Below are 57,671 nucleotides of genomic sequence, written 5' to 3' on the forward strand. Positions count from 1 at the left end.
CTTATACGTTTATATCCAATAGGTTTTGAAACCACTGACATTGAAAATTTTTCAACAGTGATACAAGGTGTTTCTCTTGGCTTAAATCTTAAATAATGAGGGTCTAGAAAAACTTCAGAATCAAATTCATATTCTGTATGGTGAATAATCTTAAATCTCATTTTTTTTTTGTATTAAGAATTATCATTCCTTTGAAAGCTAGAATGAAAGCTATTAAATATTCACATATTACTCTATTAAAAATACTTATACATAACCAAAGAAATAGGGTTCAATATTATTGATTCGTATTTCTTTGTTTATCTCTTATTTTTAATTCTAAATTAATTATGCTTCTGAGCTAATGGCTTAAATCAACAGCAAAGAACGACTCATAAATAGCTGAAGAAATATCATTTAATTTTCGTTGAATATCATCTAAGTATTCATGCATTCCTGCGCTAATAATATCATTGATATCTGCGTATTCTAATTGTGATTTCAAGACTCCTAATTGCTTTTGAGCAGTATTACTAAATCCAACCGAACGACCAGATAGAGCAACAAGTGATTGATCTGCACGAATTAAACAAGCTAATATAGATCTAGGAAACTCGGTGTCTAAAATCAAAAACTCTGCAATGTTTGAAGATGTCAACTTTCCGTGTTTTTTACGATACATATCATAAGCGCTTACCGATTTCAACAAAGCTGCCCACTGAATCAAATCTAAAGACGAACCAACCTGCTTTGCAGATCCTAAAAGAAAATGATACTTAGCATCTAAAACACGAGACGTTTTATCTGCACGTTCTAAAACTTGTCCTAGCTTTCCGAAATTCCAGCCTTCATTTCTTGAAATGGTCGCGTCGTACATTCCGTATAATAATTGACAACCGTTTTTAATTTCAGTAAAAAAACCACGAAGATTTTTATCGATGTGATGCTTATTCTCGACACCATCTTTTACCAAATAATACAAAGCATTAATTTGTTCCCAAACCTCTTTGGTGATTTCGGTTCTAACAGCACGTGCATTTTCTCTAGCGTTAGTGATACAATTTAATATAGAATTCGGGTTTTGTCCATCAAATGCTAAAAAGTAAATCACCTTATCTTTTTCCGCAGAATCATTAAGTGACTCGTAAGTTTCCCAATCTCCTGTAATCACGACAAGTGGTTTCCATTGCTCTTTTTCATTAGGCGGTAATTCTAATGAGAGATTATAATTCACATCCATAAAACGCGCATAATTTTCGGCACGTTCAAGATATCTATTCATCCAATATATAGTGTTAGCAACTCTTCCTAGCATAATTTTTGTTTTAACTGTTTAATACCCATGTATCTTTACTTCCTCCTCCTTGTGACGAATTCACAACGATAGATCCTTTCTTTAAAGCAACACGAGTTAATGCTCCAGGAATAATCTTAATATCATCACCATATAAAGCATATGGTCTCAAATCCACATGACGACCTTCAATCGTATTATCTGCTATGGTTGGCACACGCGATAAGTTAATCATGGGTTGTGCGATATAATTTCTTGGGTTGTGCTTAATTTTAACTATGAATTCTTGCTGTTCTGCTTTTGTAGATTTGGGACCAATAAGCATCCCATATCCACCAGAAGCATCGGTTTGTTTCACGACCAAATTATGGATGTTTTCAATCACATATTTTCGGTCTTGTTCCTCATCACAGATATACGTTTTCACATTAGGCAAAATCATATCTTCTCCTAAATAGTATTTAATAATTCTTGGGACGTACGCATAAACCGCTTTATCATCTACAACTCCAGTTCCTGGAGCATTGACCAAAACGACGTTGCCTTTGAGGTATGCTCTAAATAATCCAGGAGTTCCTAACAACGATTTTTTATTGAACACTTCTGGATCAATAAAATCATCATCTACACGACGGTAAATCACATCTACGCGTTGTAAACCGTTGGTTGTAATCATGTATACGATATCATTTTTGACGATTAAATCGCGTCCTTCTACCAGCTCTGCTCCCATTTGTTGCGCCAAATACGAATGTTCAAAATATGCCGAATTATAAATTCCGGGTGTTAATACCACAATCGTTGGTTGTTCAACATCTGTAAGGTGCTCTAAAGTATCTCTTAAAATATGTGTGTAATTATATACTGGTTTTACGCCTAAGGTTTCAAATAACTCCGGAAATGTACGTTTCAAAATTTCTCTGTTCTCCAACATATACGAAACGCCAGAAGGACATCTTAGATTATCTTCTAAGACGTAATATTGTCCATCACCTCCTTTTATTAAATCAGATCCTGTAATATGACACCAAATATCTTTTGGAGGTTTGAAACCTTCCAATTCTTTTAAATAAGAGAGGCTTGAAAATATCATTTCCTTCGGAATGATTTTATCTTTCAGCACCTTTTGGTCATTATAAATATCCTGAATGAACAAGTTAAGAGCTTTAATACGTTGCTGTAGACCTTTTTCTAGATGGTTCCATTCTTTATTCGCAATAATTCTTGGAATGATATCCAAATGTAAAATTCGTTCAATACCTTCATTGTCATTATAAACATTAAAAGTCATACCCAAAGAGAGCTGTGCCCTATCTGTGGAATGCTGCAAGCTGGTTAACTTCTTGATACTCATATTTTCGAGTCGTTCTAAAAAAAGTTTGTAATTGGGTCTAACGACATTGTTTTCATCAAACATTTCGTCGTAATACCCTTTAGAATCGTAAGCTGAGAAATCTAATTTTGGCATAAACACTTTTGGATTTAGTCTTATTTTAAAATCAAGATTTTCGCTTCTGAACAAAGCAAAGGATGGCTATAAAATAGGATTGATAATTAAAAAAAAATTGAGATGTAAGATTACTGGTTTGTAACCTTGAGACGTAATTTAAGAAAAATATAGTGAAAAACCTATTTGTATTTTTGTTAGTTTTTGGTAATGATGTGGTTGAATACGTTTATTTTAGGTTATCATTTTAATTAAAAAGATGTTATTCTTTTTAATATTTAAAACTTAAACAAAAAAAACTATAAACTAATTATAGGCTTCTCAAGAATTTTACGGTATATATTAAATGACTTTAGTGTTTACTGCGTTTAATCCTTTTTTTTTCTGTAAGATCAAATTCAACCTCGTCACCTTCACGAATTTCATCGATTAATCCTGAAAGCTTAATTGTTCGGGAGTTTTTTTATGGGATGTCTTTTGAGATTTCTTCCTTTGGAAGATCTCGTTTTCGAGACGTAATAAAATAAACACCTGTCAATAACACAACAGCAGCAATAATAGATTGTGTGCTTAAGGTTTCGTCCAAAACATACCATCCCAAGATCATAGCTACAATGGGATTCACATAGGCTGAAGTGGCAACTTTTTCAGTAGAAACTTGTTTTAAGAGATAATTAAAAGCGGTAAATGCGCCAATACTTCCAAAGGTAATTAACGCTAACATAGATAATTGTACTCTAGTACTCCATGTTAAAGGTGAACTCCACGCCTCGCCTAACGATAAACTGGCAATAGCTAATACAATACTGGCAATTCCCATTTGATAACCTGTGCTCACCAAATAGTTTTTTGGGACGTCTGCTTTGGCGACAAATACGCTTCCATAACTCCAACTCATAATACAAGTGAAAATCATAAAAATGCCCAATAGTGTTTCTTCATTGGTGACTAATTCATTCTGACTAACGAGTAAATACATCCCAATAATCCCAAAAGCAACACCAATTAAAGATTTGGGTTGCATTTTTTTGTGATCTATTAACCGCATAAGTAACAACACGAATAAGGGTTGAGTTGAAGCTAATAAAGCTCCAAAACCACTATCAATATATTTTAAAGCCCAAACAAAAACACCATTACCATAAACCAAAAACAGAAAGCCAACGAGTGTAGAATTTAAAAGTTGCTTCTTCGTGATCTTAAGACTAAATTTTAAGACTTTAGCAATCGTAAAAATCAAAATACTAGCAACAGAAAATCTTACAGCTGCCAAAAATAAAGGAGGCAACTCTGTAACCGAAATTTTATTAAGTAAATACGTAGAACCCCAAATCACATAGATACCTATAAATGCTATAATGATTAAAGACTTAGTACTTGGTTTTTGCATGGTTGGGTTTGTGATCTAAAATAGTTAAACACATTTATTAATCATAGACTTAAGGTGAGTTTCTAAGTCTCACTAAGTTGACTTATACGAAAGTACACTTTCATTTTTGTAATGCGTTGTGTAAAAGATGAATTTAATACACAATGCAATTGACAGTTAAAATAGCGATAAACCAATAGATTCAACAATAAAAAAAGCCCATCATTGCTGATGGGCTTCTTACTAACTAAACTGTATGTATTATGAAATCACTTTTACGTTTACTGCGTTTAATCCTTTTTTTCCTTCTGTAAGATCAAATTCAACTTCATCGCCTTCGCGAATTTCATCGATTAATCCAGAAATGTGAACAAAATGTTCTGTGTTTGAACCTTCTTCAGTGATGAATCCAAAACCTTTGCTGTCATTGAAGAATTTTACTGTTCCTTTACTCATTGTAATATAATTTATTTATTATTAATACTTTATGATATTCAATAATGATGCCACAATTAATTTTAATATGAAATATCTTTATTTCTTCGGAAATAGGAACACACAACAATATGCTGTTTTGTTATAATATGTACCGAAATCTTAATTATTTATTTTTTAACATTAATTCTAACAATACATTAACACTATAGAGCGTTTGTTATTTTTAAATTCGGACTCTGAAAAATCAATCATTCCATTTCAATACATGAAATCAATAATCTCTCTCATCCTATTAACAATGTCTTTAAGTGTTAATGCTCAAAAAAAACCAAAAATTAATATCATTGATTTTTCTCAATTTAGTTTTGAAGAAGACTCAACCGACTCTGTAAAACCAGTATCTGTTGTAAAGCAAGACACCATTATTCCCTTAGACATAAAAGCCAATTATTGGGATCATACTGTTTATAATCCTTATAATGATGTCAATGTGGAGTTCCCGCTACAGCTTCAATTTAAAGATTCTACCTACCACTCTCCTATTACTAAAGACAAAGTTGTAACATCTCGCTATGGTTGGCGAAGAGGTCGTGCTCACAAAGGAATTGATATTGATTTGGTAACTGGAGACAGTTTATATAGTATGTTTGATGGTATTGTTAGAATGTCACGTTATAGTAGTGGACATGGAAAAACCGTTGTTGTTAGACATTTTAACGGACTAGAAACGGTATACGCACATTTATCTGAATATGGTGTAAAAGAAAACGATACATTAACTAAAGGTCAATACCTTGGTAAAGGTGGTGTGTCTGGAAACGCAAGAGGTAGTCACTTACATTTAGTGGTCAACTATAAAGGTGTTTCTATAAATCCTGAATATCTATTTACTTTTAATGAAAATAATGATATTAGAGCTAATGAACTTTGGATTACACAAAAATGGACACAGCCTATCTATCATAATTCTAAGAAAGAAAGTAAAATTAAACCGCTCCTTTCCGAAGAAGAAGCCATCGCAAGTTTGATTAAACAAAAATCTATTTATGTTGTACAATCTGGAGATACCTTATCTAGAATTTCTAAACGTAACAATGTCTCTATTGCTTCTTTATGTAATACCAATACTATTAAGCGAAGTTCTGTGCTTAAAATTGGTCAGAAATTAGTGATTGAAAAATAAATACAGATATTAATTTGAAGCAACTGTGCTTGATGTTAATACAATATTCTTTTCAACGATTAGTAAATTATCCTTTTTAGTAAGTTTTAATATTCTTGTTGGATCTCCTTTTTTAGCAATTCTTTTACGACATAATTTTGTAAGTAATGGATCTTCATCAAACAAAAAAGACTCTAAATTATAAGCTGTCTTTGAAGGTTCTTTTATAGTAGGAAACAACTGTGATAATTGATTGTAACGTCTATCATTACCAGGCACAAACGTATAAAACGTATAACGACCGTTAGCATCGGTTTTTATCCAACCTCTATGATGAGCATAATGCTTATCGTTCTCTTTTCTTACATCAAAATCTCCATCTTCATCTGCTTGCTCTATATATAATATGATGCCTTCTGCAGGAGTTACACCGTCACTTTGATATATTGTACCTGTTATTTTAAGAGGTTGTTGTTTAGATTCAAAATCTGGAATACTATCTGTTGTACTTATTTGAAGTTCATTATAGTCATATATAGGATGACGATCTAAATAGGCGTTTTTTTGTTCTTCGGAAATATCTGTTGATTCTTGTGCTGTAACTAAATTTTGAAGTCCGAACACACAGACAAAAGTAAAAAGAGCTATTAATTTTTTCATGATATTGAGTACTAAATTCAGTCAAAAGTGAAAGAATTTTATCATAAATCATTATAAATCATATCAATGCACACTTTTTTGCGATAAAAAGACAAGTGGTGCAAAATTCATCGTTGAAATAACTGTAAATCTTAGTAAAAAATCGACACGTTTAAGACCTAAATACAAAAAAGGAAAGAACTCTAAAAAAGATGAAAAATCAATACGATTTAAAAAAAAATGGACAAAAACGATAAAAGTATTTCGTCGACTAAAAATGCTTTTAATCCACTAAATAAGCCTTTTGTCTATGAAATCAGTATTTCATAGGGGGAAATAATTTTCAAAAAAATGATAATTTAAGTTGGTTTCTTTAATAAATTGTATAGATTTGTTCCACCTAGATCTTTAAAAAACTAAAAAATGAAAACAAAATCTACATTATTTATTGCCATTTTTCTCCTAATGGTAAACTTAACTTTCGCTCAAAAAAAAGTTAAAGAAGTCACCATTATTGATGGTAAAGTAAATATCTCTAAATACCACAGTTTTGATCAACTAGACAAAATGTCAAAAGGAGAATTACTTAAATTATATGGAGAACGTATTCAAGTTATTGTAAATATTTTGCCAAATATTGCATTTGCAACTAAACCTGGAGTAACCATGGCTTCTCTTGGAATTCCTGAAACTAAAGAAAATAAGAAAGCATTAGAAATAAATAGAGATGCATCTGTAGAATATTTTGATAGTACTATTGAGTTTCAAAAGAAAATATTACCATATTCTGATACTAGAGATTTAATTGCAGCTATATTATTTTATGAAGAAACATTAAAATCATTACATACTTATAATGATTTTAAAACGGATTAATATCTAATTTATAGTTTAATCACAAACATTAAGAGCCTCAGTGTTTTTCACTGAGGCTCTTCTATATCCTATAATTCTTATCATTAAAAATGATTGTTTTTTCAGAAACCTATAGAATGCTTTTAAAATTTCAGTAAAAAAAAATATTTTTTGTAAGAATTTACTTTAGTATCACATATATTAGCGCATTTCATCGATATTATTTGCGTTTCATAAGTATTAACTCTATTTTTGGTTATATAAACTAGCACCCACTAATATTAATAAAACTTAACCTGCTATGAAAAAAATTACTCTTATTACACTTATCTTATTTTTAGTGTCTAGCAATACTTTTGCTCAGCAAGAAAAAGGAATCACAGGATATAATAATTGGTTAAACCCTTGGACAGAATTTAAACCAAATAATACTGAATACGGTAAGCCTACTCAAATTCTAAGTGGTAATATCTCAAAAAACACAAAATTACAAAAGAGAGAAGTTTACTTATTATTAGGTGATGTTTTTGTTACAGATAGCACAACTCTTACTATAGAACCTGGTACTGTAATCATTGGTGACTTTAAAACCAAAGGATCTCTTACTATAAGTAACGGATCTAAGATTATGGCAGAAGGTACTTCTACAGATCCAATCATATTTACATCTAGTAAAAGCGTAAAAAAACCTGGAGATTGGGGAGGATTATTCATTCTTGGAGATGCTCCTACAAATTCTTTTGGTAGTGAAACTGCTTTAAATTATGGTTTGAGACCATCTGTAGCAGCTACTTTAACTTATGGTGGTGATAATCCAGATAGCAACTCTGGCATTTTAAAATATGTAAGAATAGAATTTGCTGGAAAACGAACAAAAAACTTTGGCTACTTTAGCGCACTTACTCTTGCAGGAGTTGGTCAACAAACCATCGTTGAAAATGTTATGGTAAGCTATTGTGAAGGAAATTCATTTAATGTTTTAGGTGGAAAACTTATTTTAGATCAATTGGTGTCTTATAAATCTGCTGGTAACGATTATAATTTTAACAATGGGTCGCAAGTTTGGATTGCAAACTCTTTAGCTGTTAGATCTCCTTATGTTTCTGGATCTGATGTGTCTAGATGTTTATACATTTCAGACTATGATTCAAAAGACGAAACCGATTTTAGCAAAGAACAAACCTTTGTTGCTGCTGCGAATTTAACACTCATCAACCTAAGTTCAGATTTACAATACGATATCAATCTAGGTTTAGTAAATGAAGCAATTTACATTGGTGCTGATGTCTCATTCTCACTTGATACTAGTGTTATATCTGGTTTTAATCCTGCAGTTATTCTTGATGATAAAATCATCATAAATACAGAAAGTTTAAGTCAATTAAAATTTACGAGAACCTACTTTAATAACTGTAAAGGAAACATCTTTAGAAAAGGTTATTCTAACAATGCCGATTTAGAAAACTGGTATGGTAGTCGCTCTTTTGACAATGTATATTCAAAAGGTCCAGACTCAGAAACCTTTATAGATGCGAACAGTAAATCTCGTCCAGATTTTAGATTAAGAATTAATGGAATTATAGCTTCTAATGATCTCATTGACGACGACGAAGATTAATATATAAAAAAGAAAAACCTGCTTATAGGATAAAAAATTACTCCCCAAAACTAATATGTACAACGCAAAACTTGCATATAAATTCTTTATAGGACTTTATATTTTCCTCCTTTTTACTGCGGAAAAACTAAACGCCCAAATCGTTATCGGTTCACCCAATTTAGGGTTTAGTCAAGCCTGCGCGAGTGATACATTTAATAACTATAGCACAACATTTGTTTTCTCTCCAGCAAGTGGTCTAAATGCTTCAAATCAGTTCACTATTGAATTATCAGATGCTGATGGAGATTTTTCAAATGCCACATCTATCTTTACTTCTAGTCCAGGAACCGTAACAACATCACCTGCAACTTTAAATTTTTCTTTGCCTACAACAACAGCTGGAGAAAATTATAGAATACGAATTAAAAGTAGTGCTCCTGCAGCAACTAGTTCTGGTTCTTCAGTATTTGCAGCGTATTATAAAATACAAGACTCACCATTTTCTATAAATAATTTAGTATCAAATGGTGCATATTGTTCTGGTGGTAGTTACCTATTAACTATAGATAATCCTGGTACTGGATCAAACAATTCGCCTCTCAACTACCCTTCTCTTACTTACAAATGGTATAAAGAAACAGGACCAACAACATCTGTTTTTGTTGCAGATGGTCCTACACTAACAGTTGGTGAACCAGGAACCTTTTTTGTAGAAACAAATTATGGAACTTGTACTTCAAATTCTTTTTCAAATCGTGTAACGATTAGCGAAGTAACGACTGGTAATGCTAATGCTGGTATTTCTTCTAGTTTAGGGAATCCGTTTTGTCCTGCTAATGGTGCTACAACTTTGAGTACGATAACTGGTTTAACTTATCAATGGTATAAGGATGGAAATAGTATTGCAGATGCAACTTCACAAATGTATCAAACTACCGAATCTGGAACTTACTCAGTACAAGTAGATTTAGGAGATTGTATGGCAGCTGGTGAAATTCAACTTTTAAGTGAATTATTTGATGCTTCTATAAATGTTTCTGAAACGAATACTATTGAAGAAGGAGAAACACTTTCAGTAGAAGTAACAACAAACGCTAATAATCCAGAATTTGAATGGTATTTAAATGATGTTGTTATTGCTAATATTTCCGAAGATAATTACGAAGCAACACAATTTGGAACTTATAAAATAATCGTTACAGAAACGACTGGTTGTATTGGCTCAAGAGAATTTATTTTTGAATTAGAAGAAGCTTTTGATGCGTTCCCAGATGTAGAAAAAATCCCGAATATCATTAGCCCAAATGGTGATGGTATTAATGATACTTGGATGATCCCATTGATCTATACAAGTGGTACAAATACAGAAGTCATGATTATGACTAATACTGGTAAAGTGGTAGTACAAACCAATGATTACCTAAACAATTGGCCAGAAAATGATTTGAATTTAAATAGCATTAATCAAGTATTTTATTACGTGATAACAACGAGTAATAACGAAACCAAAAAGGGTTCAATAACAGTAATCAAATAATATGAAAACACGTCTTTTTGTTTTAGTATTATGTATCTGTTCTATACAGATGTTCCACTCTCAAGAAGATGATGGTGTGGTGTCTTTGAACCTACCTGTTAGAAACTCATTGACATTTAATCGCTATGCTATTAATCCAACATTCAGTTTTGTTAGAGAACAAACTAAATACATTAGTATTTTTAATAAACGAGAATGGGTTCAATTTGAAAATGCACCACTCACCTATTTAGCAAGTTATTCTGGTAGATTTGGAGAAAATATTGGCGCAGGAATTGGAGTGTTTCAACAAAACTATGGTGTTTTAACCACTTTTGGAGGAACTTTAAACTTTGCATACAACGCACAATTAGCTAGAGATAGTAACTTAACATTTGGTTTAAATATTGGTGCTTATAAAAGTGGTGTAAATACAGGAAATGTCATCACAAATTTTGATGATCCATCATTACAAAACGTTCCAGAAAATTTATTACTAACGATCAATCCAGGAATTAATTATGGGACTGGATTTTTAGATTTTGGAGTATCTATCAACAATTTAGCTTTATACAATTTTGAGTCGTCTACACTTATTGAGGATAATCCGCAACAAAGTATTCAAGCGCATTTCATGTATACTGGTTATATGATGAGAAGTCGTGGTTTTTTTGATGAAAGCAAGTTTACAGGTTTGATTAAATCAGAATTCCAAAAAGAAGAAACCATTCTATCTGCAATTGCGATGCTTACAGTTCCTAAAGGGATTTGGGCACAAGCAGGTTATAACACACGTTATGGTATTTCTGGTGGAATAGGAATCAATATCACATCACAAATCGCATTAGAGTATAATTACGAAAAAGCTATTGGTGATTTATCAACTTTTGGTAATTCTCATGATTTCACATTGGCTTACAGATTTAAAAGTAACGATAGATACGATTATAGTAGTGGTGACGAGGTTGGCGGATTGCTGATTTCCGACGATAAGAAAAAACCTAAGATTGCTAAAGTAACTAAACCTAAAAAAGAAGTTGTTACAAATGTTCCTTCGGAAAAAGATACTGCTGCACAATTGGCTGCTGAAGAAAAAGCTAAAGCAGACAAAGAAGCTGAAACAACATTATTGGCAGAACAAGAAGCAAAAGAAGTAGCAGAAACACAAGCAGATGCTCAAGCTAAACTTATAGCAGAGCAAAAAGCTAAAGCACAAGCTGATGCTCAAGCTAAACTCGTAGCAGAACAAAAAGCAAAAGCACAAGCTGATGCTCAAGCTAAATTGTTAGCAGAGCAAAAAGCTAAAGAACAAGCAGACGCTCAAGCTAAACTATTAGCAGAGCAAAAAGCTAAAGAAGAAGCTGATGCTCAAGCTAAACTCGTAGCAGAACAAAATGCTAAAGAACAAGCTGATGCTCAAGCTAAACTCGTAGCAGAGCAAAAAGCTAAAGAACAAGCAGATGCTCAAGCTAAATTGTTAGCAGAACAAAAAGCTAAAGAACAAGCAGATGCTCAAGCTAAATTGTTAGCAGAACAAAATGCTAAAGCACAAGCAGACGCTCAAGCTAAATCATTAGCAGAACAAAAAGTTAAAGAACAAACCGATGCTCAAGCTAAACTATTAGCAGAACAAAAAGCTAAAGAAGAAGCAGATGCTCAAGCTAAATTAGTAGCAGAACAAAATGCTAAGGAAGAAGCAGATGCTCAAGCTATATTGTTAGCAGAACAAAAAGCTAAAGAACAAGCTGATGCTCAAGCTAAACTATTAGCAGAGCAAAAAGCTAAAGAACAAGCAGACGCTCAAGCTAAATTAGTAGCAGAGCAAAATGCTGAAGAAGAAATTGATACTCAAGCTAAAGAAGAACTAATTTCAAATGCTCAAGATGATATTAGCAAAGCTATGTACGAGATTAGTCAGGATGCAGAAGAATCAAAAATGGCTCAATCTAAATTGTTACAAGATTTTGATGCTATTATAGAAATTAAAAATGAAGATCTTAAAGATTTAAAAGAAGAAAATGATCTAAGTGATAAAGGAATTACTGTTGGTCCTAAACCTTTTAAAAGTATTACAGAAGAAAACAAAAAACTAGAAGCTATAAAATCACAGTTAGATGATGTGATCAACAATAGAAATGAAAAAATTAAAGAACTAAAAGCGTTATACAACGATAAGTTTGAAGCAGACACTATTACTAATGACGAGGTTTATATTTATTATCAAAAAGCATTAAAACGTTTAGAATCTGAACAATTAAAAGCAACTCAAGCAAAATCAAATTTAGAAGCTCGATTAGCAGAAATAAAAGTTGCTACAGAATTTGAAAGAAGACGTCGAATTAAAAAAGCTGCTTTTGATAATGAAGAAGAACGTTATTCTCAAGATAGAGCAACGTTGCAAAACATTAAACAAAAAACAACTTTGACCAATACACCAATTACAGCTGAAGATTTTGATTTTGGTGAAGAACAAAGTGGTAACATTCAAATTTTAGAGAATGTTCAAAATGTAGACAACGGATATTACTTAGTGCTTGCAGTGCATTCCGATATTAGTAAAAGAAATGACTTTGTAACGAAAGTGATTGCTTCAGGACGTTCAGATGTTGATTTCTTTTATGATATCAATACCAGTAAATATTATATCTATTATGATAAATATGAAAGTATTGAACAAGCAAATCAAGCATTAGAATCAAAAGGTAATCGACCATATAATCAAAAACTATCTCTAGTAAAAATAGAGAATTAATATAACAATAATAAGGCCCTATTTCTTAGTTAACGCTGCCCTTGTTGACTTCGGAATAATAAAAATTTAAACACCATGAAAAAACCTACTTTTTCAAGATTATTAATCATTGTTTCACTACTACTGATTGGCCTGCAATCTTATGCCCAAAATTATGAACCTTTTGCTCCTCGATTTAATGAAGACCTTAAAGGTGATATTGTTTTAATTGGTAATAATATTCTTGGGCCAAACAATAATGCTTTTAATAACAATTCAGTATACAATCACAATGTTGATATGCAATATATTGATATTGATGGAGATGGTTCTACGTTTAGTTCATCAAGTGCAGACTTAGATATTCCTAATCCAAATTGTTACAGAATTATTTATGCAGGTTTATATTGGGGAGCAGTTAATCCTGGTGCCGAAACAATAACAGATGTAAAATTAAAAGGACCTTCTGGAGGATATAACGATATTACGGGAACAATTATTTATGATGCAAACGGAAACACAGTAGATGGAGGTGATAGTTTTTCATATGCATGTTTTGCAGATGTCACTGCTATAGTCACAAGTTTTGGTTCTGGAGCAGATTTAGGAACCTATACCGTTGCTAATGTTTCATCTGATGTTGGTGAAACTTCAAATTTTTCACCATATAATGGAACCGGACAATCTGCTGGTTGGTCATTATTTATCGTATATGAAGATCCAACACTTCCAGGTAAATCAATTACGAGTTTTGATGGTTTTAGTGCCATTAGTGTTGCTGGAGGTAACACACAACTAGATATACCTGTTGATGGATATAGAACAGTGCCTGCTCCTGCTCCTGTAAGAGCTAATTTTGCATTTGCAACGCTTGAAGGTGATAGTCCAATTTTAGGAGATCGTTTACGTTTAAATGGTGTTAGTTTATCTACTGTAGATCGTCCAGTGAGTAACTTTTTTAATAGTTCTGTAACGCAATTAAATGCAACTCCTGTAAACAGTAGAGTACCAAATAGTACAAATACCTTAGGGTTTGATACAGGAGTAATGGCAATTCCAAATCCAGGAAATGCTGTGATTGCAAATGATGCAACTTCAGGAACTATTAGATTAGAAACAAGTGGAGATACTTATTTCCCATACTTCTTTGCTTTTGCTGTAGATATTATAGAGCCTAATATTGTACTTACTAAAATTGTTGAAGATGATGCAGGTAATGATATTGGCGGACAAACAGTTGGTCTAGGTTCTTCACTAAATTATGTGATTGGCTTTCAAAATACAGGAAATGATAATGCTACTAGTTTTCAAATTAGAGATATTCTTCCAGTAAATATTATTTATAACCATCCAACAGATTTAGTACTTCCTCCTGGTGTTACAGTAAGTAGTTATAATCCTGCTACACGTGAACTTATTTTAAGTATTGATGATTCTCTTGTTGAAGAGAATGATCCTGTTTATGAAATACGTATTGAAGTACAAGTCGTTGATGAATGTAATCAACTTGCAGATGCGTGTTCTAATATCATCAATAATCAAGCATACGCTACCTATAACGGATTTTATAATCCTACATTTCAAATTACAGATGACCCAAGTATAAATAGTAATACAGGTTGTTTATTGTCTCCTCAAGCCACTAATTTTTTAGCAGACCTTGATTGTCAATTTTCAGAAAACCTTATTCTTTGTGGTAATAGTTTAGATTTAACTGCTGCAAATGGTTATGATTCATATTCATGGTCAACAAGTTCTACAGGAACTCCAGTAATTGGTACTTCACAAACAATTACGGTTACAGAAACAGGTACATATTACTCTTATAATACTGCGGTCGCTCCTTGTCAATCTATAGTGCAAGAATATGTTGTAAATTTCTTTGGAGGTGATTTAGAAAACCCAGTGATTCCTTTTGCAGACGAAGTCGTTACCTGTCCTAATGATGGTAAGTTACTACCAAATATATTTTTGTGTGGTGCTAATGATTCTAGAGATATTCAAACCAATATTTCTGGAGCTTCATCAATAATTTGGGAGAAATTAGATGAGTCTAGTTGTGATGCAGTTTCAAATCCAGATTGTGCTAATGAAGATGACACATGTACTTGGAACGAAGTTGCAAATGGACCAAATTTTTTAGCAAATATAGCTGGTCAATTTAGACTAACGATTAATTATACAGGTGGATGTTTTGTACAATTTTATTTCAATGTGTATCAAAACGTATTAAATCCAACTGTGATTGCTACAGATATTATTTGTACAACATTAGGAAGTATTACAGTTTTAGATGTGCCATCTGGTTATGAGTACAGTTTAGATAATATAACGTACCAACCAAGTAATGTGTTTTCTATTGCTACTGCTGGAACATATACTGTTTATGTAAGACAAATTGGTGTTCCAACAAATCCATGTGTATTTAGTGTACAAGAAGTTCAAATTAGAGATCGAGATTTCACAGTTTCAACAACCATATTACAACCTTTATGTCATGGTGACAAAGGAAGTATTCAATTGGCTGCAAATGATGTCGATCCGCAATATTCATATACATTAAGTGAAAGTGGAACTTTAGTAAACAGCGTTGGACCAATTTTAGAAAACACTTACATATTCGAAAATCTTAATCCAGGAACTTACACAGCAACGGTAGAAACTGAAAATGGCTGCTTTTATTCCGAAGAAGTTATAATTATTGAACCACCATTATTAACGGTTACTGCTGCAATTACAGTTCCATTGTCATGTGAAGAAGGTGAGATTACAGTATATCCTGTTGGAGGAACACCTCCTTACTTCTATTTTGTAAATGGATCTGCCGATTTTCAAACTATACCAGAAATTGTTGTAACAACAGCTGGAGTTTATGATATTTTGGTTGTAGATTCTAATAACTGTAGTGCAGAAACAACAATAACTATTGAAGCTACAGATCAACCAGAATTCACTATTGATACCACAGATATTGCTTGTGGTGGATCTGGAGATACAGGAACAATTACAATTAATGTCACAGCAACTAATGGAAATAATTTATCATATAGTATTGATGGCGGAATAACCTTTACTAACTCTCCAGTATTTACAGGTCTTACAGAAGGAGATTATGAAGTGATAGTAGGATATTCTTTAGGTGCATCAGTATGTGAAACTACTCCACAAACCGTAAGTATTACAGCTAATACTGCTATTTCTGGAACTGCAGAATTAACTGCACCATTTACATGTACTACTAACGGAACAATAACCGTAACAACAGTTACAGGTGGAGATACTCCATATGCTTATAGTATTGATGGTGTTAATTTTCAATCTAGTAATGAGTTTACAGGATTAACAGCTGGAACGTACACAATCACGATTCAAGATGCTAATGATTGTACAGCAATCACTAATGACATAACAATACAAGCATTAAATCCTCCAACAGATTTAGAGTTTGACATAGCACCAGTAACTTGTCCAACAAATACAACAACAATAACCATTACAAATACAGTTGGTGGTACAGGTACATTAGAATATCAAATCATAGCACCTACTGCAAGTGCTACAGCATATCAAACTTCAACTGCTTTTTCAGGTTTAGAACCTGGAACATATACATTTCAAGTTAGAGATGAAAATGATTGTGTTTATAACGAATCGATTACAGTTGCTCCAATACCAACACCAACAGTCAATGTGGTTTTAACCTCTGGATTAGATTGTACAGCAACTCCTAATGCCATTATTACAGGTAACATCACAGGAACTGCTCCATTTACATATGCGGTTTCGATTGATGGAAGTGGATATACAAACTTAGGAGCTACAGGAACACCGTTTACATATGCAACATCTACAGCTGGAACATACCAATTTCAAATTACAGATGCTAATGGTTGTATTGCTGAGTCAAGCGTCATTACTGTTAACCCAATATCACCTCCAGCTTTGAGTTTGGTCGTTGAATCACAACCAATATTGTGTAATGGAGACGAAAATGGAGCCATAGAAATTACTATTGATGATACAGTTGGAACACCTCCTTTTGTCATCAATGTAAATAATGATACAACAAGTACAGATTACGGTACACAAACCTCTGGATTAACAGCAGGAACATATACCGTTACGATTACTGATGCAAATCTTTGTTCTTCTTCGGAAATTGTAACCATCAACCAACCAGATGCCATTGTATTAGATTTTGATACGGTTGATATTACGTGTACAAGTGGAGGAGTTTCACAAGGATCTGTAATTATTAACTCAGTAACTGGTGGAACAGCACCTTATAATTATTTTGTAACTGGATCTAATGGTTACTCAAATTCTGAATTAAATAATACAGGATCAACATCTGTTAGTTTTGATGTGGTTGATTTTGGTTTATATGAAATTAATGTGGTTGATGCCAATGGATGTTCAATCTTAACTCAAGATGTTTTGGTTGCCTCACCTCCTACCGATTTAGATATTGATATCACTGCATCTGTTGATTGTACAACTGGTGGTGAAGCACTTGTAAGTATTGGTTCTTCGTTGAGTAGTGCAGGACCATTCTACTTCGCTATTTATGAAGGACCAACTACAGTATATCCTGCTGGAACTTGGTTAGCAGAAGACACAGCTGGAAGTCAGTCGGCAACATTTACAGGTTTAATACCTGGAGTCACTTATACGTTTATTGTTTATGATGCCTCTACACTTTGTAGCTATTATGAACCTGCAACTGCTCCAATACCAACAAACTCAACACTTACGCTTAGTGCTGTAAGTTCAAATAATATTACGTGTACTGGAAGTGATGACGGTAATGTATCATTTGCAATCAATAGTGTATATGGTACTGATGTGAATGTTGATTATGAAATATTTGATTCTTTATCATTAATATCAACAGGAATTACAGGATCTGGAACAGTACCAGCAAATGGAAACGTAACAGTTACAGATTTAGGTCCTTTACCTTTTGGAAACTACTTTGTGAATATTAGTGAAACTTCAGGTTCAAATTCAGGATGTGGTGTGGTGACAATACCTTTTAATATTACAGAATCTGCTTTCCTTTTAGAATTACAGGCTTCTGTAGATCAAAATGCAAATTGTAATTTAAACTCAGGAGTGATTAGTGCTATTGCTCAAAATGGTACTGCACCTTATCAATATCAAATTACAACAACTGTAGCTTCTCCTTTGGATACAGATCCAAATTGGTCATCTACTAGTGTTTTCAATAGAGATGCTGGAAACTATTATGTTCACGTTATTGATGCTTATGGTTGTATTGTTACAAGTCCTGTGGTAGTTTTACCAATGGAAGTTGTACCTAATATTTCCGCAGTAATAAATGATTCATGTACAGTAAATGAAGGTGGATTTCAAATAGATGTTACTTTAGACACACCAGGAATTGCGCCTTATAGTTTTAGTATTGATGGAGGAGCATTTCAAACACAAGCAACACCATTTACAATTTCAAACTTATATTCTGGAACACATACAGTAGAAATTCAAGATGCAAACGGTTGTGGAAATATAGTAAATGTTGAGATTTTAGCTCCTATTGAAATAACTCCTACAATTGATACGTTAGCAACCTGTAACGATGATGATGGTCAAATAACAGTAAGTAGTATTGGTGGATCTGGAATGTTTACATATAGCATTAGTCCTAATCCAGCATCTATTACTGAAACAGGTGGTGTGTTTTCTGGAGTACCTTCAGGAATTTATACCATTACAATTACAGATACAGTGACATTATGTACAGAAGAAGTTACAGTGTCATTGCAAGAAGCAATACCTCCAACATTTACTACTAATTCAACAACAGTAACGTGTTTTGGAGATAATTCTGGATCATTTGAAATCAATGTGAATGGATATTCTGGTACTTATAATTATGAAGTTTTTGATACAGGAGGAACATCTGTTTTTGGAGTTGTTAACGCAAACACATCTACAAATCCAACTGTAGTAACAGGAATGACAGCTGGAACTTTCACTGTAGTCATTACAGAAACTGAAAGTCCATTTTGTAACGCAACAGAAACAGTTATAATTTCATCACCTTCAGAAGCATTAACTCTTATTGCTTCAGAAACATCTAACGTCTCATGTGATAACAGTCAAGGAACAATTGTTGCAATTGCAGATGGTGGTTTTGGAGATTATCAATATGAATTAACAGGAGATGCAACAGTTGCATTTTCTCCTAACGGAACATTCCCAGATTTAGCTGCAGGTAATTACACTGTAAATGTTATGGATGCTCAGGGTTGCGTAGCTTCCGTAGATATTACACTTATAGAACCAACTCCTATTGATGCGACTTTTACACCAAGTGCTTCAGTATTGTCTTGTTTTGGAGATCAAAATGGTTCAATTACGGTAACGAATGTAACAGGTGGTCAAGGTGTAGAATATATTTACACATTGAATACGACGTCTCCAACGACATCAACTTCTGGACCTCAGTCTTCAAATGTATTTACAGATTTAGGAGTAGGAACATATACAATCTCAGTAAGTGATGGAAATGAATGTTTCCTTTTATCTTCGGAAATTGTAATAACCGAACCTACTCCAATTACAGCAAGTTTAGTCGTTACAACAACACAAACTTGTGATGTAGAATCTACAGTTACATTGAGTGCTTCTGGTGGAACTGGAACGTATCAATATAGTAGTGATAGTGCTTTTACAAATGTATTAGGATCATTTACAAACAATACAACATTTTCTGTTCCTGTCGGGACATATCATTATTACGTTAGAGATGCCAATGGTTGTACTGCTAATGTATCTAATGACATCACTATAGATCCATTATTAGAATTGACAATTAATTTAATGTCTATGGATCCTACAATTAATTGTTCTGGAGATAATACAGGATCAATTCTAGCAACTGCTCAAGGTGGATTAGGAAATTATATTTATACGTTAGAAGATAACCTAGGAAATACGATTACAGCAACACAAAATACTCCTGGAGTATTTACAGAACTCTTTGCAGGAACTTATGTAGTAAATGTTGTGAGTGGTGATTGTAATACGGTCTCTGCTCCTATTACAATTACAGAACCTCTTGCTCCATTAACGGTTGATTTTACAGTAAACGATGTAACATGTAGCGGAAATAACGATGGTATGTTAACTATCAATGCTACTGGAGGAACAGGAATTATTAAATATGCGATTTCTCCTCAATTAAATCAGTTTTTTGAAACTAACGTCTTTGAAAACCTTGCACCAGATACTTATACAATTATCGTGCAAGATGAATTAGGATGTTATGAAATCTTTGAGTTTACAATAAACAATCCCGAACAAGTTATTTTAAGTATTGTACCAGATTCTCTATTTGGTGAAACTTGTGAAGGTGAAAACAATGCAGAGTTTAGTATTGATATTACTGGTGGTTCATTGCCTTACAGTGTGAGTTTAGATAATTATGATGGACCTTATACAACTGGATCTGCAACACAAACCGAATTTGATTTTACAAATTTAGGAAGTGGTGATCATGTTGTTTTTGTTCGTGATGCTCAAGGTTGTGAGTCTGAATGGAATATCACTTTCCCAGTCTCGGTGAGTTTTGATCCAATTATTGAAATTGAATATGCTTGTGAAAATAACACTACTGTTAATACAGTGACAGTTACAGTAAATGGTGATTCTCTAGATTTAACAGCATTTGATTATTCACTTGACGGTGGAGATTACCAAATGAGTAATGTATTTAACAATGTTGTTCCAGGAACAGATCATTACATAGAAGTAAGACATACAAATGGTTGTGTGAAAATTACAGAATTATTCAATATTGATGAATATGAACCTTTGTCTCTCATCCTACAAGAAGGTGATGAACCTGGTGAAATTATAGCAATTACAACTGGTGGAACTGGAGGTTATCAATATAATTTTAATGGAGAAGATTATGGTGACACAAATGTTTATATAGTTACAGAAGAAGGAACTTATACAATAATTGTTACAGATAGTAGCGGTTGTCAAGCCACTGCAATGATAGAAATTGAATTCTTAGGACCATGTATTCCAAATTGGTTTACACCAGATGGAGATAATAACAATGATACTTGGGCTCCAGGTTGTACAGAAGATTATCCTAATCTAACATTCGATATTTTTGATAGATATGGACGTAAAGTAGCAACTTATAGAGTAGGTGAATTCTGGGATGGTAAATATAATGGTAGAGAGCTTCCTACTGGTGATTACTGGTATGTTGTAAGACCTAACAGCCCATTAATAGAAAAAGATTATGTAGGACATTTCACACTCTACAGGTAATAAAAACCCTCAAATTAAAACCAAGATTCAAATGAAAAAAATTATAATATATCTCGTTTTAGCTTCTTGCACGTTTGGTTACGCACAAGAATTAAATTTACCTGTCTGGACACAATATTTAGCAGATAATGATTTTGTGATTTCTCCAACCTATGCAGGAATTGGTGATAATCTTAAAGTAAGACTTAACGGACTTACACAATGGGTTGGCATTAAAAATGCACCAGATAATCAAGCGCTTTATGCAGATTTTAGAATTGCACCACAATCTGGAGTTGGATTATCGTTATACAACGATAGAAACGGAAACACACGTCAAAAAGGTGTGAAATTCTCATTTGCGCATCACATTATTTTAGATTATACCTCAAAGCAATACTTATCATTTGGATTATCATACAATATCAATAGCTTTAGAATAGATACAGAAAATTTTCAACCTACAGCAGAAATTCCTGTTGTAAATGTTGGTGATGATAGAGCTGTTTCAAATCATAATTTTGATATTGGTTTACTTTACCGTTTCAATAGATATTATCTTAGTTTCAATGCTAATAATGTTCTAGATAAAAACATTGATGATTTTTTAGGTGTAGAACCTAGTAAGCTTTTAAATTTCCAAGCTTATACTGGATATATTTTTACTAATAAAAATGACAAGACTGTAGAATATGAGCCATCTGCATTTATTCAATTCTTTAATAGTGATAAACGATCTGCTACCGATTTGAATTTTAAATACAGGAAATTTAATAGAAATGGTGATTATTACTGGGTTGGAGGATCGTACCGTTTTTTAAATGATCAATATTTAAAGCCTCTTAATTTTGGACCTATGGCTGGCGTTATGAAAAACAACTTTTATTTCGCTTATTCTTATCAATTGACGATCAATGATCTTTCAGGATATAACTCTGGAACGCACAGTATCACTATTGGTATAGATTTATTACAAGGTATTAGTGATTGCCCTTGTACAAAAGGAACGAGTTACAGAAAGTATAAAAATAATGGTACTAATTACAAATATTAAAAAACGCGACTTAATCCATTTCTAATTTATAACCAACACCATGTACGTTGGTGATTCGTATAGAATCGTCATCTTTTAATATTTTACGCAATTTAGAGATATAGGTATCTAAACTTCTGCCAACAAAAACGCCATTATCTTCCCACACTTTTTTAGTGAGCTCATCACGTGTTATAATTTGATTTGGGTTTGCTACAAATATTTCCAGAAGTTCACATTCCTTTTTTGATAGACTAATTTCTGTTGCCGATTTCACAAGTTTGTGTTCTTCCGGATAAAACTGGAAGCTTCCAATTTCAGAATAACTTATATTTTTTTCTTCGGAAATAGGCTGTGATTTCTTTTTCCGCAGATATAAAAAGATGAGGTAAACTAAAACACCAAATACAAAAACATAAGGTGTTAGACGTTTTTCATAACCACTTGGAGGTAAAATATCTAAAAACTCGACTCTAATTGTATAACACGCTTCAGGAAGATTACGTCCAGCACATGGGATAATGGTTCGCTCCTGTTCTACATTCATTTCATAACTATAAGCGACTTCTCCATCTGTACATTGTAGAACTTCTACACGATAGTTTTTTGATATGCTAGCTAAATTTAAACTAGTATGAATGACTGTAACAACATCATTAGGCTCAAATGATAATGGTTTTTCAAATGATATGCTGTAGATATATGGTTCTAGTTCTTTGATTGGTAGAATTAATGAGGTTGAATCTAAATTCCGAAGTAATAATTGATTACCAGCTTCTCGCAATGCAACTTTAGTGATACCTGTAATGTCATTAGATTCTTCTTTTGTACATGAGGTCATCATGACTAAAAAAGCCAATGCTGCAAAAATAATTTTAGAATAAACGTATTGATATTTCATATTGAACTGTAAATAACACCATAATTCATGACTTTTTACAACTGTTGACACTTCTTTTACATTTTTTTGACATTTTTCACTGCACCGAAATCTAGTTTTACCTCAAGAAAATTAATCAAAAACAAAACTCATGAAAACACGAATTTTACTAGTAATCATTACATTAGGTATGATTGCATTTGGTAATGCACAAGAAAAGCTAACCATTGATTTAACTAAAAGTGAATTGAAGTGGTCTGGAGATTACACCTTTTATTTTGGAGGTCATTATGGATATATAGATTTTAAAGAAGGACATTTTATTAAAACAAATGATGTTATTACTGGAGGCGAATTTATTATTGACATGAATTCTATCATATGTTTAGATGTAAAAAAACAAGAAGCAAATGAAGGGCTTGTTAACCATCTTAAAGATCCAGATTTTTTTGATGTCGCAAATTATCAAACCGCAAAATTGGTAATTACAAACGTAGAGTATCATGACAATACTAAAATGAAAGTCTTTGCAGACTTAACGATTAAAGGAGTTACAAACCCAATGTCATTTCAAGCAGAAATTGATTACGATGAGAAAACAATGACCACAAAATTTAAAATTGATAGAATGCTTTGGGGAATTAATTACAATAGTAAAATGAAGGATGGCGCAATTTCAGATGGGATTGGTTTTGAAGTTAAATTAAGTTTATAAATTAAATGTTGATAATCTGAAAGACAATGAATAAAATTTTAGCTTTATTAATGATTAGTATTGTGATTGGCTGTAAACCAAATGATACTAAAGAAAAAACTGAAAAGGAAGACTGGTGGTTTTGGACTGCAAGTTGGAATTCCGAAGGGAACACAATAGCTGTTGGAGGAACACAAGACAGCTTAAGAATATTCACTAATTCAAAATTAAAGAGGAATTATCGAATTTCTGGTACTATAACAAGTCTTAAATGGCATCCAAATAATAATATAATTGCCATTTCTACTCAAGGCGACAATGCTAAAAGTATGTTGAAAGACATAGACAATGACAAAGAGATTATTTTAGATAGTATTAATGGCTCTAGAGCAATTGGCTGGAATACTAAAGGTGATTTATTAGCTGTTGGTGGTAATGACGGATTTTTATCTTTATATAATGATCAAGGTATTTTATTAAAAAGAGTTAATCTTGAGCAAAGGGCAGTAACTGGACTAGATTGGCATCCTGAAAAGAATATTTTAATTACAGTAGGACATCACATTGTGATGTATGATTTTGAAAACGATAAAAAAACAGAGATTATTCCAAGAAATGTAGACGTTTTAATGCTCTGTGTCGAATGGCATCCATCTGGAAAATTCTTTGTTACAGGAGATTATGGAGATACAGACTTAAATTATCCTGCTTTACTACAATTTTGGGATGAATATGGTCATAAGATTAAGGATATTGAGCATAGTAAGGCAGAATATAGAAACCTTAATTGGACAAAAAACGGAGAAGTTTTAGCCACTGCAAGCGATGCAATTAGATTATGGACTAAAGATGGCAAAATAATTAAAGAAAAGAAAGTTGAAAAACTACTTTGGGGAATCGATTGGAATAATGATGATAGTCAGTTAGTTACAACAGATGAAGTTGGTAGTGTCATTATTTGGGATAAAGAATTAGAAAAAATTAAAGAATTAGAATATTAATACAGATGAAAAACAGAATATTCACCATTGTATTTCTTTTAGGCTCCATACTCAGTTATGGACAAGAAGAAAAGTCTTTAGGAGTTTTAAAATCTGATACCACATGGTTGAAAGAGATTATTGAATTCCCTATTGGTTTTGCACCAGAAATTAAATATACTGAAGGTTACGAAGATCTTAGATTTGCTAAAAAATGGAGAGACAAAACACATGATGATTTTTGGTGTTATATGTTTGCATGGCATATTAAAACGCATGAAAAGCAAACTGTAGAAATCTTAGAAGCTAATATCAAATCCTATTATGATGGTTTGATGGGAGTTGTCAATAAAAAAAAAGATTTTAAAGTCCCTGAAACAACCGTTTTATTTATCAAAACTGAAGATAATAATGAGGACTCTGGTTTTATAGGAAAGCTCTATGTCTATGATTCTTTCACATCAGAAGCTATGATTACTTTAAACGTAAAAGCTAAAGTGTATTATTGTGACCAAAATGAATCTACTACTGTACTTTTTAAATTGTCCCCTCAAAATTTTGATCATGAGATTTGGGAACGATTTAATGAAGTAACACTCAAAGATGATTTATGTGAACATTAATTTTCCCAACCCCAAGGAGCATCTGGAATTCCAATAGTTTGAGTTAAATCCATAACAACTTTAAAAACACGATCTGTACCTAAACGTCTTAGATTATATGTAAATGTGGTGTTATCTATAGTGATCCACCACACATTTGTTGCTGCATCAGGAATCATTTGTTGCGTATGCTCATCTGCTGAGAATATTTGAATATCTTTTTTACCTGTGTTATTGGTTGTACCACCATAAAAATTGACATCATCTTCTGTTCCATCTTTATGTCTGTGGTCATGTTTTAATGCTATGCGATCATTTTCGTAAGTTAAAATCCATGTTCGTGATTTATCATCACCAACAAAAAAAGGAATTTTGATTTCGTTATCTGTGCATTTACGAATATGCATCACTAATTGTTTTCCTCCAAAATCTTTATCTTCTTTTGGTAATTCTAAGCGACCTTGATAGGCTTTACCACAATGTGATTGCAGCGTATTCCAGAATTGTTTTGATGGAGTTTCTGTTTCCTGAGCTGAAGCTACAAGTGAAATGAAAAAACATAAAAGAAGTGATTTAATTTTTAGAATCATTAACTATGGTTTTAAGACAAAGGAAAGTTACTATTTATTAATCAATAAATTACTATCTTCATAAAAACATACAGATATGCTTAGTATCCCTTGTCCTAAATGTAAAAATCGAATTGAATTTGATTTAAAAGATATCTTAGAAGGAAAGAAATTTACTTGTAGTAATTGCAACACAACAGTGGCTTTATCATATGAAGATAATAAAACGACCCTACTCAATGCTCAAGAAAAATTAGATGATCTAAAGAATAAATTAGATATTGATTAACTAATCTGTTTAATACTGAAATCCTATATTTGAGAATACCTTAACTATATGAAAGACCTTATATTTGATAAAAATCGTGTTATAAATTTTAGTGATGCTGTATTTTCTATTGCTATGACTTTATTAGTTTTAGAAGTAGGAATTCCTTCTGTAAAAGCAATTTCTACATACGATACTTGGGAATTATTACAATACCGAATTCCAAATTTTATAGGATTTATAGTTAGTTTTTTAGTGACTGCTTTATATTGGGTTTCGCATTTAAGATCAATGAAATTTGTAACTAAAGTAGACTCAAAACTATTATGGCTTAATATATTTCTATTGCTTTTCATTGTACTTATGCCCTTTTCTACAGGGCTTTATGTTGGCGGTTTTGATTATGTTGGCCCCTTTGTTTTCTATTGCTTTAATTTAACTGGTATAGGGATATTTAATTTTCTATTGATTAGTTATATTATCAAAAAAGAAAAAGGCCATCCCGAATTAACACCTCATGCCATAAAGTGGTATACATACACAGCACTAAACGCATTGATTATTTGGATTTTAGCAGGTGTTTTGGCATTCATTCTTCCTTTAGTAGCAAAAATGATATTCATATTAATCTTTATTATTCAGTTTATTATAAACCGTAATTACAGAATAAAAGAAAATAAATAATTAATTCTCTTCGGAAATTGAACTCACAGTACCAGTATATCTAATTGGAAAACGTTTTGCACCTTTAAGGATAATTTCACTTCTAAGGTTTGGAAATAAGTGAATGATGACATCAAAGTTTTCTGAATGACTTCTAGCATCAAAACGTATCGTATAACTGCTATTATCGTTCTTTACAACTCGATAATTCTTTATAGTACCATCAAAATTAATGCTATTGTCTGATCCATTGTATCCAGATGTAGATTGTACTTCACCAAAAAATGGAAGTTGAGATGATACATTTTCATTATCCAATCTTAGCTCATTTGGATTTCCTGAAAGACTAATACGACTCGCACTATCTCCTGCTGAGAAAAAACCTGCATTTTGTAAAGCCATCATAGTGTTTGTAGATTGTGGTAAAGCCCAATCTGATTCAATAACAAAAGACTTACTATAAACCAATTGATCTAAAGCTGCTATTTGGGTTGGTGTCGCTGTGGTTTTTGAAGAGCTGCAATTAAGTAGCAATCCTAAAGAGAGCACAAAAACGATTACATTATATTTCATAATTAAACCTATTAATAGAACTATAAGATACGAAAATGATAATTTAAACGCATGTTAATTAACATTTTACAATAAAAAAAAATCGCAAACAAAATGTCTGCGATTTTCAAATTCATTTGTGGAATTAATTAATTTATAATGTCTCCATTTTCTTTAAATTCAACATCCATATTTTTTCCTTTTTTCTTGAACTCTACGTCATAAAAGACTCCTTTAGAGTGGTGTTCTACTTTCTCAACTTCTGTAATATCTTCACTTCCGTAATCTGCTTTGATTATATCTCGTATGGCTTTAGGTAAGTCTTTGACATCTATACTAGTTTCTGTTTCAATCCAATTTCCGTTATGAGAAAAATCGGCTCTATATTTTACACCATCAACTTTGAAATTTGATTCGTAATTACCATTGTCATCTTTATGCCAATCTGGATCATCTTCTCCTGGATACATTTTTTGAAATGTAGCTTTTACTGCATCAGGAACTTGGGCTTTGACCGTATTTTGACAGGCAAATATTGTAATTGTAAATAAGGCGATTAAAATTATATTCTTTTTCATATCTGTTTTTGTTTTGTGAAAACAAAGATATCGCTCATTAATATGTGTCGTTTGCTCATAAGCTATAAATCATAACCGTATCACTTCTTTTGAATTACGTTAAAAATATAAGTATATAAGACAAACGAACATCCTGACTCTCTGTATATTGAAATAGAAATTAGTTTAACCATTAAAACATTATAAAATGTCATTACTTACAATTATACTAAGTGTCCTTTTACCACCTGTAGCAGTATTTATGAAACATGGAGTTGGTAAAAATTTACTAATAAATATTATACTTACCATTTTAGGATGGGTTCCAGGTGTGATACATGCATTAATCGTTAACAAATAAAATAATTATTATGAAACAGATAGATAAAAAAGAAAAACTGGATTACAATCCAGAAATCACAAAAGAAGATAAGAGCATTTTAGGAGATAAAGCTGGAAATCTTAAAACAGAACTAAGTGAAGACGACATTTTAAAAAACAGAGAAAGACCAGTTGATTTTACTGGTAAGAACCTTGATGTTCCAGGTCGTACATTACCTAAAAATCGTTCTAATTCTGAATTAAAAGATGAGGAAAATCAATTATATAGTCAAGGAGGAGAATCAAATGAAAGTCTTGAACAAACGACAGAACATCTTAAATAATAAACACCAAATTGCTACGAAAAAGAAAAGACTGCTAATTTAATTTTAGCAGCCTTTTTTTATATCAAAAAATTGAAATTTAGAACATTGATTCTAGTTCTTTTCTATTTACAGATTGACCATATAATTTTTGATCAGGATCCATAATATTTGTTTTGGTTAAATCACCAATATAAACAGCATCAAATCCTATGTCTTCAATAAGTTGTTGAGTTTTATTTTTGCTATCTTCATCTTGAGCAGCAAATGGGATGGCCAATTTATCTTGATCTCTCCAAGCTCTATCTTTTAAATGTTCTGCTTTGATGGTGTTGAAGGCTTTAGCTGTTTTTGCAGTATTGAATTTCATTGCAGTATATTCCGAAGCATTTCTATTACTATCTCTAACGTCTTGTGCCATTTTACCGTCACGATCTGGATATGGATTTGTCGCGTCAATTATCACTTTATTTCCGTATTCTCCAGCATATAACTCAGATAATCTATCTATTGCCATATATGGTGTCGCTAATAGATATACATCTGCCTTGGCTTCAAAAGCTTTTTCTATACTTACTGCTTTAGAATTACCACCAGCATCTCTAACTAAATCATTAAGTTGTTCTGGGTGTCTAGAACTAAACAGCACTTCATGACCTGCTTTTGCCCAATGTTTTCCTAAATTACCTCCAATGTTTCCACTTCCTATTACTCCTATTTTCATTTTATTCTCGATTTAAATGTTAAACAAATATTTCAGAATAAAAATCATTAAAAAAAACAAGAATCGTCAACTCAAATAATCAAAGTATTAACTCAAATGATAAAATCTAGGTAAGATCAATCTATAGGTGGATGACCGTGAATTTTCTCAAAATCCTCATCAAAATTAGCACGTAGATAAGCATTTAATTTTTTGCGGTAATCATCTCGCAACCAGCTCAAAAAATTATAGGTACTTTTACTAATACATTTGGCATACATATCAATTCTTACATCAATATCTCCACCCAACTGTTTTGCCAAAGCCAAAGCATCATAGACATCTTCACTATTTTCAATGCAAATTTTAGCATGTTGTTCAATAGAACGTTCTAAGACAACCTTTGAAGATTCTCCACCAAATGTAGCATCTCTGTATACTTGTTTAACATCAAAATAAACTTCTTCAGATTTAGCAAATTCTGCACGAAGTTCTTCTGGCATTTCATGTTTAAAGTCCCCTTCAATAGCTTCATCATCCTTAAGTCTATCCATGAAATAATTTGGCGATCTAAAAATCGTCTGCCAATCTAAATCTGCTCCCCAAGGACCAAATCTGTAATTATTATTTCCTAAATCTATAACTGTGAATTTAGATTTGTTATTTAAGATTCTTGAACCTCTACCAATCATTTGGTAATATAATGTGAGTGATTTTGTGGCTCTATTTAAAATAATCGTATCAATAGTTGGTTCATCAAAACCTGTAGTCAAAATACTAACAGACGTTAAAATAGCATCTGGAGTCTCTTTAAACCATTTTAATATTTGCTTACGCTGCTTTTTAGTTGCTGTATTATCAAGGTGCATAATTGGCAAGCCAGCTTCTCTAAAGGTATGATACACCATAATTGAGGTGTTAATACCATTATTGAAAATCAAGGCTTTTTTTCCATTTGAATGCTTTTTATAAGCCTCCAATAATTTATCCAACATTGCTGGACTTGAGTATAAATCTTCAGAAGATTTAACAGTATAATCACCATTACTTCCAATCTCTAGGGACGTTAATCCCATATCATATTGATACACTTCTGCTCTAGCCAAAAACTCATTCTCAATTAAAGACTCTATAGTTTCACCAGCAATAAGTTCGCTATAATTACCTTTCATTGGTAAATCTTTATTGGAACTCAAAGGTGTCGCTGTAACTCCTAAAATAAAAGAGTTTTCAAAAAACTTAAATAATTTGGTAAATGAGTTGTAATGCGCTTCATCAATAATCACTAAACCTACGTCCGATATATCAAGGATACCATCATTAAGACGATTGTTTAATGTTTCAACCATCGCAACATAGCAACTATAATTTTCTTGATCATCAAGATTAGCTTTACTATCAACGACTTTATTGGTCACTCCAAAACTTGTAAGCATCACAGACGTTTGTTTGCACAATTCAACTCTATGCGTCATTACTAACACTTTTTTCTTGTGTGTTTTTAAGTACTGACGAACCATTTCAGAAAAAATTACCGTTTTCCCTCCTCCTGTTGGAAGCTGATAAAGCAAGTGGTAATCATCAGGTGCAGTCTCAAATTTTTCAAAAATTTGATTTATTGCTCCTTTTTGATAACTATATAATTCTTTATCGGTTTTTTTATCTTGAAGTGCTAAATTATTTTGGCTCATACTGTGTTTTAAGAATTGCAAAATTAAAACCTTTATCAGTGTTTATCGAATATTTTACAAAATATTCTCAAAGATTATTAAGAACCAAAAGCTATATAAAAAGCGAACTCCTTGGTGACCATACCAAGGAGTTCTAGTTTGTGTAATACCTAAACAAGTATTGCTACTCATTTAAGTGGCTGCGAAAGTACGTTTATTAATTGAATACAATCACAGATTTTATAATATTATTTTAAAATGTCAATTGTTTAAACTTAATGTCTAAATCTTTCTGGATTTTTTGAATCTCTTTCTCTTCTCCAGAAATTATAAGTGCAATAGATTCTCCTGTTTTTCCTGCTCTAGCAGTTCTTCCGCTTCTATGCGTATAATATTCTAATTGATCTGGCAATTGATGATGAATTATAAATGCCAGATTATTAACATCAATTCCCCTTGCAGAAACATCTGTTGAAATCAAATATTGAAGCGAGCCATTCTTAAAAGCTCTCATCACCTTGTCACGCTCTTTTTGCTGCATATCACCTTGAAGTGCATCGACAGAAAACCCTTCAGCTTTCAAGGTCTCTGTTAATTGAACAGTTCCTGCTTTTGTTCTACAAAATATAATACCTCTATCATCGTCATACTTGTCTAATAAACGAGCTATTATATTTGTTTTTTCTTTGATTGATGTTACAATATAATTATGACTAATATTAGCATTCACTAAGCTGTTTTTATCAATTTCAACACGAACAGCATCTGGTGACATGTACGTTTTTACCATACTTTGGATTTCTTCAGGCATCGTCGCAGAAAACAACCATGTATGTCTAGATCCCTTTGTATATGCTAAGATTTTATTCAAATCTTGTTTAAAACCCATGCTCAACATTTCATCAGCTTCATCCAAAACCAACGTATTGATATTTTTGATATCTATTTCACCACGCTCTATAAAATCAAGTAAACGTCCAGGAGTAGCCACAATAATATGAGTTGTTCGTTGTAAACGCTTTAATTGAATATCCATTTTTTCACCACCATAAACTCCTTCAGCAAAAATTTTATGATCACTATATTTAGTAAACTTAAAAAGTTGCTTTTGTATTTGCTGAACTAATTCTCGCGTTGGTGCTAAAATTAAAGCTTGAATGTGATCTTTTTTAGGGTTGATATTCTGTAATATTGGTAATCCAAAAGCAGCAGTTTTTCCAGTTCCTGTCTGTGCTAATCCAATAAAATCTTTATTGTTTTTTAATAATAAAGGTATCGCCTCTTCTTGTATTTGAGATGGCGTTTTTATATTGAGTTCCTTTAATCCTTTGATAAGATTTTTAGAAATCCCTAATTCGAAAAATGTAGTTTCCATAGTCAATTGTAATTGACTGCAAAGGTATTGTTATTATTCGTAATTTCGATTTTATATGAACTTTAGTCAGCAACATCTCCAAGCATTATATCAAGCCTATTGTAAAACACATTTACTTTGGCAAAATGCTGATGTCAACAATCTTAAGCAATTAGAAATCCCTAATGATTATGATTTGCTTTTTCTTCGGAAATTGGAGCGACGACTCCGTTTGGGTCAATTAGCAGAACAATTTGTCTTCAATCAACTAGAAACTTGTCAAACAACAAAAATACTGGCAGAAAACATCCAAATTCAAAAAAACAAACAGACTTTAGGAGAATTGGATACCTTATTAGTTGTAGATAAACAACCTATACATCTAGAAATTATCTATAAATTTTATGTCTATGATGACCGGTTAGGTGATTTAGAAATTGAAAAATGGATTGGACCAAACCGAAAAGATAGCCTCATAGAAAAACTAAATAAGCTTCAAGAAAAGCAGTTACCTCTACTCTATTCTCAAGATTGCAAATCACATTTAAAACTATTAGAATTAGATCATTACAGCTTTAATCAAAATGTTTTGTTTAAGTCACAACTCTTTGTGCCTTATCAGGATAAGGTAGATTTTAAATTAATAAATAAAGATTGTGTCTGCGGATTTTACATCAACATATCGCAGTTAGAAACATTCCAAAATCATCATTTCTACATTCCGTCAAAGTTGGATTGGTTTTTAGAGCCTCATGAAAAAATTGATTGGTTGGAGTTTTCAAATTTCCGAAGTGAATCTAAAGCATTTCTAGACAACAATCAGTCACCATTATTTTGGTTAAAAAATGAGACTGGTGAATTGTCTAAAGGCTTTTTGGTTTGGTGGTAGTTTTTTAAGTCAGTAAAAAAATGATTACAGTTAAATATTAATAGTCATTCAGACTAAATTTGCCATAGTTAACATCAACTCTAATGAAAACATTAGCAATTATCGGTGCTGGTCCCAGAGGATTATTCGCATTAGAAAATTTACTTTATAATTTGTCTGCTTCAAAAAAGGAGTTGCAAATTTTGGTTTTTGATCCTTCCAAATTTCCTGGAGCTGGACCTGTTTGGTATTTGGAACAAGCAGATTCTAATTGGACAAATATCACAGAGCGTGCGCTTATTGGTTTAAAAGGAAGAACTGAGATTGACTATCTTGATCTTAAAATCCCAGCCTTTCCATCCTACCATGAATGGGCAAATTATAAACAAGAAGACACTGAACCAGACACCTTTCCTCCTAGACATAAAATCGGACAATATCTCAATGAGAGATTTGAATCGTTGCATACTATTTTAAAATCTAGTCCTAACTTTAAATTCGTTGAATCAAAAGTCGTTTCATTAGAATTCACCAATGATAAACTGATAGTAAAAACTCAAAATGAATCTTATATATGTAATGAAACTTTACTCACAATTGGACACCAACCTACGAAGCAATCTCAACAATTAAAGTCGTGGCATGAACATGCAAATACAAATAATGGATTATTGGTTTTTGACGAACCTTATCCAGTTTCAAAATTTGATAACCTTAAAAATCAAACGAATAGAACCATTGGATTGAGAGGATTTGGATTGGCAATGATTGATGTGATGCGAGCTTTAGTTATTAATAACTTCGGAAATTTTAAAATTATAGATCCTTCAACTTTTGAATCTATTTATTATAAATCAAAAACTCAGAATTTAAAACTAATTCCCTTTTCTCTTGATGGCTTACCATTAATTCCGAAGCCATTAAACCCTGAAATTGATGCTTGGTTTCAACCTACAGAAGATGAAATATCATTTTTTAAATCTGAAATAGAGACATATGCTCAAGGTAATAAACAAGCAGATTCTATCGATTTTCTTATAAAACCTATAGCTAAAATCATCTCAAGAATTTATGAAGATTTAGGTTCAAAAGCGATGCCTCATAATTTAGACTCACATCAATTAGAGGCCATTGTTTTGGCTTGGTTAAAAAATCAAGATTATAAAAATACACTTATTCAAGATAAAACAATTGCTGTTTATGATCTCATTAAATCATACATAAACATGGCTTTAGGTGAACAATCTATTAGTCTCGATTTTTGTATCGGACAAGTTTGGAGACATTGTCAACCTACATTATACACATCATTTTCACATTCAAATTTAGATGATGAACTCATTGAAGAGGTAATTGCTTTAGATGAAAGTACAAAGTGCTATTCTTATGGACCACCAATTGAAAGTATGCAACAAGTTCTTGCTCTTGTTGATGCAGATGTTTTGTCATTAGATTTTACAAATGATCCAGATATTGAATTTATAAATGAAGGTTGGAAATTAAAAAACAATAAAGGTGAAAATATAACGACCTCAGTAATGATCAATTCGGTCTTAGATTCACCAAAGTTATTAGAAGTTAGTTCTTCAATTATTGAAAATTTGATTGCAGATGATTTGATCCAACCTATTCATACAAAATTAGGAATTGAAACAAAAAAGAATGGTATTGTTATTTCTTCGGAAATTGAAAAACAAATACCAATCGCTGTTTTAGGACGCTTAGCAAAAGGAAGTGTTATTGGTGTTGACGCTATTTTAGAATGTTTTGGTAACCGTATCAAGGATTGGGCAAAATCATTTGTAGAGCGACTAGATTAATCTGGTTGTTTCTCGCTTAAATATTTCCAATAACGCTTTGGTACATGACGAATGTGGAGTTTCGTATTTTTTCTAGATTCTATATTGGTACTTTTAAAATAGTCTTTCCATAATCTTTGAAACTCGAACTCTTGCTTAGCAAAGTAATCACTATCCGTTTTTGTGAAATCAAAAAGTTGAGGAAAATCCATATTGATAATTTCAACTTTTTCTAAATCATAGAACAAACCATAATGTCTTTTAATATCATAAATCATCCATTTTTGATCAGCATAACGTCGCTCAAAATGTTTAGATATTAGTGGAAGCACATTAAAATCTGGTTCTATACTAGCAAAATAGATATCATCTTTTGTTAATCTAAACCTTACAAATGCTTCCATGCGATGTTTTTCTCGACCTACCATTTTTGCTGTTTGTGCAATTTTTAATACTGAAGGATGAGAAAAATCTTTATCTATTTTTTTATCGGATTTAGAAAATGCATATCTCATATAATCAAGCAATATGTTTTCTACACCAGCTTGTTCACTCAAAAAAGTATAATAGAGTTGGAAACTTCCTGTAGACGAGAGTTTTGATTTAAGTCCTGTCCAAACTCGATTGGCTTTTTCATTTTCCGTTGTAATTATGATATCTTCAGAAAACAGGCCATTTTGCACAACAAATTCATTTACAATGCTCACAGCATTTAACTTGTGTTCAAATACATAAAATACAGCACTTAAAAAACCGTCAAAAGTTCCATCGTATATGAGTTTCTTTTCTTGCATCTATCCAAATAAACTCATTTGATTGCTTAATGTTTTTGTATACTTACTTGTAGAATTTTGAAGAATCAAACCTTTAATTTTTTCCGCAGAAAGATCCCGTCTTTCAAATTGATTACTATCGCAAATCATGAAATATTGAGCTCTGTTTAAAGCGATTCCTATCTTTTTGAGATGGTCCCAATTCAATCTTCTAAAACGTCGTGCATTTATTATTTTGTAAACAGATTTCATTCCCAAACCAGGAATTCTAGCCAGCATTCTTTTATCTGCTGTATTGACATCTACAGGAAACTCATGTAAATTACGTAAAGCCCAACTTAACTTAGGATCAATATCTAAATCAAGATTTTGATGCTTTGCATTTAATATCTCGCTCACATCAAATCCATAAAAACGCATCAGCCAATCGGTTTGATATAATCGATTTTCACGAAGCATTGGGACTTCACTCCCAATTTTAGGCAATCTGTCATCATAACTAATTGGTACATAACCAGAATAATAGACGCGTTTTAAATTAAAGGATTTATAAAAGTAATTTGAGGTTTGCATAATTTGAAAATCATTTTCTCCACTAGCTCCAATAATCATTTGCGTGCTTTGTCCTGCAGGCGCATATTTAGGCGTACTTTTTATAAGTTTCTTTTCTGCTTTGTATTGAATGATTTCATTTTTAACCTTTACCATAGGTTTGATAAAGTCTGCTCTATTTTTATCTGGAGCTAATTTTTTAAGTCCAGCTTCTGTAGGTATTTCTATATTTACACTTAATCGATCTGCATACAAACCTGCTTCTCTCATTAATTCATCTGAAGCTCCTGGAATTGATTTTAAATGAATATAGCCATTAAAGTTTTCTTCAAGCCTCAATTTCTTAGCCACTGCAACTAAACATTCCATAGTATAATCTGCACTTTTAAAAATCCCGGAACTCAAAAATAAGCCTTCAATATAATTGCGTCTATAAAAATTGATTGTCAAATCAACAACTTCTTGAACTTTAAATGCAGCTCTCTTAATGTCATTACTTTTTCGAGTGACACAATACGCACAATCAAAAATGCAATAATTAGTAAGTAGAATCTTTAAAAGTGAAACACAACGACCATCCTCAGTGTATGAATGACAAATTCCCATTCCTGTAGAATCACCTAAACCTTTGTTCTTGTTAGCTCGATTGCTGCCACTTGAAGAGCAAGAGACATCGTATTTTGCTGCATCTGCTAGAATCTTTAATTTTTCTTGTGTACGTTCAAATGACATCAGTAGAATTATTTAGAAGGTAAATATCGTAATTATTTACACATTGTACTAATAATTTTCAAACATATGTTGTAAATTTTGATATTATATGATATGCGTTAATAATTGTATTAAAATTTGTAATGATTAACTTAAAATTTAATTAAAATGAACTTCGATGAAATTAATCATACAAATTCTAATTTTTATTTCTAGCCTATTTATGAGTTCACAGCACATTATACCAGATTCAATTCATAACGAAGTAACAACTGCTTTATCCTACTATCCGGAATTGGATAGTATTAATATTGAATTTAGGTTTAAGAAGAATATAAAAAAATCTACGATGCAGGCTCGACCTCGATTTGGAAGTTTCTTCCGAAGCAAAAAAAATCGTAAATATGTTATTTTAATTAGTGAGACTTTTAAAATTTCGGATACTACATTTAAAACACGAGATATCCCATTTGATATTTTTACAGGATGGATTGGACATGAATTGGGACACATTATGGATTACCAAGACAGAAGTAAATTGAATCTCATTTGGTTTGGTATAAAATATGTACTGTCAGACAACCACATTGTTGAAGCAGAACGTGCTGCAGATGGTTTTGCAGTTTCTCATGGTATGGAAGACTACATCCTGAAGACTAAAGATTTTATTCTTAATCATGCCAACATCACAACGTCTTACAAGGATAGAATTAAGAAGTATTATCTATCACCTGAAGAAATTATGGAACTCGTTAAAACTCGTGATTTAGAAATAGTTGAAGATTAGTTCTCCGACACAAAAGTTTCCCAATCTGCAAATTTTTCTTCTCCCATAACACGTTCCATTTTTACTTGTCCACCTTTTTTCTTGTTATTAGCATTCCAGTCATAAAAAGTATCTGGAGAAATTAATTTAACCACTACACCATGCAAAGCTTTACTTCTTGCTACTTTATAGTTCTTGTTAGCTTCCTGTAAGCTTTTATCTAATGCTTGAGCTACTTGTTCGTTATTTTTTCTCTCTAATTCTGTTCCCAAATACCAATAGTGATAAAATTCTCCATCCTCTCCTCTTTTAGCACAGATTGTATACTCTGTTATTGTGGTATCAAACTGTTTTTCCAAATCTCTCATTGCAGTATCCATTTTATTTACAGATAATTGAGAACCAACCGTATTTAAAAAGAATTTAGTACGACCTGTAATTTTTATCTCAGCACGTTGTATATCAGTAAACTCAATAGTATCACCTATCAAATATCTCCAAGCACCACTTACTGTACTTATAATTAAAGCATAATCTTGATCCAATTCAACTTCACTTAATGTTAGCGCTGGAGCATCATTAGTTAAAGACCCGTCTTCATTAATATACTCTGGTTTAAATGGTACAAATTCAAAATAAATTCCGTTATCTGTGTTAAGTTGCATAGCATCTGTTTCTGGACGAACTTGAGTAGCTATATAGCCTTCGGAAGCTAAATAGGTATCAATTACAGTCACTGGCTTTCCCATTAACGATTGAAAACTTTTTTCATAAGGACCAAAAGCCACTCCTCCAGATGTAAATACTTGAAGATTTGGCCAAATTTCATGAATATTATTGAGTTTGTGATGTTCTATAACTTTTTGAAGCATGAGCTCAATCCATGATGGAATTCCACTCAAAGCACCAATATCCCAATCTTCAGCGCGTTCTGCAATACGTTGAACACGATCATCCCAATCATCAATTTTAGCAATCTCTTCTCCTGGCTTATAATAACTTCTAAACCACGTTGGGATATTGCTTGCTGTAATTCCGCTAATTTCGCCTTCCAGATGATCGTCTTTTTCGTCTAAATCTGTCGAGCTTCCTAGCATCATCATTTCTTTTTCGAAAAAATCGGCAGGTAAATCAAAGTTTTTAAGTGCAAAGACTTGTTTGATTCCTGCTTGACGAATAGCATCAATCATATCATCTGTAACAGGAATACGTTTACTCGTTTTACCAGTAGTTCCAGAGCTTAATGCAAAGTAAGATGGGTTTCCTGGCCAAGTCACATCACTTTCTCCTTCATGAAGTTTATGCCACCAATCGTCATTCATTTTATTGTAATCAAAGAAGGGTAATCTATCAGCAAATTGCTTAGCTGGATTATCTGAATCTAAAATGTCCTGAAACTTATAATGTGATCCAAACTGTGTGTTTTTTGCTTTTTCTAGCAATTGTTTTAATACATCTTGCTGAGCTTCTCCGTGGATGATTTCCGAAGAAAATGTATCCTTTAAATTAATTATGCCTTTAATAATGTTTCCTAAAATTGCCATATTATATTCTTAATTCTCCTTAATTATTAGTCACTTTTTTCTCTCCAGTGATGGATTCTTTGTCCATTAAATTTTAAAATAAATAATTTTACTTTTAATAAATCGAAGATATGCAATGAGAATTACCATTTGTAATCCAAAAGCAAAAACAATTAACACAATTACGTTTATTATACAAATTCACAAAATTAAATAAGTAACTTGAAACATAAACTAACTACAATCTTGAAAAATCTTAAACTCAAAAATTTTCTAACCATTTTTGGAATGGTTGCCATAGTTTTAACATTAATGCCATTTATTGCATTTGACTTTTGGTGGATTAGGATGTTTGACTTTCCACATTTGCAACTTACTTTTCTAACATTTGCAGCAATTTTATTCTACATAATTAGATTTGATTTTAAAGCTTGGAGAGATTACTTTTTTATAAGCATCTTAATTGGTTGTTCTATTTTTCAACTGACTAAAATTTTTCCATATACAAAATTTGCAGATTTTGAAGTCTTAGATTCTCAAAAAAATGACCCTGGATTTAGCTTGTTTACATCAAATGTTCTTCAGAAAAATGAGAAGCATGATCTTTTAAAATCAATGTCTAAAACTTTAGATGCAGATATAATGCTTTTTACCGAAACTAATGTGAAATGGATGAATGCTATCAAAAAAGACTTGAATTCATCGTATATTAATGAAGTTGAAGTGCCGAAATCTAATACCTACGGAATGTTGTTGTATTCTAAACTGGAATTATTTGATACAGAAATAAAATACTTGGTCAGCGATAGTATCCCATCTATTCACACAAAATTTAAGTTGGCTTCAAATGATACGATTCAATTATATGCTATCCATCCAACACCTCCAATGCCTCAAGAGAATCCTTTATCTACAGATAGAGATGCAGAAATGATGATGATTGCAAAACTAGCCTTAGATTCTAAATATCCTGTAATTGTTATTGGAGATTTCAATGATGTTGCTTGGTCTGAGACATCAAAATTATTTCAAAAAGTTAGTAGATTACTTGATATACGAAAAGGACGAGGTTTGTACAATACCTATAATGCAGATAGTTATTTGATGCGTTGGCCTTTAGATCATATATTTATTTCTAGTGATTTTAAACTGAAAACAGTAGAGCTTTGTGAAGATATAAATTCTGATCATTTTCCGCTTTATACAGAATTGAGTTTTGAGCCAGAAGATCGTAAACTCCAGCAACGACCTAATCCTACAGCTGATGAATTGAAAAGAGCAGAAGATCAAATAGAAAAATTTAAGGAAGCACAATTAAAAACATAGTATTATGAAAGAATGGTTTACAATATCTTCGGAAAGTTTAATAGCAATTATACTTACAGCAATTGGAATATACATTGCGCTAGTCATTATGACACGTATTAGCGGAAAGCGTAGTTTTTCTAAAATGTCGAGTTTTGATTTTGCAATAACTGTTGCCATTGGGTCAATTTTAGCAACTGCAATTGTATCAAAATCGGTCTCACTACAACAAGGTATTATTGGATTGCTAAGTATTTATGTCATTCAAATATTTGTTGCTTATGCCAGACGATGGGATTTTATTCAAAACCTTATGGATAATAAACCAACGTTATTAATGAAAGATGGAGAAGTTATTGAAGATAATCTTAAAAAGTGTCATGTCACAGCATCAGATTTAAAAGCAAAATTAAGAGAAGCCAATGTGATTCAATTATCTGAAGTTAAAGCTGTTATTTTTGAATCCACTGGAGATATTTCTGTATTACATGGTTCCAGCGATAAGAATATTGATGATTGGATTATGGATTTTTAAATTTGTTTTGAGTTACATTATATATTAAATGCAGTAATTTATAACCTTTTTGCGTTGTTACTTTATTCTCAACTACAAACTATGAACTTTTTTACTTGTTTACTTTTAGGATTTGTTGTAGCTGCTTCTGGCAGTATAACGCCTAGTTATTTAAATATGACTGTTGTTAAGTTTAGTTTAAAAAGTGGAAAAAAATCTGCATTTTATTTAATTGGAGGTTTTGCCACAGTGTTGTTTTTTCAGGCAAACATTGGTACTTATCTATCGAGTGTTTTGATGGAAAACTCTGAATACATTACGACTATTCAAAAAGTAGGAACAGGAATTCTTATCTTATTATCCATCAATTTTTTTAGATTACATTTTACTTCAAAAAAACAATTAAAGAAAATAGAAATCAAAAAATCTAAAGCCTATTTACATGGTTTAGGTCTATCACTGTTGAATACAATTGCTATTCCGTTTTACTTTACAACTATTTCTTTTTTAATTGGTCTAGATTATTTTGAATACTCGCTACTAAATAGTTTTTATTTTTCTATTGGCTCAACTATTGGCTCATTTACGTTATATGGATTATATGCTACGGTTGCTACCAAAATAGAACACAAACTGACATTTGTAGCAAATAAAATGAATTTTATTATAGGTTGTTTAACTGGAATTGTTGGGATTGGTAATTTGATTTATTTGCTATAAATGAATGGGTTATAAGTTTTAATAATTCTGCAATAGTTCCATTTGTATGACTATTTACATTCCTAGAGTTTCATAAATGTAACAAATACCCTTTTCATAGTCAATAAAGTAGCGTGAACGATCCCATTGATAATCGGGAGCAGCATAAACTGTATAATTTTGATCTGGATTAAACCATGCAAGCTCATCTGTATAAGAAGTCCAACTATCATCATCTGATGTTGTAACATCGACCAAGTTGTTTTGTCTTTTAAAAGTGTACCACCATTCTTTAGTTGGTTTGAATTTTAAAAAGACTTCATACTCTAAAGTAAAATGAGGAGATTGATAATACTCACCATGTAAGATTTTAATGTCTTTTGGTAGGTTGTTGCTTTTTGTCCAATATCGAAATGTATTTTCTGCATCAGAAGATGAATGAGAAAAACAACTGACTATTAGTATAAATGAACAAAAAAGGAATACTACTTTTTTCATGATAACATAGTTTCATTTATAGGATGTATTCGTTTTTTTATTTTGTCTCCTAGAAAAATACTTAATATCAGTAACAAAATTATATGTATAATTGACCATTCAGGATGTTCGTTAGAAGAACAATTCATGTATAAAACTTCAACCCATAAAGGTGTGTCATGTAAATGATAATAACAAAGATCTTTAGGTAGAATAAGCGGACTGATAATATTAAAATCTATATAAAATAATAAACAAAAAATCACGAACACATAAAATATAATAAGTAATATGTTATTGACTTTTTTCACCTAAACCATAAATTATAATACCATACACTGTTTCAAAGTATCCTCATAAATAGCTTCATATTGTGGTACAATTTCATGAATACCGAATTTTTTGGCTACCTCTTTAGCATTCTTTTTAAATTGAGCTAGTAGTTCATCATTCTTTAAAATATGAAGCGCATTTTTAGACATATCATCAACATCATTAATGTCACTTAAATAACCTGAAACTCCGTGGACATTAACTTCTGGGATTCCACCAGTATTACTTGAAATGACTGGAACTCCAGATGCCATGGCTTCTAAAGCAGATAAACCAAAACTTTCCGTTAAGGATGGTAACAGAAATAAATCACTAAAACAGAGAATTTTGTCTATTTCGTTACTATTTCCGAAGAAAACAACCTTATCACTTATTCCTAATTCTTCACATAAACGCTCTGCAGGTTCGCGCTCTGGTCCTTCTCCAACCATCATGAGTTTTGCAGGAATTTCCTTTTGGATGTTATAAAAGATTTTAATCACATCTGGAATTTGTTTGACCTTTCTAAAATTACTAATATGTGTGATAATTTTCTCATCATCTGTTGCCATCATAGCACGTTGACAATCGGTAAATTTAGGTGCATATTTTTCTAAATCTATGAAGTTTGGTACGACGTGAATATCCTTCTTAATATCAAATAAACGCATCGTATCGTCCTTCAAACTCTGAGAAACTGATGTTACTGCATCAGATTTGTTGATACTAAATGTTACAGCTGGTTTATAAAATGGATGACTCCCAACAAGCGTAATATCTGTACCGTGAAGTGTCGTTACAATGGGTACATAAATACCGTCTTCCTGTAACATTTTTTTAGCCATATATGCTGCATAGGCATGAGGAATAGCATAGTGTACATGTAAAATTTCAATTTTATGAAGCTTCACCATATCTACCAATTTACTTGATAGTGCTAATTCATAAGGTTGATATAAAAATAGTGGATATTCTGGAACGGTTACTTCGTGATAATGCACATTATTACTTAATAATTCTAATCGTACTGGCTGGCTATAAGTAATGAAATGTATTTCATGACCTCGTTTGGATAATTCTAATCCTAACTCTGTAGCGACAACTCCACTTCCTCCAAATGTTGGGTAACATACTATTCCTATTCGCATTTTTTTATGTTCTAATTTGACTACTAATTACTGTGAGTTACATCTTCGGTTTCATCTACAATAATCGCTTCATAAATAAGTCGTTGTATTTCTGTTCTTATATTTTCTCTAAGCAACCTGTTCTTTCCTGCTTTAGGATACGTTCTATTTGCTAAAAAGATATATACTATTTCCTCGTCTGGATCTGCCCAAGCGTAGGTTCCTGTAAATCCGGAATGCCCAAAACTCTTCATTGATAAACAACCACATGTTGGACCTTCTTCTCCTAGTTGTGGTTTGTCGAAACCAATTCCTCTCCTTACATTTTTATGTTTATAATATGTAGTATTAAATTTATCCACAGTTTCTGTTTTTAAATAACGCTTGCCACCATAAAAGCCTTTTTGTAAATACATTTGCATTATTTTAGCAACATCATTAGCATTACTAAAAACGCCTGCATGACCTCCTACTCCGTTTTGCATTGCTGCTCCCATATCATGAACATAGCCATGAACTTCTTTATATCTAAAATAATCATCTATTTCCGTAGGAATTAAATTTCGATCAGAGAATTTTGGTGACGGATTATAAGTCGTGTAATTAGCACCTAAAGATTGATAAAAATGCTCTTGAACTAATTCATCTAAAGGTTTTTTATAATAACCTTCTATGTATTTTTTTAAGATGTAATATGGTAAATCACTGTAACGGTAACGTTGGCTTGAGAGTAAATCTGTATCTCTAATTATCTTTTGAATAGAATCTGGATAATCAGAACGTAAATACATCTGCTCTGCAACCTTAATATTAAATTTTGGGGTTGCACTACGTCTGTAATATTTTGGATCTGGTTTTTTTGTTGTAGAATCTAATGTTGCTGCATAAAAAGGAATCCAAGGTTTTAATCTTGCATAGTGCGATAACATTTGCTTGATGGTGACATTCTTTTTATTTGTCTTCGCATATTCTGGAAGTATTTGTGATAACTTGGTGTTTAATGATAACGCTTTCTTTTCTTCAAGCTCCATTAATAAAGGTATTGTCGCTAGAATTTTTGTTAATGAAGCCACGTCGTACATATCTTCAAACTTCACTTCTTCATTGCCATCATATGTATGTTTTCCAAAGTTCTTATTATAAATCACTTTTCCTTTTCGTGCTACCAATAATTGAATTCCTGGTGTCATTTTTTGATCCACTGCATATTGTGCAATAGAATCTAAACGTTCTAATTTTTTAGAACTCATCCCAACACGTTCTGGTAAACCATAACTTAATGATTGCATTGCTGTGTATTGAATCCCATCACCAACCTTGAAATGCTCTCCTAATGACACAGGTATTGTTCCTTTTGCTGCAACAGCTCCAAAAATAGTTTGAGCAGATTTTTGCTGAGCAATATCACTGTTTTGATAACTCATAACAATACCTTCAAGATTCTCTGTAGTCGTTAAATCAATAAGCGCATATGGTCGCGCGAAGACATCAAGAATTACGGTATTTGTTCTCGCAATTTCATAAAGCCAAACCATTTCTTTGTCATCAAATTTATAACCTTGCCATGGATTATCATTCTTTTTATGAAAACCAACAATAACGGTATTATAGTTTTGAAGTTTTGTAATGAGCTCGTCCAGTTTTTCGGCTTCAACCTTATGTACTTTTGTATACTTTTTAAGTTCATTATAAAAAGTAGAACCTGAGCTATCACCTAATTCTACATAAGCTATTTTCTTAGTTTCTAAATTACGTAATGGCAATATGCTTTGCTTGTTTTTAAGAACAGTCGTTGACGCTTCCATCAATTCTTCGTACAGTAGATCATCTTGTAAACGGTTTAAATCGTCTACTAAAGTATTCGTACCAATAGGTTCGTAATGACTTAAACCTACTTTGTATTTCGCCATTAATATTTTCTTAACTGAATGTGCTAGGCGTTCTTCAGTAATATCTTTGCTATTATAAGCTTCAATAATTTTCTCTATTGCTTTTGGTACATCTTCGGAAATGAGCAACACATCATTCCCAGCTTTTAAAGCAGCCAAGTCAATCTCACCAGGTGTGCTATAATTTGAAACCCCTTTCATTTCTAAAGCATCAGTGAAGATAAGCCCTTTAAATCCAAGCGAATCTTGTAATATATCTGTAACAATGTGCTTTGATAATGAAGATGGAAATCCGTCTCGTGGTTCTAAACTTGGTACATTTAAATGTGCTACCATGACACTAGATAAGCCTTCTTTAATCAATTCGCGATAAGGATACAACTCAATAGAATCTATACGTTTTTCATTGAAGTTAATCGTAGGTAAGGTTTTATGAGAATCACTATCTGTATCTCCATGTCCAGGGAAATGTTTAGCATTTGCTAATACTCCAGCGTCTTGCATTCCTTTCATAAAAGCTAAACCTTTCTCAGTAACATTATCCCTATCTTCTCCAAAAGAACGATTCCCAATAATTGGATTTTTAGGGTTTGTATTAATATCAACTACAGGTGCAAAATTAAAATGTACACCAATACGTTTACAGTGTTCACCAATATGATATCCAGTACGTTCTACTAGTTTATTATCGCTAATGGCTCCCAAAGTCATATTCCAAGGAAACGCATATGTAGAATCTAAACGCATGCTTAAACCCCATTCTGCATCCATACCAATTAATAATGGTGTTTTTGAAATGGCTTGATATAGATTATTTTGCTTGGCTTGAGCAACTGGTCCTCCTGTTGAGAAAATCAATCCACCAATGTGATATTTATTGATAAGGCCTGCAACCTCTTTTTGATTAGATTTTTTAGCATCAGAAAATGCTCTAATCATAAAAAGCTGACCAACTTTTTCTTCGAGTGACATGTCATTATAGACGCTATCTACCCACTTTTGTTGTGCTTGTAAATCTTTATGAGCTAAAGGATGATTCACATCTTGAGCAACTAACGCTGGTATCAAAGTGAAGCAAAAAATGAGGGACAATATATATCGCATAAAATAAAGGTCTTTGAGAGTTGTTCTTAACATAGAAGTAAAAACTATGCCAAATTAGTATTTTTGAGAAGAAGAATTAAGGACTTTATGATAGATTTATAAAGAAGGTTGTAAACAAAAGGGAATCTTTCTATTTATTACTTGAAAAACCGACTAATCTTACTTAAAAGAGATGGCGATTCTAGAGTTGAAGCATTTTCATTAAAAGATAAGTTTTCATCAAGATTATCTAAAGCATCTTTAGCCTCTTCTCTAACTTCTATTTGTTTTGCGTTTTCTGCAAGATTTTTCATGCGACTAATCCAAATACTCACTTCGGAAATAGCATCATCTTCATCGTATTCTATTAAAAACCAATCTAACAGACTTAGGAGTTGTAGATTCAACTTTTCATCATTATCAATATGAAGTGCAGATGTAATGAAATTGATGATTTCAATATAAATAGCTTCGTCTTTAGAATAGATGTCTTCGGTTTCTATATCTTCAAGAACTTCAATGTATTCTGGTTTGATTTTTTTTGATTGTGCTAATGAAATAACCCGTTTGATTTCTTCTAATAAAAACTTGTTATGAGCTACCGAAAATTCAGATAATGCTTCATAAACAATACTTAAACTAGAGAATTCTCTAGGTAATGTATTATTACAATAATTTTTAATTTTATCAGGATTTTCATTAGTAAAATTAACAAGGTCTTTACTAAAACGTCTAGATGTTTTTTCTTCAGAAGCTATCCATTTAGAAAGTTGATCTTTTTCGTGAAATTCTAATTGCTGTATGATATCCATGTCTATTATTGAATTAAATCTATATGTCTATCATGATAACCCAACAAATAAAGTACACCATCCAATCCAACACTAGAGATAGAACTTTGTGCATTATCTTTTACTTTAGGTTTGGCATGAAATGCAATCCCTAGTCCTGCTAAATTAAGCATTGGTAAATCGTTTGCACCATCACCAACAGCAATAGTTTGATTGATATGTATACCTTCTTTTTTTGCTATGTCTTTGAGGTATTCTGCTTTTTTGTTTCCATCAACAATGTCACCAAGATAACCACCAGTCAATACACCATCTTTAATTTCTAATTGGTTAGCATATACATAATCTATACCTAATTCTTTTTGTAGATAATGACCAAAATAGGTAAAACCACCAGATAAGATTGCGGTTTTAAATCCGTAACTTTTTAAAGTGTCAATTAATCGTTTTGCTCCTTTAGTGATAGGTAAATTAACTGCAACATCATGAAGTACGTCTTCACTCAAGCCTTTAAGCAGCTTCATACGTTGTTTAAAACTCTCATTAAAATCAATTTCTCCTTGCATTGCAGATTCAGTAATCGCTTTTACTTCATCACCAACACCAGCGAGTTCTGCTAGTTTATCTATAACTTCTGCTTGGATAAGCGTAGAATCCATATCAAAACAAACCAAACGTCTATTTCTTCTATAAATATTATCTTCTTGAAAAGCGATATCAACATCTAAATCTCTAGAAATTTGCATGAGTTTTTTAGTCACTTCTTCTTTACAATCAATTTTACCTCTAACAGATAATTGAATCGATGAACGAGGATAATCTTCATTATTTACAAGTGAGATACGACCAGTAAGTCTCTTGATAGCATCGATATTCAAGTTAATTTCTGAAATTACTTTTGTGACTTCGGAAATTTGCTCAGCAGACAATTTTTCGCCTAAAACGGTAATTATATATTTATCTTTACCTTGTTGCTTTACCCAACTTTCATAGTTTTCTAGCGTGATTGGGCTAAATTTTGCAGTAATCTCTAACTCATAAGACTTGAACAACAACTCTTTTAATACTGAAGCAGAATTTGCACCAGATTGAACTTCAAATAAAATCCCAAGTGATAAAGTATCATGAATATTTGCTTGTCCAATATCTAGTATCTTAGCATCGTATTGTGCTAAAACGCTTGTTAGACTAGAAGTTAATCCTGGTTTATCTTGTCCTGAAATATTCATTAAGAAAATCTCATTAGACATGATGTTTTCTTCCAGTTCTTTTAAAACAGCTTCTTTATTCTTATTCATTTGTGATATGCTTCAATAATTTATTTTAAAAATCGACTATGCCAGCTTTCACTTGCAGGAACTTCCCAATTCTCTTTAAATTCGGCTATATTATCAACAAGATTATTAAATACAATGGTGTTTTTAGAGACCGCTTTATCTTTTGCCATTTTCTTGAAATCAAGTAATGTCTTGTGTGCAACGTACTCACCTTGCTTGTAAGACACATTCATTTTATCCATCAAATCAACATCATAGTCCTTTTCTAATTGCTGAATAAAATGTACCGAAGCATCAATACTACAACCAGTTGCGCTGCTAATGTTTTGGTTTAAAGCGATAACTATAAATCGCTTATATTCAATTGTGTACCCAGATTGCAAATCAGTACCATGAGCAGTCCAGTTTTCAATAAAGATATCTAGTTTTTCTTTTATTTCTGAAAGTTCTTCTTCAGAGAATGATCTATTAGCTTGGTAGATCCAAACGCGAGATTCTTCTGGGAGTGTATTAAAATCGACTAACATAATTCTTCTTTTTTTCTGAAAACAAAAATACAATTTTACATCCAATCTCTATCTTGAGATTCCACCTTATATAACAAATAATCACATATTGATTTTGCTTCAGTGTCTGAAACATAAGGGATTTTTACAGATTTTGAAGCTGTAGATATAATTACAGATGAAATTTGTCGTCGCTTCTGAAAAATAGACTGCTTTAATTTTACTGCTTGGATTTTATGGATTTCTAAGATATTGGTAGTCGTATCAACAAAACCGCTTCCAATGGTAATAAACTCAGTATCAATTTTATAATAGGCTTTTTTATACGTGACAAGAATGTATAAAACCGAAAATAATAACAAAGCGATATTAATATACCACATCCTATTTCCGAAGATAAAAAAACCAGGAATATTAATAATTGAAGTTAAAGCTAACATTTGTAAGGCCAATATGCGTTTATAATATGGTTTTGGTATTGACTGTTCTATATTACTGTTATAATTAGTCAACAGTTTATCAACCAAATGTTTTAATTGATCTTTCTCTAAGGCGATGATTTCAAAGTTTTTTCTTTGTTTTACATTAACCATCGCTTGTTTTACAGACAAAGTATGCAGGCCAAAATAACGCTTAACACGATTGGTTTTAATAACTATATTTTGAATTCTACTTGGCGTCAAACTCAGTGAAACCTTATTAAATAAGCCTTTATTAATTTCAATTGTTTTTTGGTTTTCGACAACTTCTAAATTAAAATTAGTGATTACTGTTTTTAGCACCGAAAACAATAAAGAAACAAGAATTGTAAAAAGTATAAATACACTATTAAGTATTATGATATTAAGAATACTTTCTTCATCCAGATGAATCATTTCCTCAATGCGTTGCTTAAGTTTTAGGTCAATAAAATAATCCTTAAACTCATAATACAAACCAAAAACAAAAGAAGCGATGACAACAAAACTTCTTAAATGATTTTGCGAAACTCCTTCTAGAAAAAGTCGTTTTAAGGATACTTTGAAAAAAATAGTATTAGTTTCTTCGGCAATTTCAATTTGATCCTCTGTGAGGCTAGATTTATTGAAGAGTTCCTTTTTTAATTGTAAAGCTGTTGGCTTATCTAAGGCTTTTATGGAAATTTCAGATTTGTTATCTCCTGCTGTTTCTATGTTTAATGAAACAACGTTGATTATTTGTTGTAAGAAATTCTGCTTAATATAAACGTTTTGAATTTTTGACTTCGGAATAATGGTATTGTCCTTATTTAAGATTCCTGTAGATAAGTGAAAGTCATCTTTACTTAAATAAAATTTAAAGTTTAAATACTTTAAAAAGGCAACGACGAGAAGTACAATTAAAATGCCAACAATAATTAAGATTATTGTTTGAGGCGTTAAACTAGCAAAAGTTTTTTTTCTAGCCAATGACACACCAAAAGCAATGAATAACACAAAGAAACGTTTAAAAAACTTGTACGCATTGAACGCAAAAATGATAATGATTCCTTTTGACGATTGCCTAATCGGTTGTGAGAAATCAGTTGTTTCCATTTACTTGAGCGCTTAAAAAATCATTTATTTGTCTTGCTTCCTCAAGTGGTAACCCATCAATTTTTAAATCACTACCAGATTCTCCTGCTGTGAAAATTTTAAGTGTGGCAAGATTTAGTTGTCTCGCTAACCAACTACGAGATTCTTCTATATGCTGAATTCTAGAAATTGGTACAGTAGTCATAGAATTGACAATAAGTCCTTTAGAATAAATAACATCTTTATCTCTAATGGCATATTTTCTTTTCTTGAAAGCTAAAAATGTAATAACAAAGTTTAATAAGCAGCCAATTATTACAATACCTATTATATAGACGAAGTTATCTTGGAACGCTTCTTTTTGAATTTTGAATTTACCAGCAATTAAAAGTCCTAAAAAAACGATATAAACAATAAGTTTATTTAGGATAATAATCTTAAAATAATGTTTAGAAATGGGTTTAAGTTCAACAGAAGAGAGCTTAGGAAGTGTTTCAATCTCAATTTGTTGATTTATAAACATAATATGGATTTTAGTTTAATTCTCTGCTAATTCAATATAAACAATCACTTTCTTCTTTACATAACGACTCTCACTTAAATCGTAGAAGTTATCTTCTTTAAAGTAAATTTTAAAATCCTTTTTTAAATTGGATTTCTTTAAGAGTTTAGCACCTACAAATTGTCCGTGAACTAAAAAAACATGTTTTTTATCAAAAGAATCTACAACTTCTATGTATGAAATAGCATCGTTGTTTAAGGATACTATTTTGCCTTCAATATTTAAATCATCTTCTTTGGGCTGTGGTGCTGGTGGAGGCGGAACATCATTAAAATCACTCTCCATTTCATCATCTTCTAAGAAATCTCCCAATTGTTCATCTGTAAACAAAGCCATAAAATCATCAACACAAGTTGATACCATCAACAATCCTACCTCTTCTCCTATGGACTCAAAATCATCAAGTCCTTTGTTTGAAAGTTCTTTTGATTTTTTCTTATGTACATTATAGCTTTTAAGTAGACACAAACCCAAAGCCATTTTCTTTTGGTTTAAAGTTTTTTCTCCATTAAATAGCGTTTTATCTGAGTTTATACAAACACAAGTATCATCTGTTATAAGTTGAAGTACTTCTTCTCTAGACAAATCTTGTCCATATATTAAACCTGTTGATAAGGATAAGCAAATTAAAATGAATAGCTTTTTCATGATTTTTTATTATGCTTTTTAAAATTCCTATACGTTAAAAAACCATACATCAAACATCCAAAAACGAAGTAAAATACTAGTCTTGGCCAAGAAAACCCTCTTCCGAAGAAATAATCGAATAATGTTACTACGATTGCAAATATGGTGCCTCCAATAAGACCTGCTGTAATGATTCGTTTTTTGTTTATTTCTGCCATTCTATAAATCTTGCGCGTTTGCGATAAGCTCTGCAATGTCCATGACTTCTATTTCTCCTTCTTTTTCTTTGTTTTTTACACCATCTGTCATCATGGTATTACAAAAAGGGCAACCAGCAGCAATAATTTGTGGCTTCACATCTAAAGCTTGTTCTGTACGTTCTATATTAACTTCTTTATCTCCTGGCTCAGCATCTTTAAACATTTGTGCTCCTCCTGCTCCACAACATAAACCTCTAGATTTACAGCTTTTCATTTCAACAAGCTCTGCATCCAGTTTTCTAATTAAATCTCTTGGTGCTTCGTAAACATCATTTGCTCGTCCTAAATAACAAGGATCATGAAATGTGATGCGCTTGCCTTTATATTTTCCGCCTTCAATAGTTAGGCGACCTTCTGTTAATAAAGATTTTAAAAATTGTGTGTGGTGCATCACTTCGTAGTTACCACCTAATCCTGGATATTCATTTTTGAGTGTGTTGAAACAATGTGGACAAGCAGTCACTATCTTCTTTATCTCATAAGCATTCATCACTTCAATATTAGTAACAGCTTGCATTTGAAATAAAAACTCGTTACCTGCTCGTTTTGCAGGATCACCTGTACAACTTTCCTCAGTACCTAATACTGCAAACTCAACGTTTGCATTATTTAGCAACTTAACGAATGCTTTAGTTATTTTTTTTGCTCTGTCATCAAAGCTTCCTGCGCAACCTACCCAAAATAATACTTCAGGTTGTTTGCCAGCTGCCATAAATTCTGCCATAGTTGGCACTTTGAGTAATTCGCTCATAATTATATTTTTAATTTCTTATCTAACAACAATATTTATAGTCTATGTTGAAAGTAGAATTGTTTTAGTTATTCTTCTTCTTTTATTGCTGCAAAATCTTTTTTTGCAATCCTAATATAAATGGCGAGTTTTTTATCGCCTTCTTTTAACCTGTTTTCTGGATCATAGCTTTCATACTTTGCTCTTCGTAAAGCTTCAACTCCAACAGCTTCTTTTTGTAGTTCTGTACAATAATCGCACAACACTTTTGTAAGTTTAATATCTTTTACTTCATTGTTTCGATATTCAATAAGCGTATATGATTTAATTTGTAACGAATCTTTTTTATAAGATTGCGCACTTAAAGCTATAGAATTTAATAGAAAGACTATGAGACATAAAAGTTGATATTTCCGAAGAAAACAGCTCATCCCTATTCGTCTTTCCAGTTTAAACGATCCATTTGATTGTATGGCCAAGGTGCTCCATTATTTTCGATATTGGTCATCATATTATTGAGTTCCATTGGTGCTGCACTTTGCTCCATTACTAAATATTGACGCATTTGCATGATGATATTCAAAGGATCGATACTCACAGGACAAGCTTCTACACAAGCATTACAACTTGTACAAGCCCAAAGTTCTTCGTTTGTGATGTAGTCTCCTAAAAGTTGTTTTCCGTCATCATTAAACACACCTTTATTTACATCTATATTTTTACCGACTTCTTCAAGACGGTCACGTGTGTCCATCATGATTTTTCGAGGTGATAATTTTTTACCGGTTTGATTTGCTGGACATTCACTAGTGCAACGTCCACACTCTGTACATGTATATGCATTTAGTAAATTAACCCAACTTAAATCTTGCACATCACTTGCTCCAAATTTTGCTGGCACTTCGTCTTCTGCGCCTTCTGGAGCTGCAGCAAACGGATCTGCATCTGGATCCATCATCATCATAACTTCGGTAGTAACTGCTTCTAAATTTTCAAATTGACCTTTAGGTTTTAAATTTCCGTAGAAGGTATTTGGAAATGCTAATAAGATATGTAAGTGTTTAGAAAAGTATAAGTAATTTAAAAATGCTAAGATTCCCAAAATATGAAACCACCAAGCAGTTCTCTCAATAATGATTAATGTTGCGTTTGATAAACTGTCAAAAATTGGTAATAACCATTGACTTATTGGGAATGAACCAGCTGTGTGGTATCCTGCTGCTCCATTGAGTTGTAATTGTAAATCTGCTCCATTCATGGTTAAGAATAAACACATAAGGACAACTTCAAAATATAAGATGATGTTACCATCACTTTTTGGCCAACCTTTCATTTCTGAACTCATAAAACGTTTTAGTTTTATAACGTTTCTTCTTATCCAAAATATAATAACTGCTACAAGAACTCCAAATGCTAAAAGCTCAAAAGTCCCTATTAAGATGTCATAAGTTTGACCTGCGAAAGAAAATATACGATGTTTTCCTGTTAGTCCATCAATGATGATTTCTAAAACTTCAATATTGATAATTACGAATCCTACGTACACTATAATGTGTAAAAATCCAGCAATTGGACGTGTAACCATTTTGCTTTGACCTAAGGCAATTCTTGCCATGTTTTTCCATCGTTGAGGCTTGTCGTCACTCATATCAACATCGCGACCTAATTTGATGTTACGAATTATTTTTCTAACGTTATTAGCAAAATATCCAAGACCTATGCAGAGTGCTATGGCAAATATGATTTGTGGTAAAATACCCATATTATGATTGATTAATTAGTCTTTATCTTTTATTTCATTTCCGTCAGCATCGTAACGTTTGGCTTTTTTTCCGAAGAGAGAAAAATGCACATATCGCTTAGGATTTAATTTCATGTCTTCTAATAATTGCTCCATTTGCAGTGCAGCACCTTCTAAATTTTCGTAAAGTCCTTCGTCTTTTAAAAGTTTACCTACAGAACCTTCTCCATTCTCAATACTTGCCATTAATGTATTAACTGTTGTTAGAGTATTGTCTAGTTTAGAAACTGTTTTAGATAATTCTACACCTTTTAAATCATTAGTAATCACTGCTAAATTTTTTGATATAGAATCAAAATTAGTAAGCACAGAACTTAGTTTTTGATCATTGTCTTTAATTAAAGAATTCACAGAATATGAAACCGATTTAAATGATTTCATCGTCGCATTTAATTCTGAAATTGCGTTTTTAATTCCGTTTTCAGATTCGTCAAGAACCAGACCATTAAGATTTATTAATAATGAATCTGCAGATGATAAAGTAGAATCTAGGTTTTCACTGACATCTGAAAAGCTATTTGTTAGATTAGAGACTAGGTCTTCTTCAACTTCTGAAGCTATAAAATCACCTGGTTGTGCTCTTTCTCCATCATTACTAATAACAATTGCTAAAGCATTACCTCCCATCAAACCTGTTTTATAGAGTCTAACTTTAGATTGTTTAGAGAAATTCAATTTATCGTCTACAGTAAAAGAAACTCTCGTTTTTCCTGTATTGAAATCATATATAATGTTTTGAATTTTACCTACATTATTACCTTTTACGGTTACTGGTGACGCTCTAGTTAAAGCGTTATAATCAAACTCTGCATAATAGGTATCATCAGAACTAAATAGATTTTTACCATTTAGATAATTGATTAAAAACACCATTAATAAAATACCCGAAATCACGAGTATTGCTGTTTTAATTTCTCTTGAAATTTTCAAATTTTACAATTTTGAGGTTGAAACAAAATTAACAATAATAATACAAAGTATGTTTCTAATTTGAAATAAAGAAGCTTTCTAATTAGAGGCTGGTTTTATTGCTTCGGAAATATCTATTTTATTTCCATCCTTATAAGCAACAATAAAGCAGTCTTTATAACCTTTTGAAACTGCTTTAGACTGCAATTGTTTTATCATATTATAATCTGATGTGTAACCAGAATAATACTTATAAACCTTACCAACTTTTTCCCTAGAAATTTCTGATAAGCCTTTGAAATTATAAGATTCAGGTGCTATTTCTCTAGAACTCGCAGATATCTGCACTTTGAATACCACATTTTCTATGATTTGCGGTTCTCCACTTGTCTCAACAACATCATTCTCTACTTGCGTGTCTTGGTAAATATTTTCTCCTACATTTTGCTCTACATAAGATTTATAACCCATTATGGCTTTTTTAACTCCAGAGGCCATTTTAGTTTGTCCAGCTTTACTATTCAAAAATTTACCTTCAGAATTATTAGTCAAAAAACCAACTTCTATAAGTACACTTGGCATATAAGTATTGTGTAAAACCCATAAACTAGCTTGTTTTAAACCTCTACTTTTACGTTTGAGTTCTTTTTCAAAGTTGTCCTCAACCATTCTTGCGAGTTTGATACTGTTTTCTGTGTATTCCTCACTTAGAAGCCCAAGTACAATTAATGATTCTGGTGAATTTGGATCAAAACCTTCATAGTGTTGTTCATAATCTGCTTCTAGAAAAATCACTTCGTTTTCTTTTTTAGCAACTTCCATATTACGCTTTGTATTTGCTACTCCAAGAACAAATGTTTCAGTTCCTGAGGCTTGAGAACTATGTGCATTGCAATGAATAGAGACAAATAAGTCTGCATCTGCATCATTTGCAATTTTTGCTCGTCCTCTTAAAGTTACAAATACATCTTTGGTTCTTGTATAAATAACTTTGATGTCTTTATTCTTTTCAAGATCCTTACCTACTTGTAAAACGATATTCAGAGCAATGTTACTTTCTTTGTGTCCATTTCCTATGTTACCAGAATCATGTCCACCATGTCCTGCATCTAAAACAACAACAAATTTGTCTTTGTTTTTTTGAAAAGCATGTGCAGATGTTAAAATACTTGTAAATAAGAAGCCTACTAATACTAATATATAAAGAGATATCGTTTTCATACGTGTTTAACGGTTTATCAACTCGTTTTATTTTAAGAATCATGCCATTAGATTTTCTAATGTTTTGATGCTTGAGATAAATTAATTGAATTATAAATTAATCATAAAAAATCTATGTAATTTTGGGAATTCAAAAACCGAGCCATACTTTAGCAAAAATACATTTAAAAGCGTTGCGTACAAAAAGCTTACACATACTTTTTACCCTAAGTTTTACCATGTTTATTAACATGTTTTGCTTGGCTCAAGAATTGCCTAAACCTAAGGAACCAATTAAGCCTACAGTAAAGAATGATACCACTCTTGTAAGCATAGGTAATATTCTTGACACTCCAAAAAACATTAAAGAATCTGATAGCACGAAAACAGATTCAATTCCGAAGAAAAAAGAAACGCTCACAAGTATTGTTGATTATAAAGCTACAGATTATGTAAGAATGAATCAACGCAAAAACACGACAACCTTATATAATGAAGCCGAAGTTAATTATGGTGACATGAATATCAAAGCTGGTATCATTGTCATAAGTCATGGTAAAGATTTGGTATATGCAGGACGTGTAAAA

52 protein-coding genes and 1 pseudogene (2 of these 53 running past the window's edge) are annotated in these 57,671 nt (G+C 32.0%); 21 read left to right on the forward strand and 32 right to left on the reverse strand.

Features of this window, described 5'->3' with window-relative positions; all coding sequences use genetic code 11:
• The 6 genes and pseudogenes from IM744_RS06430 to IM744_RS06450 all read right to left on the reverse strand — a co-directional run.
• Window positions 1-161: the 5' portion of a transglutaminase family protein gene (locus IM744_RS06430; protein ID WP_194507282.1), read on the reverse strand. The gene continues 682 nt to the left of window position 1, outside the view; 161 of the gene's 843 nt are visible here — the first part of the coding sequence; it begins with the start codon at window positions 159-161; the stop codon falls past the left edge of the window.
• Between the two features lie 179 nt (window positions 162-340).
• Window positions 341-1,294, reverse strand: coding sequence for an alpha-E domain-containing protein (locus IM744_RS06435; protein ID WP_194507283.1), 954 nt, complete (start codon window positions 1,292-1,294; stop codon window positions 341-343).
• Window positions 1,295-1,304: 10 nt separating this feature from the next.
• Entirely contained in the window at window positions 1,305-2,741 is a 1,437-nt protein-coding gene (locus IM744_RS06440) for a circularly permuted type 2 ATP-grasp protein (protein WP_194507284.1), read from the reverse strand.
• Between the two features lie 321 nt (window positions 2,742-3,062).
• Window positions 3,063-3,168: pseudogene (locus IM744_RS20620) on the reverse strand (cold-shock protein); the annotation flags it as partial.
• Between the two features lie 15 nt (window positions 3,169-3,183).
• Window positions 3,184-4,110, reverse strand: coding sequence for an EamA family transporter (locus IM744_RS06445; RefSeq protein WP_194507285.1), 927 nt, complete (start codon window positions 4,108-4,110; stop codon window positions 3,184-3,186).
• Between the two features lie 240 nt (window positions 4,111-4,350).
• The gene (locus IM744_RS06450; RefSeq protein WP_194507286.1) at window positions 4,351-4,545 is read right to left on the reverse strand and encodes a cold-shock protein; all 195 of its coding nucleotides are present in this window, start codon (window positions 4,543-4,545) and stop codon (window positions 4,351-4,353) included.
• Window positions 4,546-4,792: 247 nt separating this feature from the next.
• Here IM744_RS06450 and IM744_RS06455 point away from each other — a divergent pair, with 247 nt between their 5' ends.
• A complete protein-coding gene (locus IM744_RS06455; protein WP_194507287.1) occupies window positions 4,793-5,710 on the forward strand; it encodes a M23 family metallopeptidase in 918 nt (305 codons plus the stop codon).
• A 9-nt stretch (window positions 5,711-5,719) separates the two neighbouring features.
• Here the strand turns inward: IM744_RS06455 and IM744_RS06460 are convergent, their stop codons facing one another.
• Entirely contained in the window at window positions 5,720-6,349 is a 630-nt protein-coding gene (locus tag IM744_RS06460; protein ID WP_194507288.1) for a hypothetical protein, read from the reverse strand.
• Window positions 6,350-6,751: 402 nt separating this feature from the next.
• Between IM744_RS06460 and IM744_RS06465 the strand changes: the two genes are divergently transcribed.
• From IM744_RS06465 to IM744_RS06490, 6 genes are all read left to right on the forward strand, one after another.
• Entirely contained in the window at window positions 6,752-7,204 is a 453-nt protein-coding gene (locus tag IM744_RS06465; RefSeq protein ID WP_194507289.1) for a hypothetical protein, read from the forward strand.
• A 280-nt stretch (window positions 7,205-7,484) separates the two neighbouring features.
• A complete protein-coding gene (locus tag IM744_RS06470) occupies window positions 7,485-8,801 on the forward strand; it encodes a hypothetical protein (protein ID WP_194507290.1) in 1,317 nt (438 codons plus the stop codon).
• A 55-nt stretch (window positions 8,802-8,856) separates the two neighbouring features.
• Window positions 8,857-10,320 carry a T9SS type B sorting domain-containing protein gene (locus IM744_RS06475; protein WP_194507291.1) on the forward strand — a complete coding sequence of 488 codons (1,464 nt, stop codon included), beginning with the start codon at window positions 8,857-8,859 and terminating at the stop codon, window positions 10,318-10,320.
• Between the two features lies 1 nt (window position 10,321).
• Window positions 10,322-13,051: a PorP/SprF family type IX secretion system membrane protein gene (locus tag IM744_RS06480; RefSeq protein WP_194507292.1), complete on the forward strand. Its 2,730-nt coding sequence runs from the start codon at window positions 10,322-10,324 to the stop codon at window positions 13,049-13,051.
• 75 nt (window positions 13,052-13,126) lie between these two features.
• On the forward strand, window positions 13,127-21,343 hold the full coding sequence (locus IM744_RS06485; RefSeq protein WP_194507293.1) for a T9SS type B sorting domain-containing protein: 8,217 nt from the start codon (window positions 13,127-13,129) through the stop codon (window positions 21,341-21,343).
• A gap of 31 nt (window positions 21,344-21,374) precedes the next feature.
• A complete protein-coding gene (locus IM744_RS06490; RefSeq protein ID WP_194507294.1) occupies window positions 21,375-22,376 on the forward strand; it encodes a PorP/SprF family type IX secretion system membrane protein in 1,002 nt (333 codons plus the stop codon).
• A gap of 10 nt (window positions 22,377-22,386) precedes the next feature.
• On the opposite strand, the gene IM744_RS06495 is transcribed toward IM744_RS06490, so the two are convergent.
• Window positions 22,387-23,256, reverse strand: coding sequence for a winged helix-turn-helix domain-containing protein (locus tag IM744_RS06495; RefSeq protein WP_194507295.1), 870 nt, complete (start codon window positions 23,254-23,256; stop codon window positions 22,387-22,389).
• Between the two features lie 130 nt (window positions 23,257-23,386).
• Between IM744_RS06495 and IM744_RS06500 the strand changes: the two genes are divergently transcribed.
• The 3 genes from IM744_RS06500 to IM744_RS06510 are packed head-to-tail and all read left to right on the forward strand — an operon-like array spanning window position 23,387 to window position 25,532.
• Entirely contained in the window at window positions 23,387-23,950 is a 564-nt protein-coding gene (locus IM744_RS06500) for a YceI family protein (RefSeq protein WP_194507296.1), read from the forward strand.
• Between the two features lie 26 nt (window positions 23,951-23,976).
• Window positions 23,977-24,930, forward strand: a complete 954-nt coding sequence (locus tag IM744_RS06505) for a WD40 repeat domain-containing protein (RefSeq protein ID WP_194507297.1) — start codon at window positions 23,977-23,979, stop codon at window positions 24,928-24,930.
• 5 nt (window positions 24,931-24,935) lie between these two features.
• Entirely contained in the window at window positions 24,936-25,532 is a 597-nt protein-coding gene (locus IM744_RS06510) for a P-loop NTPase family protein (protein WP_194507298.1), read from the forward strand.
• Here IM744_RS06510 and IM744_RS06515 read toward each other — a convergent pair.
• Window positions 25,529-26,101: a hypothetical protein gene (locus IM744_RS06515; RefSeq protein WP_194507299.1), complete on the reverse strand. Its 573-nt coding sequence runs from the start codon at window positions 26,099-26,101 to the stop codon at window positions 25,529-25,531. The two genes, IM744_RS06510 and IM744_RS06515, sit on opposite strands and share 4 nt — an antisense overlap.
• A 76-nt stretch (window positions 26,102-26,177) precedes the next feature.
• Here IM744_RS06515 and IM744_RS06520 point away from each other — a divergent pair, with 76 nt between their 5' ends.
• Both IM744_RS06520 and IM744_RS06525 read left to right on the forward strand, forming a co-directional pair.
• On the forward strand, window positions 26,178-26,369 hold the full coding sequence (locus tag IM744_RS06520; protein ID WP_194507300.1) for a hypothetical protein: 192 nt from the start codon (window positions 26,178-26,180) through the stop codon (window positions 26,367-26,369).
• A 48-nt stretch (window positions 26,370-26,417) separates the two neighbouring features.
• A complete protein-coding gene (locus IM744_RS06525; RefSeq protein WP_194507301.1) occupies window positions 26,418-27,032 on the forward strand; it encodes a TMEM175 family protein in 615 nt (204 codons plus the stop codon).
• Here IM744_RS06525 and IM744_RS06530 read toward each other — a convergent pair whose 3' ends face one another.
• Both IM744_RS06530 and IM744_RS06535 read right to left on the reverse strand, forming a co-directional pair.
• Complete coding sequence (locus IM744_RS06530) at window positions 27,033-27,584, reverse strand: DUF4251 domain-containing protein (RefSeq protein ID WP_194507302.1); 552 nt, start codon at window positions 27,582-27,584, stop codon at window positions 27,033-27,035.
• 128 nt (window positions 27,585-27,712) lie between these two features.
• Window positions 27,713-28,141 (reverse strand): PepSY-like domain-containing protein, encoded by a 429-nt coding sequence (locus IM744_RS06535; protein WP_194507303.1) that lies wholly within the window; start codon window positions 28,139-28,141, stop codon window positions 27,713-27,715.
• A gap of 187 nt (window positions 28,142-28,328) precedes the next feature.
• Between IM744_RS06535 and IM744_RS06540 the strand changes: the two genes are divergently transcribed.
• Window positions 28,329-28,481, forward strand: coding sequence for a YqaE/Pmp3 family membrane protein (locus IM744_RS06540; RefSeq protein ID WP_194507304.1), 153 nt, complete (start codon window positions 28,329-28,331; stop codon window positions 28,479-28,481).
• Window positions 28,482-28,491: 10 nt separating this feature from the next.
• Window positions 28,492-28,785 (forward strand): hypothetical protein, encoded by a 294-nt coding sequence (locus IM744_RS06545; RefSeq protein WP_194507305.1) that lies wholly within the window; start codon window positions 28,492-28,494, stop codon window positions 28,783-28,785.
• Between the two features lie 79 nt (window positions 28,786-28,864).
• On the opposite strand, the gene IM744_RS06550 is transcribed toward IM744_RS06545, so the two are convergent.
• From IM744_RS06550 to IM744_RS06560, 3 genes are all read right to left on the reverse strand, one after another.
• Window positions 28,865-29,488 carry an NADPH-dependent F420 reductase gene (locus IM744_RS06550; RefSeq protein WP_194507306.1) on the reverse strand — a complete coding sequence of 208 codons (624 nt, stop codon included), beginning with the start codon at window positions 29,486-29,488 and terminating at the stop codon, window positions 28,865-28,867.
• A 116-nt stretch (window positions 29,489-29,604) separates the two neighbouring features.
• Window positions 29,605-31,158 carry a DEAD/DEAH box helicase gene (locus IM744_RS06555; protein ID WP_194507307.1) on the reverse strand — a complete coding sequence of 518 codons (1,554 nt, stop codon included), beginning with the start codon at window positions 31,156-31,158 and terminating at the stop codon, window positions 29,605-29,607.
• 232 nt (window positions 31,159-31,390) lie between these two features.
• Window positions 31,391-32,512, reverse strand: a complete 1,122-nt coding sequence (locus IM744_RS06560; protein ID WP_194507308.1) for a DEAD/DEAH box helicase — start codon at window positions 32,510-32,512, stop codon at window positions 31,391-31,393.
• A gap of 55 nt (window positions 32,513-32,567) precedes the next feature.
• Between IM744_RS06560 and IM744_RS06565 the strand changes: the two genes are divergently transcribed.
• Window positions 32,568-33,380 (forward strand): DUF1853 family protein, encoded by an 813-nt coding sequence (locus tag IM744_RS06565; protein ID WP_194507309.1) that lies wholly within the window; start codon window positions 32,568-32,570, stop codon window positions 33,378-33,380.
• Window positions 33,381-33,463: 83 nt separating this feature from the next.
• Window positions 33,464-35,179 carry an FAD/NAD(P)-binding protein gene (locus IM744_RS06570; RefSeq protein WP_194507310.1) on the forward strand — a complete coding sequence of 572 codons (1,716 nt, stop codon included), beginning with the start codon at window positions 33,464-33,466 and terminating at the stop codon, window positions 35,177-35,179.
• Here the strand turns inward: IM744_RS06570 and IM744_RS06575 are convergent.
• Together IM744_RS06575 and IM744_RS06580 are read right to left on the reverse strand one after the other, a co-directional pair.
• Window positions 35,176-35,952, reverse strand: a complete 777-nt coding sequence (locus IM744_RS06575) for a TIGR03915 family putative DNA repair protein (protein WP_194507311.1) — start codon at window positions 35,950-35,952, stop codon at window positions 35,176-35,178. The genes IM744_RS06570 and IM744_RS06575 overlap by 4 nt on opposite strands.
• Window positions 35,953-37,215 (reverse strand): putative DNA modification/repair radical SAM protein, encoded by a 1,263-nt coding sequence (locus IM744_RS06580; protein WP_194507312.1) that lies wholly within the window; start codon window positions 37,213-37,215, stop codon window positions 35,953-35,955.
• A gap of 157 nt (window positions 37,216-37,372) precedes the next feature.
• Between IM744_RS06580 and IM744_RS06585 the strand changes: the two genes are divergently transcribed.
• On the forward strand, window positions 37,373-37,981 hold the full coding sequence (locus tag IM744_RS06585; protein WP_194507313.1) for a hypothetical protein: 609 nt from the start codon (window positions 37,373-37,375) through the stop codon (window positions 37,979-37,981).
• Here the strand turns inward: IM744_RS06585 and IM744_RS06590 are convergent.
• Complete coding sequence (locus tag IM744_RS06590; RefSeq protein WP_194507314.1) at window positions 37,978-39,504, reverse strand: GH3 family domain-containing protein; 1,527 nt, start codon at window positions 39,502-39,504, stop codon at window positions 37,978-37,980. The two genes, IM744_RS06585 and IM744_RS06590, sit on opposite strands and share 4 nt — an antisense overlap.
• 201 nt (window positions 39,505-39,705) lie before the next feature.
• Between IM744_RS06590 and IM744_RS06595 the strand changes: the two genes are divergently transcribed.
• From IM744_RS06595 to IM744_RS06605, 3 genes are all read left to right on the forward strand, one after another.
• Entirely contained in the window at window positions 39,706-40,809 is a 1,104-nt protein-coding gene (locus IM744_RS06595) for an endonuclease/exonuclease/phosphatase family protein (protein ID WP_241738293.1), read from the forward strand.
• 4 nt (window positions 40,810-40,813) lie between these two features.
• Window positions 40,814-41,323, forward strand: a complete 510-nt coding sequence (locus tag IM744_RS06600) for a DUF421 domain-containing protein (protein WP_194507315.1) — start codon at window positions 40,814-40,816, stop codon at window positions 41,321-41,323.
• Window positions 41,324-41,404: 81 nt separating this feature from the next.
• Window positions 41,405-42,022, forward strand: coding sequence for a LysE family translocator (locus IM744_RS06605; RefSeq protein ID WP_194507316.1), 618 nt, complete (start codon window positions 41,405-41,407; stop codon window positions 42,020-42,022).
• 54 nt (window positions 42,023-42,076) lie between these two features.
• Here IM744_RS06605 and IM744_RS06610 read toward each other — a convergent pair whose 3' ends face one another.
• From IM744_RS06610 to IM744_RS06680, 15 genes are all read right to left on the reverse strand, one after another.
• Window positions 42,077-42,499 (reverse strand): hypothetical protein, encoded by a 423-nt coding sequence (locus IM744_RS06610; RefSeq protein ID WP_194507317.1) that lies wholly within the window; start codon window positions 42,497-42,499, stop codon window positions 42,077-42,079.
• Between the two features lie 302 nt (window positions 42,500-42,801).
• Window positions 42,802-43,938 carry an N-acetyl-alpha-D-glucosaminyl L-malate synthase BshA gene (gene bshA / locus IM744_RS06615; protein ID WP_194507318.1) on the reverse strand — a complete coding sequence of 379 codons (1,137 nt, stop codon included), beginning with the start codon at window positions 43,936-43,938 and terminating at the stop codon, window positions 42,802-42,804.
• A 23-nt stretch (window positions 43,939-43,961) separates the two neighbouring features.
• Window positions 43,962-46,910 carry a glycoside hydrolase family 3 N-terminal domain-containing protein gene (locus tag IM744_RS06620; RefSeq protein ID WP_194507319.1) on the reverse strand — a complete coding sequence of 983 codons (2,949 nt, stop codon included), beginning with the start codon at window positions 46,908-46,910 and terminating at the stop codon, window positions 43,962-43,964.
• 137 nt (window positions 46,911-47,047) lie between these two features.
• On the reverse strand, window positions 47,048-47,701 hold the full coding sequence (locus IM744_RS06625) for a hypothetical protein (RefSeq protein ID WP_194507320.1): 654 nt from the start codon (window positions 47,699-47,701) through the stop codon (window positions 47,048-47,050).
• Window positions 47,702-47,706: 5 nt separating this feature from the next.
• Window positions 47,707-48,930: a phosphoserine phosphatase SerB gene (gene serB, locus IM744_RS06630; RefSeq protein WP_194507393.1), complete on the reverse strand. Its 1,224-nt coding sequence runs from the start codon at window positions 48,928-48,930 to the stop codon at window positions 47,707-47,709.
• A gap of 68 nt (window positions 48,931-48,998) precedes the next feature.
• A complete protein-coding gene (locus tag IM744_RS06635) occupies window positions 48,999-49,484 on the reverse strand; it encodes an ABC transporter ATPase (RefSeq protein WP_194507321.1) in 486 nt (161 codons plus the stop codon).
• Window positions 49,485-49,519: 35 nt separating this feature from the next.
• Window positions 49,520-51,016 (reverse strand): PH domain-containing protein, encoded by a 1,497-nt coding sequence (locus IM744_RS06640; protein WP_194507322.1) that lies wholly within the window; start codon window positions 51,014-51,016, stop codon window positions 49,520-49,522.
• Window positions 51,003-51,518 carry a PH domain-containing protein gene (locus tag IM744_RS06645; protein WP_194507323.1) on the reverse strand — a complete coding sequence of 172 codons (516 nt, stop codon included), beginning with the start codon at window positions 51,516-51,518 and terminating at the stop codon, window positions 51,003-51,005. The genes IM744_RS06640 and IM744_RS06645 overlap by 14 nt, the downstream gene beginning before the upstream one ends.
• A gap of 15 nt (window positions 51,519-51,533) precedes the next feature.
• Window positions 51,534-52,205 carry a hypothetical protein gene (locus IM744_RS06650; RefSeq protein WP_194507324.1) on the reverse strand — a complete coding sequence of 224 codons (672 nt, stop codon included), beginning with the start codon at window positions 52,203-52,205 and terminating at the stop codon, window positions 51,534-51,536.
• Window positions 52,202-52,402 (reverse strand): hypothetical protein, encoded by a 201-nt coding sequence (locus IM744_RS06655; RefSeq protein WP_194507325.1) that lies wholly within the window; start codon window positions 52,400-52,402, stop codon window positions 52,202-52,204. The genes IM744_RS06650 and IM744_RS06655 overlap by 4 nt, the downstream gene beginning before the upstream one ends.
• Window position 52,403: 1 nt before the next feature.
• Window positions 52,404-53,195, reverse strand: a complete 792-nt coding sequence (locus IM744_RS06660) for a (Fe-S)-binding protein (protein ID WP_194507326.1) — start codon at window positions 53,193-53,195, stop codon at window positions 52,404-52,406.
• 68 nt (window positions 53,196-53,263) lie between these two features.
• Entirely contained in the window at window positions 53,264-53,605 is a 342-nt protein-coding gene (locus IM744_RS06665) for a hypothetical protein (protein WP_206694470.1), read from the reverse strand.
• 2 nt (window positions 53,606-53,607) lie between these two features.
• Complete coding sequence (locus tag IM744_RS06670) at window positions 53,608-54,936, reverse strand: 4Fe-4S dicluster domain-containing protein (RefSeq protein ID WP_194507327.1); 1,329 nt, start codon at window positions 54,934-54,936, stop codon at window positions 53,608-53,610.
• A 15-nt stretch (window positions 54,937-54,951) separates the two neighbouring features.
• On the reverse strand, window positions 54,952-55,905 hold the full coding sequence (locus IM744_RS06675; protein ID WP_241738294.1) for an MlaD family protein: 954 nt from the start codon (window positions 55,903-55,905) through the stop codon (window positions 54,952-54,954).
• Window positions 55,906-55,983: 78 nt separating this feature from the next.
• Window positions 55,984-57,105 (reverse strand): N-acetylmuramoyl-L-alanine amidase family protein, encoded by a 1,122-nt coding sequence (locus IM744_RS06680; protein ID WP_194507328.1) that lies wholly within the window; start codon window positions 57,103-57,105, stop codon window positions 55,984-55,986.
• Between the two features lie 122 nt (window positions 57,106-57,227).
• Between IM744_RS06680 and IM744_RS06685 the strand changes: the two genes are divergently transcribed.
• Window positions 57,228-57,671: the 5' end (the start) of a putative LPS assembly protein LptD gene (locus IM744_RS06685; RefSeq protein WP_194507329.1), read on the forward strand. It continues 2,325 nt past the right edge of the window; the window shows 444 of its 2,769 coding nt (coding positions 1-444); the start codon lies at window positions 57,228-57,230; the stop codon falls past the right edge of the window.

It is taken from the genome of Psychroserpens luteus (assembly GCF_015319355.1).
GTDB classification, from domain to species: Bacteria; Bacteroidota; Bacteroidia; order Flavobacteriales; family Flavobacteriaceae; genus Psychroserpens; species Psychroserpens luteus.

Excerpts from the sequence above, each read along its gene's own strand:
- IM744_RS06435 (WP_194507283.1), bottom strand. The coding sequence starts at position 1,294 with ATGCTAGGAAGAGTTGCTAACACTATATATTGGATGAATAGATATCTT.
- IM744_RS06440 (WP_194507284.1), bottom strand. The coding sequence starts at position 2,741 with ATGCCAAAATTAGATTTCTCAGCTTACGATTCTAAAGGGTATTACGAC.
- IM744_RS06445 (WP_194507285.1), bottom strand. The coding sequence starts at position 4,110 with ATGCAAAAACCAAGTACTAAGTCTTTAATCATTATAGCATTTATAGGT.
- IM744_RS06450 (WP_194507286.1), bottom strand. The coding sequence starts at position 4,545 with ATGAGTAAAGGAACAGTAAAATTCTTCAATGACAGCAAAGGTTTTGGA.
- IM744_RS06455 (WP_194507287.1), top strand. The coding sequence starts at position 4,793 with ATGAAATCAATAATCTCTCTCATCCTATTAACAATGTCTTTAAGTGTT.
- IM744_RS06460 (WP_194507288.1), bottom strand. The coding sequence starts at position 6,349 with ATGAAAAAATTAATAGCTCTTTTTACTTTTGTCTGTGTGTTCGGACTT.
- IM744_RS06465 (WP_194507289.1), top strand. The coding sequence starts at position 6,752 with ATGAAAACAAAATCTACATTATTTATTGCCATTTTTCTCCTAATGGTA.
- IM744_RS06470 (WP_194507290.1), top strand. The coding sequence starts at position 7,485 with ATGAAAAAAATTACTCTTATTACACTTATCTTATTTTTAGTGTCTAGC.
- IM744_RS06475 (WP_194507291.1), top strand. The coding sequence starts at position 8,857 with ATGTACAACGCAAAACTTGCATATAAATTCTTTATAGGACTTTATATT.
- IM744_RS06480 (WP_194507292.1), top strand. The coding sequence starts at position 10,322 with ATGAAAACACGTCTTTTTGTTTTAGTATTATGTATCTGTTCTATACAG.
- IM744_RS06485 (WP_194507293.1), top strand. The coding sequence starts at position 13,127 with ATGAAAAAACCTACTTTTTCAAGATTATTAATCATTGTTTCACTACTA.
- IM744_RS06490 (WP_194507294.1), top strand. The coding sequence starts at position 21,375 with ATGAAAAAAATTATAATATATCTCGTTTTAGCTTCTTGCACGTTTGGT.
- IM744_RS06495 (WP_194507295.1), bottom strand. The coding sequence starts at position 23,256 with ATGAAATATCAATACGTTTATTCTAAAATTATTTTTGCAGCATTGGCT.
- IM744_RS06500 (WP_194507296.1), top strand. The coding sequence starts at position 23,387 with ATGAAAACACGAATTTTACTAGTAATCATTACATTAGGTATGATTGCA.
- IM744_RS06505 (WP_194507297.1), top strand. The coding sequence starts at position 23,977 with ATGAATAAAATTTTAGCTTTATTAATGATTAGTATTGTGATTGGCTGT.
- IM744_RS06510 (WP_194507298.1), top strand. The coding sequence starts at position 24,936 with ATGAAAAACAGAATATTCACCATTGTATTTCTTTTAGGCTCCATACTC.
- IM744_RS06515 (WP_194507299.1), bottom strand. The coding sequence starts at position 26,101 with ATGATTCTAAAAATTAAATCACTTCTTTTATGTTTTTTCATTTCACTT.
- IM744_RS06520 (WP_194507300.1), top strand. The coding sequence starts at position 26,178 with ATGCTTAGTATCCCTTGTCCTAAATGTAAAAATCGAATTGAATTTGAT.
- IM744_RS06525 (WP_194507301.1), top strand. The coding sequence starts at position 26,418 with ATGAAAGACCTTATATTTGATAAAAATCGTGTTATAAATTTTAGTGAT.
- IM744_RS06530 (WP_194507302.1), bottom strand. The coding sequence starts at position 27,584 with ATGAAATATAATGTAATCGTTTTTGTGCTCTCTTTAGGATTGCTACTT.
- IM744_RS06535 (WP_194507303.1), bottom strand. The coding sequence starts at position 28,141 with ATGAAAAAGAATATAATTTTAATCGCCTTATTTACAATTACAATATTT.
- IM744_RS06540 (WP_194507304.1), top strand. The coding sequence starts at position 28,329 with ATGTCATTACTTACAATTATACTAAGTGTCCTTTTACCACCTGTAGCA.
- IM744_RS06545 (WP_194507305.1), top strand. The coding sequence starts at position 28,492 with ATGAAACAGATAGATAAAAAAGAAAAACTGGATTACAATCCAGAAATC.
- IM744_RS06550 (WP_194507306.1), bottom strand. The coding sequence starts at position 29,488 with ATGAAAATAGGAGTAATAGGAAGTGGAAACATTGGAGGTAATTTAGGA.
- IM744_RS06555 (WP_194507307.1), bottom strand. The coding sequence starts at position 31,158 with ATGAGCCAAAATAATTTAGCACTTCAAGATAAAAAAACCGATAAAGAA.
- IM744_RS06560 (WP_194507308.1), bottom strand. The coding sequence starts at position 32,512 with ATGGAAACTACATTTTTCGAATTAGGGATTTCTAAAAATCTTATCAAA.
- IM744_RS06565 (WP_194507309.1), top strand. The coding sequence starts at position 32,568 with ATGAACTTTAGTCAGCAACATCTCCAAGCATTATATCAAGCCTATTGT.
- IM744_RS06570 (WP_194507310.1), top strand. The coding sequence starts at position 33,464 with ATGAAAACATTAGCAATTATCGGTGCTGGTCCCAGAGGATTATTCGCA.
- IM744_RS06575 (WP_194507311.1), bottom strand. The coding sequence starts at position 35,952 with ATGCAAGAAAAGAAACTCATATACGATGGAACTTTTGACGGTTTTTTA.
- IM744_RS06580 (WP_194507312.1), bottom strand. The coding sequence starts at position 37,215 with ATGTCATTTGAACGTACACAAGAAAAATTAAAGATTCTAGCAGATGCA.
- IM744_RS06585 (WP_194507313.1), top strand. The coding sequence starts at position 37,373 with ATGAAATTAATCATACAAATTCTAATTTTTATTTCTAGCCTATTTATG.
- IM744_RS06590 (WP_194507314.1), bottom strand. The coding sequence starts at position 39,504 with ATGGCAATTTTAGGAAACATTATTAAAGGCATAATTAATTTAAAGGAT.
- IM744_RS06600 (WP_194507315.1), top strand. The coding sequence starts at position 40,814 with ATGAAAGAATGGTTTACAATATCTTCGGAAAGTTTAATAGCAATTATA.
- IM744_RS06605 (WP_194507316.1), top strand. The coding sequence starts at position 41,405 with ATGAACTTTTTTACTTGTTTACTTTTAGGATTTGTTGTAGCTGCTTCT.
- IM744_RS06610 (WP_194507317.1), bottom strand. The coding sequence starts at position 42,499 with ATGAAAAAAGTAGTATTCCTTTTTTGTTCATTTATACTAATAGTCAGT.
- bshA (WP_194507318.1), bottom strand. The coding sequence starts at position 43,938 with ATGCGAATAGGAATAGTATGTTACCCAACATTTGGAGGAAGTGGAGTT.
- IM744_RS06620 (WP_194507319.1), bottom strand. The coding sequence starts at position 46,910 with ATGCGATATATATTGTCCCTCATTTTTTGCTTCACTTTGATACCAGCG.
- IM744_RS06625 (WP_194507320.1), bottom strand. The coding sequence starts at position 47,701 with ATGGATATCATACAGCAATTAGAATTTCACGAAAAAGATCAACTTTCT.
- serB (WP_194507393.1), bottom strand. The coding sequence starts at position 48,930 with ATGTCTAATGAGATTTTCTTAATGAATATTTCAGGACAAGATAAACCA.
- IM744_RS06635 (WP_194507321.1), bottom strand. The coding sequence starts at position 49,484 with ATGTTAGTCGATTTTAATACACTCCCAGAAGAATCTCGCGTTTGGATC.
- IM744_RS06640 (WP_194507322.1), bottom strand. The coding sequence starts at position 51,016 with ATGGAAACAACTGATTTCTCACAACCGATTAGGCAATCGTCAAAAGGA.
- IM744_RS06645 (WP_194507323.1), bottom strand. The coding sequence starts at position 51,518 with ATGTTTATAAATCAACAAATTGAGATTGAAACACTTCCTAAGCTCTCT.
- IM744_RS06650 (WP_194507324.1), bottom strand. The coding sequence starts at position 52,205 with ATGAAAAAGCTATTCATTTTAATTTGCTTATCCTTATCAACAGGTTTA.
- IM744_RS06655 (WP_194507325.1), bottom strand. The coding sequence starts at position 52,402 with ATGGCAGAAATAAACAAAAAACGAATCATTACAGCAGGTCTTATTGGA.
- IM744_RS06660 (WP_194507326.1), bottom strand. The coding sequence starts at position 53,195 with ATGAGCGAATTACTCAAAGTGCCAACTATGGCAGAATTTATGGCAGCT.
- IM744_RS06665 (WP_206694470.1), bottom strand. The coding sequence starts at position 53,605 with ATGAGCTGTTTTCTTCGGAAATATCAACTTTTATGTCTCATAGTCTTT.
- IM744_RS06670 (WP_194507327.1), bottom strand. The coding sequence starts at position 54,936 with ATGGGTATTTTACCACAAATCATATTTGCCATAGCACTCTGCATAGGT.
- IM744_RS06680 (WP_194507328.1), bottom strand. The coding sequence starts at position 57,105 with ATGAAAACGATATCTCTTTATATATTAGTATTAGTAGGCTTCTTATTT.